The following is a 55564-nucleotide window of genomic DNA, read 5'->3' as shown; positions in this document are numbered from 1 at the left end:
CGGCAGCGGCGGGGGCGGCACGAGTTGTTCGCCCTGCAGCAGCGCGGCGATTTTCTCGTCGGGCACGCGCGCCGTGTCGTCGTACTGGAATAATTGCCGGCCGCGTAACGCAATGGCGACCAATGGCGGCGTCGCAAGAATACCTGCCGATACCATAATCATCAAGCGCCGCCGAGCCAGTAAATTTTGCACATCGCTTAATGCGCCGCGCGTCGCGCTTGCCGATTTAACAATCTGACTCCGCGTGCGTGCGGCGCGATCGTTCGCACGACGCGTAAGGCGGCCGTGAAACTGGGCGACGGATTCGAAAACGGTCGCGCGGATACCCGGTAAAAGCAACAGTGCCGCGACGGCGACGGCAAGGGCGAAATAGGCGACGAGTGCGACGGCAATCAACGAAATCCCCGGAAATTGGAATTGATTGTGTTTTGCAATGCTTGCTCTTAGAATCAGGCTGCTTCGAGAAGCCGGGCTATATTATCGCGGTGAATTAAACCAGGATTCAATGAGACGCTGAATGAGTGCGCCGGAAAATTCAAATTCGAAAACTCCGCCCAGCCTGCTGTCCGATACCAAACCGGCAGGCGAGGGAGGACCTCGGCAGTCGCGCATTCTCGCGGATCTGGAAGGGCGTGTCACGCCGCCCGCCGAGCCGCCGCGCCGTTCGCTGAAGGCGCCGATCGCCGCCGTGGTGGCGTTGGTCGTGGCCGTCGGCGGCTGGGGCGCGTGGCGCATGCAGCAGTCGTCGGGCGAGCGGCCCGCGGTCGTCGCGGCCGCGCCGGCACCCGCGGCGGCTGCACCGGACAAGGCCGCACCGGCCAGCGGCGCCGCCGCGCAGGTCGCGCAGAACGGCGCATCCGCCGCGTCGGCCGTGCAACCGGCCACGATCGTCAACGACGATTCGGCGTCCCAGGCCGTTGCATCTGCTTCGACTGCGTCCGCGGACAACGGCCGTCTGTCGCGCGCGCTTGCCAACGGCGCCGACGACGCATCGGGCGCGGCCACGGCCGGCGCGGCCGCAACGGCGGCCGCCGCGGCGGCGACGGCCAGGGCCGCGAAGGCCGACGCGTCGAAGGGCACGAAGGTCGCCGCGCACGGCAAGACCGACACGAAAGCCGAAGCGAAGGCCGAAGCCCGCAAGCATCGGAAGGAACAGCAGGCCGAGCTCGCGCAGGCGAAGAAGCGCCGCGACGCGACGCCGACCCGAACCGCGAAGGCGGCCGGGAAGGACGATCCGGATGCCGATCTGCTCGCGGCGCTCGTCGCGCGCACGAAGCCGGCCGACAAGAAACTCGCCGCGCAGAAGGCGCAGGCGGTGCCGACCAAGGCGGCAGCGGCGACCGGCGGCTCGCTGGCGTCGCGCGTGAAGGAGTGCTCGGAGCGCGGTTTCTTCGAGGATCAGCTGTGCCGCTGGCGCGTATGCGACGGCCACTGGGGCAAGGATCCGGCGTGCCCGAGCGCCGCGCAGTCGGAGACGCGGCAGTAACGCGTGCCGCGCACGCCGCGAGGTCTTTCCTGTCAGCGCCGCCCAATGGGCGGCGCGTTATTTTTTGGGGCACGGAGCGACCGCCGGTATGATGCCGCGTGACGGTGTCACGAACGCGTCACGCCCGTCGGGCATACGTTTTCTTTCTTTTCCCGGCGCGGGCCCGCGACCCGCGATGTGCGGCGCGGCGCGCGCCGCACGACCTTCGACACGATGGACCTGATCGTACAGACTTACGGCGCCGATACGTCCGGCATGGTGTGCGGATTCCGCTTCGTTCCGGGCGGCGCCGGCACGATGCTCGATGCCGACGCGGCCGCCGCGTGGTTGCGCACGTGCCGCGAGCACGGCGCGGCCGCATCGGGCGATTTCGTCTGGCTGCATTTCAATCTCGCGCATGGCGCGAGCGAGCGCTGGATGCGCACGCATCTCGGGTTGCCCGACAGCTTCTTCGAATTCCTGCACGAAGGCTCGCGCTCGACGCGCATCGAGCAGGAGGACGGCGCGTTGCGCGCGATCGTCAACGACGTGATGTTCAATCTCGAGCTCACGCCGTCGGAGATCGCGACGCTGTTCGTCCACGTCGAACGGCGCATCATGGTGACCGCGCGGCTCAAGCCGCTGCGCTCGGTCGACACGCTGCGCGCGAGCGTGCGCGACGGCGAGCGGTTCCGGTCGCCCGCGGAACTGCTCGTGCACCTGCTGCGCGACCAGGCCGACCTGCTGATCCAGATCATGCGGCGCACGAGCGTCGATGTCGACCGCATCGAGGATCGTTTCCTGTCGCAGCGGCTCACGTCGAACCGCATCGAGCTCGGTGCGATGCGCCGCACGCTGACGCGCCTGCAGCGCATGCTCGCGCCGGAGCCGGGGTCGATCTTCCGGCTGCTCGCGAAGCCGCCCGCGTGGCTGCACACGGAGGACGTGCAGGAGCTGCGCGAGTCGACCGAGGAATTCTCGCTGGTGCTCGCCGACCTGGCGGGACTCAACGAGCGCATCAAGCTGCTGCAGGAAGAGATCGGTTCGCGCCTCGACGAACAGAACAACCGGACGCTGTTCACGTTGACGCTCGTCACCGTGATCGCGCTGCCGATCAACATCGTCGCCGGCTTCTTCGGGATGAACGTCGGCGGCGTGCCGTTCGCGGAGAACAAGCACGGCTTCTGGCTGATGGTGCTGCTCGTCGCGGGCTTCACCGCGCTGGCCGCGTGGTGGGCGTTCCGGCGCCGCGACGATCGCTAGCGCGGCATCGCGCGCTGCATCGCCGCAGCCGCGCGTTTCGCCCCGTGGTTCCCGCAGCCTGCGTGGGAAACGCCGCGTGGGCGAGACGGCGGGCCGAGGCGCCGCCGCATGAAAAAAGGGCCTCGCATGCGAGGCCCGTCAACAGGTCGGAGAAACCGGTACGCCGGCCGGCACCGCGGGTGGCGCGGCGCCGGCCGGAGCCGCACCGTTACTGCGTCACTACCTTGCGCGGCTTGAAGATGCCCTGGTATTGCCGTGCCGGGCGCTCCTTCGTCACTGGTTCGATGCCGCCGAAGGTCGGCGTCTGGCGCAGCTTCATCGCGGCCGGCGAAGCGACCGAGCCGATCGACGTCGAGCGCGAGGCCGGCGCGAGGTTGTTCGCGACGAGCAGCGCCGCTTCGCTCTTCAGGTTCGCCAGCAGCACCGGATCGGTCGAGCTGTTGACCTGCGTGAGCAGCCCGCTCCAGGCCGCGTCGCTGTAGTTCACGACGTAGTAGTCGAGCCCGCTCGGGTCGGCGACCACGCCCGTGCAGCCGTCGATCCGCGTCTGTGCCTGCGTATCCTTCAGCGCGAGCGTCGTGCGTTTCGCGAGCCCCTGGCCGTACGCGAGCGTGATCGGCACCGTCCACTGCAGGCCCGGATACGCGTTCTTGTTCGGGAACGGCTGCTGTTTCAGCGTGATGACCGTCTGGTTCTTCGTCAGGTCGCACTGCGTGTCGAGCGAGATCAGCGGCACGCCGGTCTGACGCACGTAGCTGTCGCCGATCGGGCCGACCGCCTGGCCGCTTTCCTTCGACAGCGCATCCCACAGACGCTTCGGCGTCCCGTTGCCGAACGAGTAGTCGACCAGGTACTGCTGCAGCCCCTTGCGCAAGGTCTGCTCGCCGAGATAGTTCTCGAGCGTCTTCAGCACGTGGCCGCCCTTGTCGTACGTGAACGCGCTGGCGCTCAGCACGAAGTCGTTCGACGCCCAGTCGTTGAAGTTCGGCGCGACCGGGAACGCGTTCGGGCCGATGTCACGATTGATCACGCGATACTTGTTCTTCACCTGGTCGAGCCAGCTGAACTCGTTGGGGAAGAACTGGATCGTGGTCTTCGTCTCGAAGAACGTCGCAAACGATTCGTTGAGCCACACGTTGTCCCACCAGTCGGTCGTCACGAGATCGCCGAACCACTGGTGCGCCACTTCGTGCGTCAGCACTTCGTTGCCGTAGTGCGACATCGGCTGGCCCGGCTGCGGCAGGATGTCGTCGGCGAACTCGAGGATCGAACCCCAGTTCTCCATCCCGCCGAAGTTCAGGTCCTTCTGCTCCTTGAACGCGTCGTTCGCGGCCACCGTGTCGAACTTCGTGAGCGGCAGCGGGATGCCCGTGTAGCGGTAGTAGAAGTCGAGCGCCTGCTTGGTGCGGTCCATCGCCGGCTTCGCCCACTCGCTCATGCCCGGCGGCGTGAACACGCGCAGGTGCAGGCCGCCCTTGCCGCCCGGCAGCGGGCTCGTGAAATCGTCCTCGTAGGTGTCGAACATGCCGCCGCCGAAGAACAGCAGATACGACGGCATCGGCGGGGTCTTCTCGAACTGCACGAGCTTGTAGCCGCCACCGACGTTGGTCGACGGCTTCTCGGCCGCGTTCGACACGACGCGCCAGCTTTGCGGCACTTCGGCCGTCACTTCATAGGTCGGGCGGAACGCCGGCTCGTCCCAGCCGGGGAACCATTGGCGCGACAGGTTGGTTTCGCCCTGCGTGAGGATCGCGCCGCTCGTCTTGCCGTCGGTGCCCTTCAGGTCGACGCGGAACACGCCTTCCGCGGCCGAGCAGCCCGGATACGGATCGTCGCCGCAGCTGCCGCCCGTGTGGTTGACCGGATCGTCGTACGACTTGAAGTTGATGATGCCCGACCACTCCATGTGCAGCGAATAGTTGCCCGGCGAGATCGTGCCGGCGACGGGGCGCAACTGATAGAAGTCGCCCTTGTCCTGCGGCGTCGCGATCAGCTGGATGTTGCCCGGCTGCAGCGTGATGCGGCCGTTGGTGAACTTGATCCGGTGGCCGGCGACCACGATGTTGTTGACCGGTTTCAGCACCTTGATCTCGACGTCGGCGCGGCCGTCGAACGCGTTCAGCGCGTCGTTCGGGCGGAACCACAGCCGGTAGTTCACGGGCACGACGGTGTCCGGCAGTTCGACGGGAGAGACGCTCTTGTCGACATTGGATGCGCTCGGCGGCGCGGTGACGGCGGGCGACGAGCTCGTGTGCGGCGCGCCGGCGGAGCTGAGCGCGGAAGCGGAGCCTGCACCGCCGTCGTCGCCGCCGCACCCGGCGAGCGCGAGTGCGGCGACGAGCGGCAGATAACGCATCTTGCGAATATGGATCGACATGACTGAATCCTCGATTGTTGAAAGAATCGTTCAGTGCTGCGAAAACGCCGGCAAAAGCAATCCCCTCGCCGTTTAATCAACAGCGAAAAAATGCCAATGACGGATTATTCGAAAAAGACGGCGGCCGACTACGTGAAGGTAATCATGGTTTACTGCCCCCTCTGAATTTCCGGATATCGGTTAACTGGCCGGTTCAAAATGGCCGGGCGCGTGTTGTACTGAATTGATTTCGCGCGCACGACACGGGGCCGCACGCCCGGCGCGGGCGCGCAATCCCTTTGAACCGACGACCTACGGGGCTGGCCGGGCCAGTCCGCAGGACGGAGGGACAGCGTGTAGCCGTCCCGTAAATGCGCCGTCATGCGGCTTCAAGGTTTGTCGGCTTGCTCCAAGGATGCGTAAATATACTTGATGGTTTTGGGTAAAGGAAACGAAAAAATTAGAAAGCGCATCTATTGAATTCCTGGCGCTTCATTGAATGCTGAAAGGCATTAATGCGCTCTCCGTTCGACTGGAAATTTCGTAGTTTTAATCTATTAACGATCTTGCGGCGTCACGGAAACTACGAAATCCGGTGAAGGGCGGCACGATCGGTACAATGCAGCGACGACCCCGTTCATCGATTGCCGCGAGGAGGCTGTCCCATGCCGCGAGCCCTGTTCCGTATCGCGCCGTTGCGCGCCGTGCTGTTGCTGTTCGCCGCCGTGTTCCTGCTGGGTGGTTGCGCGGCGCTCACGCGTGAGCCTGTGCGCGTGTCGGTCGCCGGGCTCGACCCCTTGGTCGGGCAGGGCCTCGAGATGCGCTTCAGCCTGAAGTTGCGCGTGCAGAATCCGAACGATGCGCCTATCGACTACGACGGCATCTCGGTCGCGCTCGACCTGAACGGCACGCCGTTCGCAAGCGGCGTCAGCGACCGGGCGGGCACCGTGCCGCGGTTCGGCGAAGCCGTGCTCGACGTGCCGGTTTCGGTGTCGGCTTTCGCGGCCGCGCGGCAGGCGTGGAACCTGCCCGGCGCGGCCGCGAACGGCGAGCTACCGTATGCGCTGCGCGGCCGGCTCGCGGGCAGCGTGCTGGGCACCGTGCACTTCAGCGACGTGGGCACGCTGCGGCTGCCGGCCATGCCGGGGTGGGGCGGCTAGGTCGTCCGGTTGATGTGCAACGTCGGTCAAATGTGTCTGAAAATTCACCATTTAACAATATTTAACGCTTATCTCCGTGGGGTGTCGATTTTCGTCGGCGTGGGCTCTACACTTGACGATGTCCGAGGGTCGGACATTCTTTTAGGGGAAATCCATGGCGGCAAAATTCGAGCTCAAGAAAGCCACGAACGGTCAGTACTACTTCCATCTGAAGTCGGCGAACGGCGAGATCATCCTCGCGAGCGAGCGGTACGAGGAGAAAAGCGGCGCGAGGAACGGGATCGCGTCCGTACGGGAAAACGCGCCGCTCGACGCGCGCTACGAACGGAAGCTCGCCCACAACGGTGAGCCCATGTTCAATCTGAAGGCGGCCAATCACCAGGTCATCGGCACGAGCGAGACGTACAGCAGCGAGCAGGCACGCGAGAACGGCATCGCGGCCGTCAAGCGCGACGCGCCCGTTGCGGAAACCTTCGATCTCGCCTGATTGACGGTTGCGCCGCGACGAACGTTTTCGGGCGGCCGTCGCGGCGCCTGTTTTGCCGGGTCGGGCAAAGCGCGGTATGGTGTGGTCCGCGCGGTGAATTCTCGCCGCCGTTGAAGCCAACCGTACCGAGTTCGCGTGACCGATTCCCCCGTTTTCCACTGGACCGACGCCGACGGCGTCGATCATGCCGTGCGCTGGCGCTCCGAAGCCGGCGTGCAACCGCCGAAGCGCGCGGTGTCTGCCGACGACCGCCTCACCGCCGACGCGGCCTACCGCCTCGCCTGCGAGGGCACCGCGCTCGTCTGGCAGGGCGACTTCCAGAATGCGCGCCAGCTCGTGCAGGCGATGGCGCGCCGTGTCGAACGCAAGCCGAAGAAGGCGAAAGCCGCGGCCGGCGTCGATGCGTTCAATCTGCATCGTCTCGCGCAATCGCAGCGCGCCCGCACGCTCGGCATGCTGCTGATCCCGCTCGACGCCGATTACACGATCCCGCTGCGCCGCGCGCCCGACGTGCGGGCGGCCTGCGAGGAGGCGTACGGCCCCGGCGGCGCGCCGTCGGTCGTGTCGCTGCGCGAACTGCTCGGCCTCGTCGGCGCGCACGAATGGCGCAAGAAGGGCGTGCCGATCCCGGCGCTCGGCGGCGCGCCGATCCATCCGCACTACGGCGTGTTCTCGCCGGTGCGCGGCGAATACGTGGCGCTCGTCGCGCGCGCGCCGCTGCCGGCGACGTCGCTCGCATTCGATATCGGCACGGGCACCGGCGTGCTGGCGGCGGTGCTCGCTTCGCGCGGCGTCGAGCGCATCGTCGCGACCGACCAGGATCCGCGCGCGCTGGCTTGTGCGCGCGAGAACGTCGCGCGGCTCGGGCACGCGGCCCGGGTCGATATCGTCGAAGCCGACCTGTTTCCGCCCGGCCGCGCGCCGCTCGTGGTCTGCAACCCGCCGTGGGTGCCGGCCCGGCCGAGCGCGCCGATCGAATACGCGGTCTACGACCCGGACAGCCGCATGCTGCGCGGTTTCCTCGCAGGGCTGGCCGCGCATCTGGAGCCGGGCGGCGAGGGCTGGCTGATCCTGTCCGATTTCGCCGAGCATCTCGGCCTGCGGCCGCGCGACACCTTGCTGCAGTGGATCGACGAAGCCGGCCTCGTTGTGCTCGGCCGTGACGACATTCGCCCCGCGCATCCGAAGTCGATGGACGCCGACGATCCGCTGCATGCGGCGCGTCGGGCCGAGGTCACGTCGTTGTGGCGGCTCGGCGTCCGGGCCTGAGCGCGTATTTTCGGTAAACTACCGCCATTCCTCACGAATTCCCGCCGCCGGGCCGTGGTCGACAGACCGTGGCCCGGCGCCGCTTCACGATGTCGAACAAGACCCACGAAATCCGTCCGGAGCAGTCCGTCGAGCTGCTGAAGGAGTTGCACATCCTCACCCGCGACGGGAAGCTGAACCAGGACAGCCGCCGCAAGCTGAAGCAGGTCTACCACCTGTTTCAGTTCATCGAGCCGCTGCTCGCCGGCGTGCAGGCCGACAAAGGCAACGTGACGCTCGTCGATCACGGCGCCGGCAAGTCGTATCTCGGCTTCATCCTGTACGACCTGTTCTTCAAGCAGCAGCCGGGGCACGGCACGCCGGCGTTTGCGTCGCACGTGTACGGCATCGAGACGCGCGAGGAACTCGTCGCGCGCTCGACCGAACTCGCCGCGCGGCTCGGGTTCGGCGGCATGTCGTTCCTGAACCTGTCGGTCGCCGATTCGATCACGTCGCCGCGACTGCCCGAAACGGTCGATGTCGTCACCGCGCTGCACGCTTGCGACACGGCGACCGACGACGCGATCCGCTTCGCGCTCGCGAAGCGCGCGCAGCACATCGTGCTGGTGCCGTGCTGCCAAGCGGAAGTCGCGGGCGTGCTGCGCAAGAACAAGGGCAAGTCGCTCGCGAATGCGCTGACCGAGGTATGGCGGCATCCGCTGCATACGCGCGAATTCGGCAGCCAGATCACCAACGTGCTGCGCTGCCTGCAGCTCGAAGCGCACGGCTACCAAGTCAGCGTGACCGAGCTGGTCGGCTGGGAGCATTCGATGAAGAACGAGCTGATCATCGCGCAGTACAAGAACCTGCCGCGCCGCAAGCCCGGCGAGCGGCTGACCGAGATCCTCGCGATGTTCGGGCTCGCCGAACTCAACCAGCGCTTCTTCGTCGCGCAAGCCGCCGCGGCGGGCGGCGGCGCCGTCGAGCCGGCCGAAGGCTGACGTGCGGCCGCGCGGGCATCGCGCCCGCGCCACCCCACGTTGCACGCCGCGTCACACGTCGTCGCCCGGCCGGCGCATCCATTCGCGCCAGCCTTCGTGGCCGAGGCGGCGTAGCGTTTCCTGATTCTTTTCGTAGATCGCGGACGCGTCCGGGAACGCGTCGACCGCGCGCGCGATGCTGTCCTCGCGCAGCAGGTGCAGGATCGGATAGGGCGCGCGGTTCGTGTAGTTCTCGATGTCGTCGGGTTCGGCGCCTTCGAACTGGTATTGCGGATGGAAGCTCGCGATCTGCAGCACACCGTCGAGCCGCAATTGCCGCACGAGCCGCTCGGCGAAGAACAGCGCATCGTTGTAGTCGACGAAATCGGCGAACGCGTGCGGGTAGATCACGAGCGTCGTATCGACCTGCCGCGGGTCCGCCGCTTCCAGCGCGCGCAGCTCGGTTTCGAGTTCGGCGAGCGCGTCTTCCAGCGTCGTCGCTTCGCTGATCGCGTAGCGCACCTGTTCCTTCACGTAGACGCTTTTCGCGAACGGGCACAGGTTGAGCCCGATCACCGCGCGCGCGAGCCAGTGCCGCGTGGCGGCGAGGATGTCGTCGTGCGAATCGGGGCGGGTGTCGGTCATCGTGATGCCAGTCGGGCGAAAGGGCGAAGAGAGCGGCATTGTAGCGGGCGCGCCGGGGACGAGCGCGCGCCGGCCGTCACGCGCAGGCGGCTTCGATCAACTGCGTGACGAGCGCGGGCGCAATGCCGATCGGCGTTTCGCCGTGCCGGTAGGTCTGGCTCGCCGCGTAGATGCCTTCGACCACCAGCGCGAGCGCATCGGCCAGCGCCTTCGGCTGTCGCGCGCCGGCGCCTTCGCAAAGCGCGACGAGCCGTTGCATCAGTTGCGCCTTGTTCTGCGCGACGCGTTCGCGCGCCGGGTGCGACGCATCCGGGAATTCGGCGGCGACGTTGACGAACGGGCAGCCGCGATAGTCCTTTTGCGTCGCCCGCTCGGCGAGATCGACGAAGTACTGGATCAACTGCGCCTTCGGCTGCCCCGGATGCTTCGCGGCGCTCGTGTCGAGCCGCTCGAAGAAGCACGCGTCCATCCGCTCCAGATACGCGAGAATCAGCTCGTCCTTCGACGAAAACTGGCGGTACAGGCTCATCTTGTTGACGCCCGCGCGCTCCACCACCGCCTCGACGCCGACCGTTCGCACGCCTTCCTTGTAAAACAGCTCCTCGGCGGCTCGCAGCAGGTGCTCCTGCGCGGTCGCGCCGTCGATCGGCCGGCGCGTGCGCCGCGCCAGCGGCTTGGCGACCTCGATGTCCGACATGATGACCCTCGACTTCGTGATGAATTGCTTGACATGTTACCGACTGGTAACTACGATCGCAACACACTTGTGACCGACCGGTAACAATGCCGGCCGGATCGACGGGAAAAATGCCAAGCATCGGCCCGGGTCAGCCGATGCAGTGTGCGGCGGAGGTGGCCTGGTTGGGGCGGAGCCGGTGCGACGACACCGGAGCCGCCAACTGGAGAACATGAAGATGAACTGGGCAGTGACACGAATCGGCGGGCGCTTCCATTACGGATGGCTCGCGGCGGCGGTGGTATTCCTGATCCTGCTGGCGGCGGCCGGCACGCGCGCGACGCCGAGCGTGCTGATGGTGCCGCTCGAGCGCGAGCTCGGCTGGAGCCGCGCGGCGATTTCGCTGGCGATTTCGGTGAACATCGCGCTGTACGGCCTGACGGGCCCGTTCGCGGCCGCCGCGATGCAGCGCTTCGGGCTGCGCCCGACGATCCTCACCGCGCTCGTGACGATGAGTGCGGGCGTCGCGCTGTCGTCGATGATGACGCAGAGCTGGCAGATGGTGCTGATCTGGGGGCTGATGGTCGGCTGCTCGACGGGCGTCGTCGCGCTGACGCTGTCCGCGACCTTCGTCACGCGCTGGTTCCATGCGCGGCGCGGCCTCGTGATGGGGATCCTGACCGCAAGCACGGCCACCGGCCAGCTCGTGTTCCTGCCGATGCTCGCGGCGATCGCGCAGCGCCACGGCTGGCGGCCGGTCGTGCTGGTCGTCGCGGTGGCGGCCGCGATCGTGATTCCGCTCGTCGCGTTCCTGCTGCCCGAGCGGCCGGCCGACGTGCAGTTGCGCCCGTACGGCGAGCCGGCCGATGCGCCGCCCGCGCCCGACGCGACGAAGGAGAACCCGCTCGCGGTCGCGTTCCGCACGCTGCTGACGGCGAGCCGCTCGCGCGACTTCTGGCTGCTGTTCTTCAGCTTCTTCATCTGCGGCGCGAGCACCAACGGCTATGTCGGCACGCACCTGATCGCGATGTGCAGCGACTACGGGATGACCGAAGTGCAGGGCGCGTCGCTGCTCGCGGCGATGGGCGTGTTCGACCTGTTCGGCACGACGCTGTCGGGGTGGCTGTCCGACCGTTACGACAACCGCGTGCTGCTCTTCTGGTACTACGGGCTGCGCGGGCTGTCGCTGATCTACCTGCCGCATGCGTTCGGGATCGATTTCTTCGGGCTGCCGCTGTTCGCGATGTTCTACGGGCTCGACTGGATCGCGACCGTGCCGCCCACCGTGCGGCTCGCGACCGACGTGTTCGGTAAGGCCGCGGCGCCGGTCGTGTTCGGCTGGATCGTCGCCGGCCACCAGCTCGGCGCGGCGTTCGCGGCGCTCGGCGCGGGGCTGCTGCGCGCGAGCCTCGGCACTTATACGATCGCGTCGATGATCTCGGGCGGGTTGTGCATCGTCGGCGCGCTGATCGTGCTGCGGATCAACCGCGGCCCGTCGCGCGCGGCCGCGCAGGCAGCCTGATCGCGGCGGCCCGGCCGGCCGCACCCGCTGCGGCCGGCCATTGCACGTACGGAGATTTGCATAGCGCGGCAGCATCGGGCGCGCTGTCGCTCAAGCAGGTATGCTTGCGGTTCGCCGGGCGTTCGCGCCCCTTCATCGATGTCAGCGAGGAACCGCATGTCCGTCAAACCTGCTCCCACCACTGTTTCGATTCACGATCTGATCGCGGGCCGCTGGAGCCCGCGCGCGTATTCGGATGAACCCGTCAGCGCCGGCGATCTCCACGCGGTGCTCGAAGCGGCGCGCTGGGCGCCGTCCGCGTACAACGCGCAACCGTGGCGTTTCATCGTATTCGATCGCACCCAGGACGAAGACGCGTTCAAGCGCGCGTTTGCGACGCTGGTGCCGTTCAACCAGGGCTGGAATGCGCCGGCGCCGGTGCTGATCGCGGTCACCGCGCACACGTTGACGCCGAAGGGCGAGCCGGCGCCGACCGCGCTGTACGACGCCGGCGCCGCCGCGATGTCGCTGGTGCTGCAGGCGCACGCGCTCGGCCTCGCCGCGCACCAGATGAGCGGGTTCGACGCGAAGGCGTTCCGCGACGCGTTCGCGATTCCGGCGGACGTCGCGATCGCGTCGATCATCTCGCTCGGCCACTACGGCAACGTCGACAAGCTCGATCCCGTGCTGCGCGATCGCGAGAAGGCGCCGCGCACGCGCCATGCGATCGGCGAAGTCGTCTACGCGGGCGCGTGGAAGAAGAGCTTCGACACGGCAGCCTGACCCCGCAGGCGGGCGGGCTGCGTCGCGCATCCTGCCCGCGCATGTTCCCGGCGCGCCACGCCGCGCGCCGCGGCCGGCGCCCGTTGCGCGACACCGGTGGCCGACCCCGGTTGTGATCCTGCGGGCTTCATGTTAAAAAGCCCGTCCTTTCCGTTTTCGCGCCGGCCTGCTGCGGCAATTTCCCATGACTTACTGCGCGATCGATTTCGGCACGTCCAATTCCGCCGTGGCGCTGCCCGACGGCGATGGCATGCGCCTCGCGCCCGTCGAAGGCGACCACCTGACGCTGCCCACCGCGATCTTCTTCAACAACGACGAAGAGACGGTCGAGTACGGCCGGGCGGCGCTGGCCTCCTATATCGACGGTTTCGACGGCCGGCTGATGCGCTCGATGAAGAGCATCCTCGGCTCGCCGCTCGCGGAAACGACGACCGATCTCGGCGACGGCAGTGCGATCGCGTACACCGAAATCATCGCGCGCTTCCTGATGCACCTGAAGCGCAAGGCCGAAGCGCGCGCGGGCGCGCCGATCGGCCGCGCGGTGCTCGGCCGGCCGGTGTTCTTCGTCGACGACGATCCGCGCGCCGATCGCCTCGCCCAGGCTCAGCTCGAGGCGGCCGCGCAATCGGTCGGCTTCACGGACGTGCACTTCCAGTACGAACCGATCGCCGCCGCGTTCGACTACGAATCGCGCCAGCCGACGGAGCGTCTGGTGCTCGTCGCCGACATCGGCGGCGGCACGTCCGACTTCTCGCTGGTGCGCGTCGGCCCGCAGCGGATGGCGCGGCTCGAGCGCAAGGACGACGTGCTCGCGCACCACGGCGTGCACGTCGCCGGCACCGACTACGACCGGCGTGTCGAGCTGGCGGCGATCCTGCCTGCATTCGGCTACCGTTCGCTCGACCCGGAAGGGCGCGAACTGCCGAACAAGATCTACTTCGATCTCGCGACCTGGCACCTGATCAACACCGTCTACACGCCGAAGCGGATCGGCGAGCTGAAGCTGATGAAGCACCTGTATCAGGATGTGCGGCAGTACGACCGGCTCACGAGCGTGGTCGAGCAGCGGCTCGGGCATGCGCTGATGGCGCGCGCGGAAGAAGCGAAGATCGGCGTCGCGGCGGGCGGGGAGACGATGATCGACCTGAACGACGTGGAAGAAGATCTGCTGATCGCGTTCGACGCGGATCGCCTCGTCGACGCGAGCCGGGACGATACCGCGCGCATCGTCGACGCCGCGCGCGAGACGGTGCGGCTTGCGGGCGTTGCGCCGCGCGATGTCGGTGCGCTGTATTTCACCGGCGGTTCGACGGGGCTCGCGTTCCTGTCGGGCGCGCTCGCCGGCGCGTTCCCGGATGCGCAGCCGGTGTTCGGCGATCGCCTCGCGAGTGTCGCGACGGGTCTCGGTATTCACGCGCAGCGACTGTTCGGCTGAATGGCGGGCGGTTACCGGTCGCCATTCAGGATGACCGGCGCCCAAAAGCAAAAAGCCCCGCCGAAGCGGGGCTTTTTTACACGAATGATCGCGCCAGCTTAGACCGGACGGATGTTCGCAGCTTGCAGACCCTTCGGGCCCGTCTTCACTTCGAATTCAACCTTCTGGTTTTCTTGCAGCGTCTTGAAGCCTTCGACGCGGATTTCCGAGAAGTGCGCGAACAGATCGTCGCCGCCGCCTTCCGGGGTGATGAAGCCGAAGCCCTTTGCGTCATTGAACCACTTGACGGTACCGGTTGCCATGTTACTTGTTCCTAAAAAAATAAAACGGGGCCGAAGCCCATGGTGTGCGGAAAATCAAGGAAGGGGTAATAGGACCAACCGGAGTACCGTTGATGGGCGAACTACGAAAGAACCAATTCACTCGCCACTTGAAATCCTGCGAAGTCCTTTATACGGCTAATCGGTCTGACGGTCAACCGTATTCCCATGCTCTCAGGGTTATTGCGGAGATCAGGTTTACAAAGCTTGCAAGCGATGCGAATTTTTTGTAGGGGCCGATCGATTTTGGCGCCACGTTCGAGGTGCAACCGTTAAACTACGCGCCGCGTGGACGGGTTGCCCCGATCGGGTGACCCTCCCCCCAAGAATGCGTGCGCGGTGCGGTCCGAGCCGATCCCGGACCGCCGGCCGACCATGCTTTTTGAGACACAGGAGAGGATGTGAAGAGTTCTATTCAACGGAACATCGGCCCGTTTGCATTGATGCTGACGGGGCTGGGTTCGATTATCGGCTCGGGCTGGCTGTTCGGTGCCTGGAAGGCCGCGAAGATTGCCGGTCCGGCGGCGATCTGCGCATGGATCATCGGCGCTGTCGTGATTCTCGCGATTGCGCTGACGTATGCGGAACTGGGCGCGATGTTCCCCGAGTCGGGCGGCATGGTGCGCTACGCGCGATACTCGCACGGTTCGCTGGTGGGCTTCATCAGCGCATGGGCCAACTGGATCGCGATCGTATCCGTGATCCCGATCGAGGCCGAAGCGTCGATCCAGTACATGAGCACGTGGCCGTATCCGTGGGCGCATGCACTGTTCGTGAACGGTGAATTGCAGACGCTCGGCCTGCTGCTGTCGGCCGTGCTGGTCGTCGTCTACTTCATGCTGAACTACTGGGGCGTCAAGGCCTTCGCGCGGGCGAACACCGCGATCACGATCTTCAAGTTCCTGATCCCCGGCCTGACGATCCTCGGCCTGATGCTGACGAGCTTCCACTCGGAGAACCTCGGCACCGCGTCGAGTACGAGCTTCGCGCCGTACGGCTGGTCGGCCGTGCTGACCGCGGTCGCGACGAGCGGCATCGTGTTTGCGTTCAACGGCTTCCAGAGCCCGGTGAACCTGGCCGGCGAAGCGCGCAACCCGGCGCGCAGCGTGCCGTTCGCGGTGATCACGTCGATCCTGCTCGCGCTCGTGATCTACGTGCTGCTGCAAATGGCGTATATCGGTTCGGTGGACCCGGCCGACGTCGCGAAGGGTTGGGCGCACTTCAACTTCTCGTCGCCGTTCGCGGAACTCGCGATCGCGCTGAACCTGAACTGGCTCGCGGTCCTGCTGTATGTCGACGCGTTCATCAGCCCGAGCGGCACCGGTACGACCTACATGGCGACGACCACCCGCATGATCTACGCGATGGAGCGCAACAACACGATGCCGAAGATGTTCGGCAACGTGCACCCGATCTACGGCGTGCCGCGCCAGGCGATGTGGTTCAACCTGCTCGTGTCGTTCGTGTTCCTGTTCTTCTTCCGCGGCTGGAGTTCGCTCGCAGCGGTGATCTCGGTCGCGACGGTGATCTCGTACCTGACCGGTCCGATCAGCCTGATGGCGCTGCGCCGTTCGGCGACCGACATCGAGCGTCCGCTGTCGATTCCGCTGATGAAGCTGATCGCGCCGTTCGCGTTCGTGTGCGCATCGCTGATCCTGTACTGGGCAAAGTGGCCGCTGACGGGCGAAATCATCCTGCTGATGATCGTTGCGCTGCCGGTGTATTTCTACTTCCAGGCGAAGTCGGGCTGGACCGGCTGGGGCGCCGACCTGAAGGCCGCATGGTGGCTGGTCGCGTATCTGCCGACGATGGCCGTGCTGTCGCTGATCGGCAGCAAGGAATTCGGCGGTTACGGCATGCTGCCGTACGGCTGGGACATGCTGGTCGTCGCGGCAATCTCGCTGGTGTTCTACTTCTGGGGCGTGAATACCGGTTACCGGACCCAGTATCTCGACGAGCGCGAGTCGCACGACGAGATCCTCGAAGGGGTCGGTGTCTGACGGCTGACCTGTCGCCGGATTCGGCGGCGGCAGGATGCAGGGATAAAAGAAGCCCGCCCGAGCGATGCCCGGGCGGGCTTTTTGCTGGCCCGGCGGTTGCGCCGCGGCTCAGGCGCCGGCGCTCGCGAACACGTAGTTCGTCATCGCGAGCACGCGCTGGTAGGTGCCGAGCGACTGGATGCCGAGCCGGTAGTCGTCGTCCGCCGCGCCGAGCGCCGCGAAGACCGGCAGCAGGTGCTCGTCGGTCGGATGCATCAGCGCCGCGTGCGGCGCCTGCCGACGGTAGTCGAGCAGCGCGTCGACGTCGCGCGCGGCAAGTCTCGCCTCGAACCAGTCCGTGAATTCCGCGACGCGCGGGTCCGCATCCTCGGGCGCCGCGCCGAAATCGGCGGCGCGCAGGTTGTGCGTGATCTGGCCCGAGCCGATCACCATCACGCCGTCGTCGCGCAGCGGCCGCAGCGCGCGGCCGAGCGCGAAGTGATGCGCGGCGTCCGCGCGCGGCTGGATCGACAGTTGCGCGACCGGCACGTCGGCTTCCGGAAACATCAGCAGCATCGGCACCCACGCGCCGTGATCGAGGCCGTGTTCGGTCGTCGCGGTTGCGATGCCGGCCGCGTTCAGCAGCGCGGCCGCGCGCTCGGCGACGTCGGGCGCGCCCGGCGCCGGATAGCGGATGTCGTACAGCGCCTGCGGGAAACCGTAGAAGTCGTGAATCGTGTCCGGATGCGCGGCGACGCTCGCGACCGGCTGTTGCGTGCCCCAGTGGGCGGACAGCATCAGCACCGCGCGCGGGCGCGGCAGTTCGGCGCCGAGGTGCGTGAACGCGCCGGACGGCAGCGCCGGGTCGATCGGCAGCGTCGGGGCGCCGTGGGACAGGTACAGCGAAGGCAAGCGGTTCATGGTGGTGGCCTGCAAAAGGGTTTGCCTGTGACTATAGGCGCGCACCGTGCATTGATAAATCGGCGAACGGGAATTTGATTGACGCGTGCCCGTTGATAATCGTGGTGACGGCGGTCAGCCGAATGCCGATTCGCATCCGAAGGCGGGAAATCGGCGGAATTGCCGCTCAGATCGGGGAGATGCGCTCAAAAGCGGCGTGGTTACTGCGCGTGCCGAATGCCGGCCCACGGCGTCGTGAGCGGCGCGCTGAGCGCGAAGAGGTCGAGGACGCGCGTGACGGTCTGGTCGACGAGTTCCTCGATCGTCTTCGGCATCGCGTAAAACGCCGGCAGCGGCGGAAAGACGATGCCGCCCATTTCGGTGACGGCGGTCATGTTGCGCAGATGCGCGAGGTTGAACGGCGTTTCGCGCACCATCAGCACGAGACGGCGGCGTTCCTTCAGGGTAACGTCGGCCGCGCGCGTGATCAGGTTGTCGGACAGCCCGTGCGCGACGCTCGCGAGCGTCTTCATCGAGCAGGGTGCGATCACCATGCCGTCGGTCGCGAACGAACCCGACGCGATCGTCGCGCCGACGTCGCGCACCGAATGCACGACGTCCGCACGGCTTTCGACATCGGCTTTCGGCAGCTTCAGTTCATGCTGGATGTTGAGCCAGCCGGCGTTCGAAATCAGCAGGTGCGTTTCGACGCCGCCGGCGGCGCGCAGCAGGTCGAGCAGCCGCACACCGTAAATCGCGCCGGTGGCGCCGGTGATCGCGACGATCAGCCGGCGTGGCGGCACGCTGGGAGATGCCATCGAAAGGGGGCGGGTGCCGCGTTTAAGCGGCGGCGAACAGTTGCTGCAGTTCGCCCGACTGGTACATCTCCATCATGATGTCCGAGCCGCCGATGAATTCGCCCTTCACGTAGAGCTGCGGGATGGTCGGCCAGTTCGAGAATGCCTTGATGCCCTGGCGGATTTCGTCGTCCTCGAGCACGTTGACCGTCTTGAACTGGTCGACGCCGCAGGCCTTCAGCACCTGCACGGCGCGGCCCGAGAAGCCGCACATCGGGAATTGCGCGTTGCCCTTCATGAAGAGCACGACCTGATTTTCGTCGACGATTTGCTTGATACGTTGTTGGGTGTCCATGACTGACCTTGCGTTTGCGGGGCGTTAGATCGAAATGATAGCGGATTTCAACCGGGCGGGACGGGCGTCAGCCCGGCAGGCGGCCACCGGTCGTGCGTTCGATGGCGGCGAGATCGGCGCGCGATTCGACCGCGACGAAGCCGTGCGACGCCAGTATCGCGCGGACGGCTTCGGCCTGGTCGTAGCCGTGCTCGATCCAGAGCGTGCCGCCCGGTTTCAGATAGGCGCCGGCGCCCGCGACGATCGTGCGGATCGCGCTGAGGCCGTCGGCATCGTCGGTGAGCGCGCCGCGCGGCTCGAAACGCAGGTCGCCTTGTCCGAGGTGCGGATCGTGCTGCGCGATGTACGGCGGGTTGCTGACGATCGTATCGAACGCGAGCGCGGGATCGAGCGCCGCGTACCAGTCGCTCTGCAGCCAGTGCAGCGGGCCGCCGGGGCGCGGCGTGCCGAGCAGCTTGTCGGCATTGCGTTGCGCGACGGCGAGCGCGTCGGGCGAACGGTCGAGCGCCCACACGCGCGCATCGGGACGCTCGGCCGCGATCGACACGGCGATCGCGCCGCTGCCGGTGCCGAGATCGAGCACGGCTGCGTGCGGCAGCCCGTCGATCGCATCGAGCGCGGCTTCGACGAGCAGCTCGGTTTCGGGGCGCGGGATCAGCACGTCGGGCGTCACCTCGAACGGGCGGCCGAAGAACTCGCGCATCCCCACCAATTGCGCGACGGGCTCGCCGGCGATGCGCCGCGCTTCGAGCGCGCGGTAGCGTTCGACCGCGGCGGCGTCGAGCGGCGCGTCGCCGCGCGTGATCAGTTGCGTGCGGGTCCAGCCAAGCGCGTGCGCGAGCAGCACGCGTGCATCGACCGGGTCGAGCGGCGAGGCGCGCAGCAGCGCGTCGGCGGTGGTGTCGGACATCGCGGCCTCAGTCGGCTTCGCCGAGCGACGCGAGCAGCTCGGCCTGGTGCTCGGTGACGAGCGCGCCGATCAGTTCGTCGAGATCGCCGTCCATGATCGCCTCGAGCCGGTACAGCGTCAGGTTGATCCGGTGGTCGGTCATCCGGCCCTGCGGGAAGTTGTACGTGCGGATCCGCTCCGAACGGTCGCCGGAGCCGATCAGGCTCTTGCGCGTCGCCGCTTCCTTCGCATGCTGCTCGTGATACTGCTTGTCCTTGATGCGCGCGGCGAGCACCTTCAGCGCGCGATCCTTGTTCTTGTGCTGCGAGCGGTCGTCCTGGCATTCGACGACGATACCTGTCGGCAGGTGCGTGACGCGCACCGCCGAATCGGTCTTGTTGATGTGCTGGCCGCCCGCGCCGGACGCGCGGAACGTGTCGATGCGCAGGTCGGCCGGATTGATCTCGACCTCGCCGATCTCGTCGGCTTCCGGCATCACGGCGACCGTGCACGCGGACGTATGGATGCGCCCCTGCGTCTCGGTGGCCGGCACGCGTTGCACGCGATGGCCGCCCGATTCGAACTTCAGGCGCGAATACGCGCCCTGGCCCGCGATCCGCACGATCACTTCCTTGTAGCCGCCGAGGTCCGACGCGCTTTCCGACATCATTTCGACCTGCCAGCGCTGGCGTTCCGCGAAGCGCAGGTACATGCGCAGCAGGTCGCCCGCGAACAGCGCCGATTCGTCGCCGCCCGTGCCGGCACGGATTTCGAGGAAGATGTTGCGGTCGTCGTTCGGGTCCTTCGGCAGCAGCATCTTCTGCAGCTCGGTCTCGAGGCGCGCCATGTCCTCGCGCGCGCTGCGGATTTCGTCTTCCGCGAAATCGCGCATCGACGGATCGGCGAGCAGTTCCTGCGCGGCCGTCTCGTCGCTGCGCGACTGGCGCCATAACGCGTATTGCTCGACGACCGGGCCGAGTTCGGCATGTTCGCGTGTCAGCTTGCGGTACTGGTCGAGGTCGGCCGTGACGTTTTCGCGGCTCAGCAGGTCGTTCAGTTCGGCCAGCCGTGTGGAAAGCTGGTCGAGCTTGCGTTGCATGCTCGTCTTCATGGTGTGGAGCGGCGCTCCCGGGCAAGGGGTATTCGGAAAGGATAGACCGGCGGCAGAACGACGACCGGCCGGCGGCAGGGCGAGCGGCGCTAGTGGCCGGACGGGTCGTTCGAGCGTGGCGCGTGCTGGTAGAAGCCGCGCATCAGGTCGATCAGCGAATCGCGATCGGCGCCGTTGACGCGGTTGAGCGCGCTCGTCGGGCCGTGGATCAGCTTGTTGGTCAGCGCCTGCGAAAGCGCTTCGAGCACGGCCGCCGGATCGTCGCCGCGCGCGAGCAGCTTCTGCGCCTTCTCGACTTCGGCCCGGCGCAGCGCGTCGGCCTGCGTATGCATGTGACGGATCACCGGCACGACGCTGCGCGTGTCGAGCCATTGCATGAAATTCTGCACGCGCGTCTCGATGATCGCTTCGGCCTGGGCGACCGCGGCCTGGCGCGATGCATTGCCTTCGCGCACGATCGCGCCGAGATCGTCGACGGTGTAGAGGAACACGTCCTTCAGCTTGCCGACTTCGGGCTCGATGTCGCGCGGCACCGCGAGGTCGACCATGAAGATCGGACGGTGACGGCGCGCCTTCACCGCGCGCTCGACCGCGCCGAGGCCGATGATCGGCAGCGTCGATGCGGTGCACGACACGATGATGTCGAATTCGTGCATGCGGGTGGGCAGATCGGCCAGCGGCATCGCGCGGCCGTTGAAGCGTTCGGCGAGCCGCTGGCCGCGTTCGGCCGTACGGTTCGCGACGACGAGTTCGCGCGGGCCTTGCGCGGCGAAGTGCGTCGCGCACAGCTCGATCATTTCGCCGGCGCCGATGAACAACACACGCTGATCCGACACCTTTTCGAAGATCCGCTGCGCGAGGCGAACCGCGGCGGCGGCCATCGACACCGACTGCGTGCCGATTTCGGTCGTGCCGCGCACTTCCTTCGCGACCGCGAACGTGCGCTGGAACAACTGGTTCAGATAGGTGCCGAGCGCGCCGGCTTCCGTCGCGGTGCGAACGGCATCCTTCATCTGGCCCAGAATCTGGGTTTCACCGAGCACCATCGAATCGAGGCCGGAGGCGACGCGGAACGCGTGCCGGACCGCTTCCGACTGCGGCAGCGCATAGACGTGCGGCGCGAGCTCGTCGACCGGGATCCGGTGATACTCCGACAACCAGCGGATCGCGCCTTCGCGGGCCGCGCGATCGTCGGTCGCGCAATACAGTTCGGTGCGGTTGCAGGTGGAGAGGATCGCCGCTTCGGGCGTATTGGGCGCCTGCGGGCCGAGAAACACGTTCTTGAACGTAACGAGAGCCGGTTTGATTTGCTCGAGCGGAAACGCCACGCGTTCGCGCAGGGCGACAGGCGCAGTGTGGTGATTGATTCCGATCGTGAGGAGTTGCATATCGAGGGCTATCGTTTAGCCCCATATTATAGCGTTTCGGCGATTTCCTCACTCGCCGCATACCGGGCATCGGCGTGGCGCGGCCGCGAATTTGGGGGCTCGATCGGTACGCGGTCGAGCTGATAGCCGAAGCCGTAGAGCGGCAACAGCTGGTAGCCGCGCTCCGGAAGCAGCTGCAATTTGCTGCGCAGCCGGGACGCGTGCGTGTCGAGCGTGCGCGACTTCATGTCGCGGCGGCGTGCCCATACCGTTTCCAGGATGTGCGCGCGCGACACGGGTCGCGACAGGTTCGTGAACAGCAATTGTGCGAAACGGAACTCTTTCGGCGTGAGTGAAACGATTGCGTCGCCGAAACGCACGAGCCAATGCGTGGCGTCGAACGCGTATTCGCCATACATTTCGCGCGAGCGGGTGGGCGCCCGCCGTACGCCGGCGCGCCGGCTCAGCGCGTTGACGCGCGCGAGCAGCTCGGGCCCGCTCACCGGGCGCACGAGGCAATCGTCGGCGCCGGCGTGCAGGCACGACACGATTTCGCTTTCGCGCGCCGACTGCATCACCGCGATGGCCGGCAATCCGGGCAGGACCGCCTGCGCGCGCGGGATGACTTCCTGCGCCGGCTGGTCGCCGGCCCAGTGGCCGGTGACCAGCATGTCGCAGGTGTTGTCGGCAGCGAGCCACTCGAAGAATGCGGTGCTGGACGAAAACGCATGGCACACGTGGCCGCCCGCGAAGAGCAGGCGGTTCAGGAGTGCGGTATGACGCGATTCCGGATCGATCAGAGCGATTCGCATGAGGATTTCTTCAATACGGCAGCCGGTGTGCGCTTGCCATAACGTCGAGTCGGCCCCTACACTCGAATGTTCGCGGCGCCCGGCTGGTCTCGGGTTCGATGGATGAATCGATGCTAGCCGCTGGCAGCGTTCACGCCTATGGGACGAATCTGAATTTATAGAAGGCGTTGAATGAACTGGTTTGGAATCCTTGTCCTGGGAGCGGCCGTCGGGCTGTTCGGCCGCTGGCTGCATCCGCTGCGGCGCACGGGCCGGCCGGCGTGGTGGATCGCGGTGCTCGTCGGCATCGTGGGCGCGGCCGCCGCCCGCATGGTCGGCAATCTCTCGGGACTGTTTTACGATGGCGAGACGCTCGAATGGCCGGTCTGCACCGGCGTCGCGTTCCTCGCCGTAGCCGTGACGGTCGCGCTGTCGGCCCGTCGCTGAATGCTCTCAGGTGAAATCATGAATGCCCGTCTCCCCGAAGTCTCGCCGGTGCCGGCCCGTCTCGCGCTGCTGCGCGACGCCATGGCGCGCGAGAATCTGGCCGCCTATCTCGTGCCGTCCGCCGATCCCCACTTGTCCGAATACCTGCCCGAGCGCTGGCAGGCGCGCCGCTGGTTGTCCGGCTTCACGGGCTCGGTCGGCACGCTGGTCGTGACCGCGGATTTCGCGGGGCTGTGGGTCGACAGCCGCTACTGGGTGCAGGCCGATGCCGAACTGGCGGGCACGGGCGTGCAGTTGATGAAGATGACGGGCGGGCAGCAGAGCGCACCGCACGTCGACTGGCTCGCGCGGAACGTGGCGGCCGGCGCGACGGTCGGGGTCGACGGCGCCGTGCTCGGCGTTGCGGCCGCGCGCGGGTTGACGGCCGCGCTGAGCGCGCGCGGCATCGCGCTGCGTACCGACGTCGACCTGCTCGATGCGATCTGGCCGGAGCGGCCGGGGCTGCCCGGGGACGCGGTATTCGAGCACGTCGCGCCGCAGGCCGACACGACGCGCGCGAGCAAGCTCGCCGACGTGCGCCGCGCGATGCACGCGCAGGGCGCGCAATGGCACTTCGTGTCGACGCTCGACGATCTCGCGTGGCTGTTCAACCTGCGCGGCGCCGACGTCAACTTCAATCCGGTGTTCGTTGCGCACGCAATGATCGGCACCGATCGCGCGACGCTGTTCGTCGCCGACGGCAAGGTGCCGCCGGCGCTGGCCGCGTCGCTCGCGCAGGATGGCGTCGACGTCCGCGCCTATGACGCCGCGCGTGCGTCGCTCGCGGCGCTGCCCGACGGCGCGACGCTGCTGATCGACCCGCGCCGCGTGACGTTCGGCACGCTCGAGGCCGTGCCGGCCGGCGTGAAGCTCATCGAGGCCGTGAATCCGTCGACGTTCGCGAAGTCGCGCAAGACGTCCGCCGAGATCGAGCACGTGCGCGTGACGATGGAGCACGACGGCGCCGCGCTCGCGGAATTCTTCGCGTGGTTCGAACAGGCCGTCAATCGCGAGACGATCACCGAGCTGACGATCGAGGAAAAGCTCACGGCCGCGCGCGCGCGCCGCCCCGGCTACGTGTCGGCGAGCTTCGCGACGATCGCCGGCTTCAACGCGAACGGCGCGATGCCGCACTACCATGCGACGCGCGAGTCGCACGCGACGATCGCCGGCGACGGGCTGCTGCTGATCGATTCGGGCGGCCAGTACATGACGGGCACGACCGACATCACGCGCGTCGTGCCGGTCGGCACCGTCAGCGACCTGCAGCGGCGCGATTTCACGATCGTGCTGAAATCGATGATGGCGCTGTCGCGCGCCCGCTTCCCGCGCGGCATCCGCTCGCCGATGCTCGACGCGATCGCGCGTGCGCCGATGTGGGCGGCCGGGCTCGACTACGGCCACGGCACCGGGCATGGCGTCGGGTACTTCCTGAACGTGCACGAAGGGCCGCAGGTCATCTCGCACTACGCGCCGGCCGAGCCGTACACGGCGATGGAAGAGGGGATGATCACGTCGATCGAGCCGGGCGTGTACCGTCCGGGCCAGTGGGGCGTCCGGATCGAGAACCTGGTCGTGAACCGTGCGGCCGGGCAGACGGAATTCGGCGATTTCCTCGCGTTCGAGACGTTGACGCTGTGCCCGATCGACACGCGCTGCGTGCTCATCGAGATGCTGCACGACGAAGAGCGCGCGTGGCTGAACACGTATCACGCGACAGTGCGCGAGCGCGTCGGCCGGCACCTGAGCGGCGACGCGAAGGCGTGGCTCGATGCGCGCACGCAGCCGATCTGACGCAACGCGCGGTAATGGCTGGAGGGCGGCCGGATAGCGACCGCACGACGGCGGAACAATCACAGCGAGGGCAAGTCATGGCGGACACTGCGGTGATCGTGGTCGACATGCAGCGCGGGCTGGTGGAGCGGTCGCAGCCCGCGTACCGGCTCGACGACGTGGTGTCGGGCATCAACCGGCTGACGGCGGCGGCGCGCGCGGCGAACGCGCCGGTGTGCTTCGTGCAGCACGACGGCGACGCGGACGACGACATCGTGCCCGGCACGCCGGGCTGGGAGCTGCATGCGGGGCTCATCGTCGGTCGCGACGACTGGCGTGTGCGCAAGCAGGCGAGCGACGCGTTCCACGACACGCTGCTCGCGGTGCAGCTCGATCGCCATGGCATCCGTTCGGTGCTGATCTGCGGCTATGCGACCGAGTTCTGCGTCGATTCGGCCGCGCGCCGTGCCGCGCTGCTCGGCTACCGGACGACGGTCGTGTCCGATCTGCACACGACGAACGAGCGCGCTCACCTGTCGGCGGCGCAGATCGTCGCGCATCATCACTTCATCTGGAACAATAATTCGCTGTCGGGTAACGCGGTTACGCCGCGTCCGCTCGCAGACGTGCTCGCCACGGAGTTCGCATGACGATCAAGGCAGTGGTGTTCGATTTCGGCGGCGTGCTGATCGACTGGAGTCCCGAGTACCTTTACCGTGAACTGATTCCCGACGATGCCGAGCGCCGCTGGTTCCTCACGCACGTGTGCGCGATGGACTGGGTGGTCCGCCAGGACGGCGGGCAGACGATCGAGGAAGGCACGGCCGAACTCGTCGCGAAGTTTCCGGAGCACGAAGCGCTGATCCGCGCGTTCTACGCGCGCTGGCACGAGATGATCGGCGGCGTGCTCGAAGAGGGCGCGGCCCTCGTCGACCGGTTGGACGCGCAAGGGATGCCGCTGTTCGGGCTGACGAACTGGTCCGCGCAGACGTTTCCGTATGCATGGGACAACTTCCCGGTGCTGCGCCGGTTCAAGGACATCGTCGTGTCGGGCCGCGTGAAGCTCGTGAAACCCGATCCGGCGATCTACCGCGAGATGCATGCGCGGATCGATCCGCACCTGCCAGGCATCGCGCCGCACGAGCTCGTGTTCATCGACGACAACGCGAAGAACGCCGCGGCTGCGACGGCGCTCGGCTGGCACGGCATTCATCATACGAGCGCGGCGACGACCGAGGCGCGGCTGCGCGAGCTGGGCGCGCTCGCGTAAGCGGCGGGGCGAACGTCGGGCGAAAAAAAAGCGAGCCAAGGGCTCGCTTTTTCGTTGTGCCGTTCCGGATGCGGCCGCTTTCGGCATCCGGCGCCGCGCGATCGCGGCGCCGGGCGCCCGGGCCGCGCCGATCAGCGGCTGATCGGCTTGTAGCGCAGGCGCTTCGGCTTCGCGGCTTCCTCGCCGAGGCGCGCACGCTTGTCGGCTTCGTACTCCTGGTAGTTGCCGTCGAAGAACGTGACCTGCGAATCGCCTTCGAACGCGAGGATGTGCGTCGCGATCCGGTCGAGGAACCAGCGATCGTGCGAGATCACCATCACCGAGCCCGCGAATTCGAGCAGCGCGTCTTCCAGCGCACGCAGCGTTTCGACGTCGAGGTCGTTCGACGGTTCGTCCAGCAGCAGCACGTTGCCGCCCGAGATCAGCGTCTTCGCGAGGTGCAGGCGGCCGCGTTCGCCGCCGGACAGGTTGCCGACGATCTTCTGCTGGTCGCCGCCCTTGAAGTTGAAGCGGCCGATGTATGCGCGCGACGGCGTTTCGTACTTGCCGACCGTTAGCACGTCGGCGCCGCCCGAGATTTCCTCGAACACCGTCTTCGAACCGTCGAGCGCGTCGCGGCTCTGGTCGACGTACGCGAGCTTCACCGTCGGGCCCATCACGACTTCGCCCGAATCCGGCTGTTCCTTGCCGGTCAGCATCTTGAACAGCGTCGACTTGCCGGCGCCGTTCGGGCCGATGATGCCGACGATCGCGCCGGCCGGGATCTTGAAGCTCAGATTGTCGATCAGCAGGCGATCGCCGAACGATTTGCTGACGTTCTTGAACTCGATCACTTCGTTGCCGAGGCGCTCGCCGGCCGGAATGAAGATTTCCTGCGTTTCGTTGCGCTTCTGGTATTCCTGGCTGCTCAGCTCCTCGAAGCGCGCGATACGCGCCTTCGACTTCGCCTGACGGCCCTTCGGGTTCTGGCGCACCCACTCCAGTTCCTTCTTGATCGCCTTCTGGCGCGCGGATTCCGACGCCTCTTCCTGCTTCAGGCGCTCTTCCTTTTGGTCGAGCCAGCTGCTGTAGTTGCCCTTCCACGGAATGCCGTGACCGCGGTCGAGTTCGAGAATCCACTCGGCCGCGTTGTCGAGGAAGTAGCGATCGTGCGTGACGGCGACGACGGTGCCCGGGAAGCGCACCAGGAACTGCTCGAGCCAGTCGACCGATTCGGCGTCGAGGTGGTTGGTCGGTTCGTCGAGCAGCAGCATGTCGGGTTTTTCGAGCAGCAGCTTGCAGAGTGCGACGCGGCGCTTTTCGCCGCCCGACAGGTGCTCGATCTTCGCATCCCACGCCGGCAGGCGCAGCGCGTCGGCGGCCACTTCGAGCTGCTGCTCGGGGCTGCCGCCGTCGCTCGACGCGAGGATCGCCTCGTATTTCGCCTGCTCGGCTGCGAGCGCGTCGAAGTCGGCGTCCGGCTCGGCATACGCAGCGTAGATTTCTTCCAGTTTCTTGTTCGCCTGGAACAGGTCGCCGAGGCCTTCCTCGACGGCTTCGCGCACGGTCTTCGTCGGATCGAGCTGCGGTTCCTGCGGCAGGTAGCCGATGTTCAGGTTCGGCATCGGCGTCGCTTCGCCTTCGATGTCCTTGTCGATGCCCGCCATGATGCGGATCAGCGTCGACTTGCCCGAGCCGTTCAGGCCGAGCACGCCGATCTTCGCGCCGGGAAAGAACGACAGCGAGATGTCCTTCAGGATCTGGCGCTTGGGCGGCACGATCTTGCCGACCCGGTTCATCGTGAAAACGTATTGGGCCATTTCGGTGTGAAAGTCAGAAGTGGTTGAGACGGCCGCGCAGCGCGCGGGCGTGGCGGCGTCGGGTGATTCGGTACGGAGCGTGCCGCGCGGGGCGCGGCGGTGCGAGCGCGTATTGTACTTCGCCGCCGGCCGCAGCTGGCGCGGTGCAGGCCATTCGGCCGACCCGCGCTTACAGCCATGCGGCGACGCCCCCGTGCCCCGAGCACGTGCCGCGCCGGTGGCGGCTGAAGCTGTACGTGCCGTCGCGGCAACGCGCGCTCGCGCCGTTCGGCACACGGCCCGATTTCGAATGCGCGGGCGCATGCACGGTTTCGCCGTCGCGGTTGCGATACGTGTCGTGACGGTCGAGATCGGCTTCGTTGCCGTAGCCGGGCGGCGCGCGATACGCGTGCGCGGAAGCGGGCAACGCGGCGCCCGCGACGAAGAGCGCGGCGGACAGGGCCGCGGACAGGGCCGCGACATGGGTCGCGCGATGGAGCAGGGCACGCATGGTCTCTCTCGTTCTGTTCGTTGTCGTCGATGCCGGGCCGGTGGCCCGCGCCGCATGTTAGCGGATCGACGCCGTGGCGCCGCGCGACGCTACGCCGCGCCGGACATCGACGCCGCGCCGTCGGCCTGCGCGGCGTCGAGAATCCACCGGCGGAACGCGGCAACCTTCGGCCGTTCCGCGTGATGCGGCGGATAGACGAGGTAGTACGCGAAATCGTCGAGCCATGCGGCGTCGGCAAGCTGCACGAGCCGGCCGCTCGCCAGCTCGCCGCGCACCATCGCGGCCGGCAGCAGCCCGGCGCCCTGGCCGGCGACGATCGCCTGCAGCAGCAGGCCCGAGTCGTCGAACGCGGGGCCGCGCGGCGGGCCGAAATCGTCGATCCGCTGCGCGCCGAACCAGATGTGCCAGCCCTTGCGTTCGGCGTCGTGCAGTTGCGGCCAGCCGACGAGCGCGGCCGGCGTCGCCGGCATGCCGAGCCGCGCGACGAGGTCGGGCGACGCGAGCGCGACGATTTCGACCGTCAGCAGCCGTTCGCTGCACAGCCCGACGTAGCGCCCGAGGCCGTGGCGGATCGCGACGTCGACGCCGTCGCGCGCGAAATCCGCGAGCGCATGGCTCGTGACGACCTGCAGGTCGACGTCGGGGATAGCCTGCCGGAACTGCGCGAGGCGCGGGACGAGCCACGCGGACGCGAAGAACGGCGTGACGCTCACCGTCAGCACGCCGCTGTCGGCGGCGCTCGACACGCGCTGCGACGCATCGGCGATCTGCCGGAACGCGTTGCGCACGGGCGGCAGGTAGTCGCGGCCGGCGGCCGTCAGCAGGATGCCGCGGTTCACGCGCTCGAACAGCTGCACGCCGAGATGGGTCTCCAGCGTGCGGATCATCTGGCTCACTGCGCCGGGCGTGACCGACAGCTCCTCGGCCGCCGACTTCACCGACAGGTGGCGGGCGGCGGCTTCGAAGGCGCGCAAGGCGTTGAGCGGCGGCAGGCGGGAACGATTCATTCAGTTTTTCTAAAGCGAAAGGCCGACGAAATATGGTTTGAGGCGACGCGTACGCGCGAGTACCGTCGACACATCGGATCGCACGTTTCGCGGCTGCCTGCGGGCGGCCGATGCGATCAACATAGTTCAACTATATCCACGGGACAACCCGGACGCCGCCCGGCAGCCGGTGGAACCCGAAAGGAGCATCGTCATGAAGCGCCCGGGCACATCGCGCCTTTTCTACGGCTGGTACGTGGTGGCGGCCGCGTTCGCCGTCACGTTCGTCGGGTTCGGCAGCGCGTATACGTTCAGCGCGTTCGTCGAGTCGCTGCAGCGGGATTTCGCCGCGTCGCGCGGCCAGATCTCGCTCGTGTTCTCGCTCGCCGGCTTCCTGTACTTCGGCTTCGGCATCGTCAGCGGGCCGCTGGCCGATCGTTTCGGCTCGCGGCGGCTCGCCGTCGCCGGGATGCTGCTGACCGGCGCGGGGCTCGCGGCCGCCGGCGCCGCGCATACGCTGCTGCAGGTCTATGTCGCGTACGGGCTCGGTGTCGGGCTCGGCGTCGGTTGCGCGTACGTGCCGGCCGTCGGCGCGGTGCAGCGCTGGTTCGTGCGCCGGCGCGGGTTCGCATCGGGGCTCGCGGTCGCGGGGATCGGCGTCGGCACGCTGGCGATGCCGCCGCTCGCGTCCGCGCTGATCGCGCAGGTCGGCTGGCGCGGTGCGTATTTCACGCTGGCGGCGATCGCGATCGTGCTGGGAGCCGGCATGTCGCTGCTGATCGAGAACGACCCGCACAGGCGCGGATGGCTGCCGGACGGCGATGTCGCTGGCGATGGCAGCCGGAATGCCGCTGCTGCATCGACCGGCGCGAACGTGCGTGCCGGCGCGACGGTGCGCGAAGCCGTCACGTCGCGGCCGTTCGCGAGTCTCTATGCGGCCTGCCTCGTCTGCTCGTTCGGTGTGTTCGTCCCGTTCGTTCACCTCGTGCCGTATGCGCTCGATCACGGTGTCGCGCCGTCGACGGCCGTGCTGCTGCTCGGCGCGATCGGCGTGGGCAGCACGGCCGGCCGCTTCTTCCTCGGCGGTCTTGCCGACCGCTTCGGCCGCCGCGCGTCGCTGCTCGCGATGTTCGCCGGCATGGCCGTCGCGCTGGTCGCGTGGGCGGGCGCCGGCACCGTCGCGACGCTGGCTGCGTTCGCGCTCGTGTTCGGCGTGTTCTACGGCGGCTGGGTCGCCGTGCTGCCGGCGGTCGTGATGGACTATTTCGGCGGCCGCAACGTGAGCGCGATCATCGGCATCCTGTACACGAGCGTCGCGTTCGGCACGCTGATCGGGCCGGCCGCCGCCGGCTTCATCTACGATGCCGGCGGCGGCTATCTCGTGCCGATCCTCGCGAGCGCCGCCGCGAATGCGATCGCGTTCGCGATCGTCGCGACCACCGGGCGTGCGCCGGACGCCGCGCGCGCGGCCGACGGATAACGCCACCTGCTGGGCGCGTCGCGCGATTTCCGGTAAGGTGGCCGGACCGTCAACCATCGACGCAGGGCCGGGGAGGCATCGTGACATTCGACGAAGTCCGGCAGATCGCATTGGCGTGGCGCGGCGTCGAGGAAGGCACGTCGTACGGCACGCCCGCGCTCAAGGTGAAGGGCAAAGTGCTCGCGCGGCTGCGCGAGGACGGCGACACGCTCGTCGTGAAGGGCGTCGGCCCCGACGAGCGCGCATGGCTGATCGAATCGGCGCCCGACGTGTATTACGTGACCGATCACTATGTCGGCTGGCCGATCGTGCTGGTACGCCTGTCGGCCGCGCATCCCGACGCCGTGAAAAACCTGCTTCTGCGAGAATGGCACGCACGCGTGCCGGCGAAGTGGCGGGACGAAGCCGCCCGCGACGCGAACTGAGCGGCGCGCCCGGCGCACGAGCCGCCGCCGAACCGGATCAAGCGTTGCATCGGTTCGTATCGATGCAACGAGTGGTTCCATCGAAATTCTTCAATTGGTTCTTAGTGACGAACCGTTTGATGCTTACACTCCTTCGCTTCGAAGGCGGCTGACGACAGCCGACGGAACGGGCGTACGCGATGCGCCGGCGCCCGGCGCGCCGCATCGCACCCGCAGCTTCGCAGACTGCGCGGACGACCCGACCGGAACGGCCCGGTCCGGCCTCGTGCCCGTGTGCGATTGCATGCGCGGCCGCAGCCGGATTCGACAACGACAACTCCCCGCGCCGCCTTCACGCGACACCGGTCGTACCGGAACCGTTTTTTGGAGAGAGACAGATGAGTGGAAGCAACACGGGCCTCGGCACTGGCCTGAAGCAGCGTCACGTGACGATGATGTCGATTGCCGGCGTCATCGGCGCGGGCTTGTTCGTCGGCTCCGGCCATGCGATCGCGGAAGCCGGGCCGGCATCGATACTCGCGTATGCGATCGCGGGCGTGCTGGTCGTGCTGGTGATGCGCATGCTCGGCGAAATGGCCGTCGCGCATCCGGACAGCGGGTCGTTCTCGACCTATGCCGATCGCGCGATCGGCCACTGGGCCGGCTTCACGATCGGCTGGCTGTACTGGTGGTTCTGGGTGCTCGTGATCCCGATCGAGGCGACCGCCGCCGCGACTATCCTCAATGCGTGGTTCCCGGGCATCGCGACGTGGATCTTCGCGCTCGGCATCACGCTGCTGCTTACCGTCACCAACCTCTTCTCCGTCAAGAATTACGGCGAATTCGAATTCTGGTTTGCGCTGATCAAGGTCGTCGCGATCGTCGTGTTCCTGTGCATCGGCGGCGCGGCGATCGTCGGCATCGTTCCCGCGCCGGCCGTGTCGGGCGTGTCGAACCTGTTCGTGCACGACGGCTTCATGCCGCACGGCGCGAGCGCGGTGCTCGCGGCGATGCTGACGACGATGTTCTCGTTCCTCGGCACCGAGATCGTGACGATCGCAGCCGCCGAATCGGACAACCCGCAACGCCAGATCGTGCGCGCGACGAACTCCGTCATCTGGCGTATCACGCTGTTCTATCTCGGCTCGATCCTCGTCGTCGCGGCCATCGTGCCGTGGAACGACCCGTTGCTGCCGAAGCACGGCTCGTATCAGCGCGCGATGGAGCTGATCGGCGTGCCGAATGCGAAGGCGATCATCGACGTGATCGTGCTCGTGTCGGTCGCAAGCTGCCTGAATTCGGCGTTGTACACCGCGTCGCGGATGCTGTTCTCGCTGTCCCGGCGCAAGGACGCGCCGGCCTTCCTGTATCGCACCGACTCGACCGGCACGCCGCGCGCGGCCGTGCTGGCGTCGACCGCGTTCGGTTTCCTGACCGTGATCGCGAACTACCTGATGCCGGAACAGGTGTTCGGCTTCCTGCTGGCGACCTCGGGCGCGATCGCGCTGCTCGTGTATCTCGTGATCGCGATCTCGCAGTTGCGGATGCGCAAGACGCTCGAAGCGGGCGGCACCGACCTGACGCTGCGGATGTGGCTGTTCCCATGGCTCACGTGGGCCGTGATCCTGTTCATCTGCGGCACGCTGACCGTGATGCTCGTCAGCGAGGAGCACCGGATGGAAGTCGGCGCGACCGCCGTGCTGGCGTTGATCGTGCTGCTCGCGTCGTGGCTGAACAAGCGTGGGCGCGATGCGCAGGCGCAAGCGGGGCGGCGCGTGTCGGCGACGTGATCGGATCGAATGACGTGACGGCGGGGCGCAAGCCCCGGTCATGAAAATGGCCCGAGCGGCGTTTGCCGGTCGGGCCATTCGTCTTTCGTGCCGGGGCACGCGTTGCGCGATGCCATGCGTATCGCACGGCATCGTGCCGATGCAGGTGTCAGACGTTGAACAGGAAGTTCATCACGTCGCCATCGTGCACGACATATTCCTTCCCTTCCGCACGCATCTTGCCGGCTTCCTTCGCGCCTTGCTCGCCCTTGTACGCGACGAAGTCGTCGAACGCGATCGTCTGCGCACGGATGAAGCCGCGCTCGAAGTCGGTGTGGATCACGCCGGCCGCTTGCGGCGCGGTATCGCCGATGTGGATCGTCCACGCGCGCACTTCCTTCACGCCTGCGGTGAAGTAGGTCTGCAGGCCGAGCAGCTTGAAGCCCGCGCGGATCACGCGGTCGAGGCCCGGCTCTTCCATGCCCATGTCGGCGAGGAACGCTTCCTTGTCCGCGTCGTCGAGATCGGCGATTTCCGCCTCGATCGCCGCGCACACGGCGACCACCGGCGCGTTTTCGCTTTCCGCGTACTTGCGCACCGCCTCGAGGTGCGGGTTGTTCTCGAACCCGTCGTCCTTCACGTTGGCGACGTACATCGCCGGCTTCGCGGTGATCAGGCAGAACGGCTTGAGCAGCGCCTCTTCGTCGTCCGACAGCGCGAGGCCGCGCACGGCCTTGCCCTGGTCGAGTTGCGCGCGCACCTTTTCAAGCACCGCGACGAGCTTCGCCGCTTCCTTGTCGTTGCCCGACTTCGCCGCCTTCGAGTAGCGCGTGAGCGCCTTCTCGACGGTGCCGAGGTCGGCGAGCGCCAGTTCGGTGTTGATCACTTCGATGTCGTCGATCGGGCTGACCTTGCCGGCGACGTGAATGACGTTGTCGTCCTCGAAGCAGCGCACGACGTGCGTGATCGCGTCGGTTTCGCGGATGTTCGCGAGGAACTGGTTGCCGAGGCCTTCACCCTTGCTCGCGCCCGCGACGAGGCCCGCGATGTCGACGAATTCGACGACGGCCGGCACGACACGCTCCGGCTTGACGATCTCGGAGAGCGCCTTCAGGCGCGTATCCGGCACTTCGACGATGCCGACGTTCGGCTCGATCGTGCAGAACGGGTAGTTCTCGGCGGCGATGCCGGCCTTGGTCAGCGCATTGAACAGGGTGGACTTGCCGACGTTGGGCAAGCCGACGATGCCGCATTTGAGACTCATGGAATCCTTCGGACGGGTGAGGCGGCGCGGCCGGACAGGGCACGGCGGCGCGGGAAAAAAGGGCGGCCGGCGCATGGAGCGCGGCGGGCCGACGGTCAAAAACGCTATTGTACCGTGCCGGCGCCCCGGATTCCGGGCTGGGCGCCGAACGGCCGATGCGGCGGGCCGCCGCGTCGGCGCCCCGGCCCGCGGTTCTGCTGATTTCCCGCAAAGTCCGGCCGCGTAAGGGTTTGGCCCCGCGGCTATAATGCCCGCCATGACTGCCCACCACACCTTCGACGTCGCCGTGGTCGGCGGCGGGCTCGTCGGCAAGACGGCCGCGCTCGCGCTGACCCAGTCCGGCTACAAGACAGCCTTGCTCGCCCAGCCGGCCACGCCGCGCCCCGCGGATCTCGCGTTCGACACGCGTGTCTACGCGCTGTCGTCCAGTTCGCAGGCGTTGCTCGAGCGGCTGCGGGTCTGGCAGGCGCTCGACCATGGCCGGCTCGCGCCGGTGTACGACATGCGCGTGTATGGCGATGCGCATGCCGAACTGCATTTCTCCGCCTACCAGGCGTCCGTGCCGCAGCTTGCGTGGATCGCCGAATCGTCGCTGGTCGAGGCGTCGCTCGACGCCGCGCTGCGATTCCAGCCGAACCTCACGTGGTTCGACGCACGTGCGCAGGGTTTCGACGTGCGCGACGACGCGGCCGTGCTCACGCTGTCGTCGGGGCAGGTGCTCGAAGCGGATCTCGTCGTCGGCGCCGACGGCGCGCATTCGTGGGTGCGCTCCCAAATAGGGGCCAGGGTAGAGCGGCGCGACTACCGGCAGACGGGCGTCGTCGCGAACTTCAAGGCGTCGCTGCCGCACCGCGAGACGGCCTACCAATGGTTTCACGAAGGCGAGATCGTTGCGCTGCTGCCGCTGCCGGACGGCCACGTGTCGCTCGTGTGGTCCGCGCACACCGCGCATGCTGACGAACTGCTCGCACTCGATCCGGCGCAGCTCGCGGCCGAGGTCGAGCGTGTGTCGCACGGCCAGGTCGGCGCGCTCGAATGCGTGACGCCGGCCGCCGGCTTCCCGCTGGCGCTGCAGACGATCGACAAGCTGATCGCGCCGCGCGTCGCGCTGGTCGGCGATGCCGCGCACCTGATCCACCCGCTCGCGGGGCAGGGGATGAACCTCGGGCTGCGCGACGTCGCGGCGCTCGCCGACGCGATCGCGGGCAAGGAAAGCTTCCGCAATCTCGGCGATACGGTGCTGCTGCGCCGCTACGAGCGTTCGCGCCGCGAGGACATCCGCGCGCTGATGGTCGCGACCGACGGCCTGCAGCGGCTGTTCGCGGTGCCGGGCTCGCTCGCGAAGGCGGTGCGCAATGCGGGCATGGCGTTCGTCGGCGCGCAGCCGCTCGTGAAGCGCTGGCTCGTGTCGGCCGCGCTCGGCTGAACGAACCTTCTGCCGCCGCGCCGGTCGGAGACGGTTCCGTTACGGCGTACACTGTGCCGTGCACTCCGATTGAGCTGAAGGGAAGATTTCGATGAAAAAAACGATCCGCATCGCATCGCTGGCGCTGGCCGTCACGATGGCGACGCTTGGCTGCACCGCGCAGGCCGACCAGACCACCGACAAGCTGAAGGCCACGCTGCAAGCCCGTCTCGGTAACGACGCGCCGATCAAGAGCGTGTCGAAATCGCCGGTGGCCGGCCTTTACGAAGTGAACCTCGGCTCGCAGATCATCTATAGCGACGCGGCCGGCGACTACGTGCTGCTCGGCGATCTCGTCGACGCCAGGACGCACAAGAACCTGACCGACGCCCGCCTGTCCGAAATCAACAAGATCGACTTCGCGAGCCTGCCGTTCGCGAATGCGATCAAGGTCGTCAAGGGCAACGGCGCCCGCAAGATCGCGGTGTTCTCCGATCCGAACTGCCCGTACTGCAAGAAGCTCGAGACGACGCTGCAGTCGGTCGACAACGTGACCGTCTACACGTTCCTGTACCCGGTGCTGTCGCCGGATTCGACCGCGAAGTCGAAGGCGATCTGGTGTGCGACCGACCGCGCGAAAACGTGGGAAAGCTGGATGCTCGACCACCGCGCGCCGTCCGGCGCCGGTACCTGCGACACCACCGCGCTCGACAAGAACCTCGCGCTCGGCCGCGGGATGAACGTCACCGGCACGCCGACGATCTTCCTGCCGGACGGCCGCCGCTTGCCGGGCGCGGTATCGGCCGACCAGCTCAACCAGGCGCTCGCCTCGAGCAAGTAACCGACCGCACGCCGGGCGCACGGCCCGGCCAGCGAGGGGCGCCCGCATGATCTGCCGGCGCCTCTCTTCGTTTTCGCCCGCCCCGACCGATTGCCACGATGACCCAGCCGATCCGCTATTCGATTGTCCCGAAAGATCTTGCCGCGCACTTGTTCGAAGTGACGGTGACGGTTGCCGATCCCGATCCCGAAGGCCAGCGTTTCTCGCTGCCGGTGTGGATTCCGGGCAGCTACCTCGTGCGCGAGTTCGCGCGCAACATCGTGACGCTGCGCGCGTTCAACGACGCGGGCCGCAAGGTACGCATCGCGAAGACCGACAAGCATACGTGGCAGGCCGCGCCCGTGACCGGCGCACTGACGCTGCGCTACGACGTTTATGCGTGGGACCTGTCGGTGCGCTCCGCGTATCTCGACGAGTCGGGCGGTTTCTTCAACGCGACGGCCGTGTTCCTGAGCGTCGCCGGTCGACAGGACGCGCCGTGCGAAGTCGACATCGCTAAACCGGCCGGCGCCGCGTTCCGCACGTGGCGGGTCGGCACCGCGCTGCCCGAGGCGAGCGGGACGAAGCGCTACGGTTTCGGCGCGTATCGCGCGGCGAACTACGACGAGCTGTCCGACCATCCGGTGACGATCGGCGAATTCGCGCTCGCGACGTTCGACGCGCACGGCGTGCCGCACGACATCGTGATCGCCGGGCGCGTGACGCAGCTCGACCTGGAGCGGCTGCGTACCGACCTGAAACGCGTGTGCGAAGCGCAGATCGCGCTGTTCGAGCCGAAGTCGAAGAAGGCGCCGATGGACCGTTACGTGTTCATGACGCTCGCGGTCAGCGACGGCTACGGCGGCCTCGAGCATCGCGCGTCGACCGCGCTGATCTGCAACCGTACCGACCTGCCGGTGAAGGGGCGGCCGGAAACGACGGAAGGCTATCGCACGTATCTCGGCCTCTGCAGCCACGAGTATTTCCACACGTGGAACGTGAAGCGCATCAAGCCGGCGGCGTTCGTGCCGTACGACCTCACGCGCGAGAACTACACGTCGCTGCTGTGGCTGTTCGAGGGCTTCACGTCGTATTACGACGACCTGATGCTGGTCCGCAGCGGGCTGATGTCGCAGGACGAATATTTCGCGGCGCTCGGCCGCACGATCGGCGGCGTGCTGCGCGGCACGGGCCGGCTCAAGCAGAGCGTCGCGGAAAGCTCGTTCGACGCGTGGATCAAGTACTACCGTCAGGACGAGAACGCGACCAATGCGATCGTCAGCTATTACACGAAGGGCTCGCTCGTGGCGCTCGCGTTCGACCTTGCGATTCGTGCGCAGACGCGTAACCGGAAGTCGCTCGACGACGTGATGCGCCTGCTGTGGCAACGCTACGGCCGCGACTTCTATCGCGGCAAGCAGGCGGGCGTGGACGAAAACGAAGTCGAGACGCTGATCGAAGAGGCGACGGGCATCGCGCTCGGCCGCCTGTTCGCGGACGCCGTGCACGGCACGCGCGACCTGCCGCTCGGCGACCTGCTCGCGCCGTTCGGCGTGACGCTGGCCCCCGACGTCGCGCTCGGCGCGGCCGAGAAGCCGACGATCGGCGCGCGCTTGCGCGGTGGCGCGGACTGCACGTTGGCGGCGGTCTACGAAGGCGGCGCCGCGCATCGCGCGGGGTTGTCGGCCGGCGACACGCTGATCGCGGTGGACGGGTTGCGCGTGACGGGCACGAATCTCGATGCGCTGCTGGCCCGCTACCGGCCGGGCGACAAGGTCGAGGTCCACGCGTTTCGCCGCGACGAGCTTCGCACCGCGAAACTGAAGCTCGACGGTCCGGAAGTCACGCGCTACCGGCTGACGGCGGCCGCGAAGCCGGCTGCGGCCACGAAGGCCCGCGAAGCCTGGCTGAAGGGGTAAACGTACGCGAGCGGGTATCGGGGCACGATCGGGTATTGTCCCGCTGCTGCAACAATCCGTCGCCCTGAACCCGCTTTTTCGCGGTCATGCGGCCACGCACAATGGCGTCACTCGCGCTACCGAAGCGCAACCCTACCGGAGCCTGACATGACGACCATTCTGCAAATCAATTCCGCCGCGCGTTCGCAAGGTGCGCAATCCACGCTGCTGGCCAACGAACTGACGGCAAAGCTGCAACAATCGAACCCCGGCGCGAACGTCGTGGTTCGCGACCTGCTGGCCGATGCGCTGCCGCACCTCGACGAATCGGTGCTCGGCGCGTTCTTCACGCCGGCCGACAAGCGCACCGCGGAACAGAATGCGATCGTCGCGAAGAGCGATGCGCTGATCGCCGAGCTGCAGGCTGCCGACATCATCGTGATCGGCGCACCGATGTACAACTTCGGCATCTCGTCGCAACTGAAGACGTACTTCGACTGGATCGCCCGCGCAGGCGTCACGTTCCGCTACACCGAGAACGGTCCGGAGGGCCTGATCAAGGGCAAGAAGGTTTACGTGGTGACGGCGCGCGGCGGCAAGTACCTGGGTACGCCGAACGACAGCCAGACGCCGTACCTGCGCACGTTCCTCGGCTTCGTCGGCATGACCGACGTGAGCTTCATCCACGCCGAAGGCCTGAACCTCGGCCCGGATGCGCAGAGCGCCGCGCTGGCCGGCGCACGCGAAGCGATCGCCGCCGCGTAACGTGTCAGGTCGATGCGGGTGCGATGCACCCGCTGCATCGCCCGATAAAAAATGCCGCGCCCCGAAAGGGACGCGGCATTTTCGTATTCGCCCGGCGAACCCTGGGGCCAGCGCAAGCCCGTTATTAGTGTGGACGGGCGCTAGGCCGTTACGCGAGCGTTTCGGCTACGTCCGGCAGGCGCCAGTCGATCGGTTCGCGGCCTGCATCGATCAGATAGTCGTTCGCGAGCGCGAAATGGCGGCAGCCGAGGAACCCGCGGTGCGCGGACAGCGGCGACGGATGCGGCGCCTCGAGCACGCAATGCGCGTTCGCGTCGAACAGTGCGCGCTTCGCCTGCGCATGCGCGCCCCACAGCATGAACACGAGCCCGCGATGGCGGCCGGCGAGCTCGCGTATCAGCGTGTCCGTGCATTGCTCCCAGCCACGCTTCGCATGGCTCGCGGCCGCGCCGCGCTCGACCGTCAGCACGGTGTTGAGCAGCAGCACGCCCTGGCGCGCCCATGTATCGAGACAGCCGTGACGCGGTGTGTCGTGACCGAAGTTCGCGGAGATTTCCTTGAAGATGTTGCGCAGCGACGGCGGCGGGCGCACGGCCGGCGGCACCGAGAACGCGAGGCCGTGCGCCTGCGGCGTGCCGCGGTCGTCGCCGTGATACGGGTCCTGGCCGAGGATCACGACCTTCACGTCGTCCGGGCTCGTCAGGCGCAGTGCGCGGAACACGTCGGTCGGGTAGACCGTCTTGCCGGCCGCGCGCTCGTCATCGACGAAGCGGCACAGCGGCGCGTACGCGTCGCTGTCGGTGAACGGTTTCAGCACGTCGCGCCAGACGGCCGGCAGCGCGTCGAATTGCGCGGCGAGATGCGGCACGTCGGCGGCAACGGGTTGCGATGCCGAGGCGGTCGGCGCCGGCGCGGGCGCCGGTGCGGCCGCCTGCTTCGCGGATTTTCGTCGAGCCGCGGGCGGCTCGGAAGCCGCGGACGGATTATCGTCCGGTGCCGGTTCCGGCACGGGATCGTCGAACAGCGACGCCTGTTGCGGCGCGCGGGAAGTCTTGCGGGTTGCCATGCGTGATGCGTGTTTATTGCGCGCGCAGCCGGTAGCCGCGCTGCGCCTTGCTGATGTTTTCGGGAACGAGGCCCGGCAGCGCTTGCTGCAGTTCGGCGGCGAGCGTCGCGAGCGCCGTTTCCGGGCCGTCGATCAGTTCGAGTTCGATTTCGCTGATCGGTTCGCGGCGCGTTTCGTGTTCCGCCTGGACGACGATCTCGCCGAGGTCTACCGCAGCCTCGACGGTCGCGCCGCCGATTGCGATGCGCCACAGCGTACGCGAAAAATCCGTGCGGAACAGCGCGTACAGTGCACCGGCCGCGTCATTCAGCGCGGCGGCGGCTTCCGGCACGTCGCAGGCCGCGACGAGCGCGTCGATTTCGAGCGCGTCGCCCGCGACCGGCAGTTCCCATTCGTGGCGGCGGTGCAGGCCGCCTTCGGCGCTGCCGACCGTCTTGAACGTCTGCAGCCAGCCGTCCGGCGTGCGGCGCACGCGCACCGCGCTCTTCGAGCGCGCCAGCGCGAGATCGGGCGTGTCGTAATAGACGTTCGCGAGCGTGATCGTGTGGCCGGGTTCGCCTGTCAGCGTTTCGAAGAAGCGGCGCGCGGCGTCGGCCTGGCCGGCCGGCAGCGCGAGCTTGATTTCCTTTTCGATCGCCATCAGAAGAACATCCGTGCGAGTTCCTCGCCCGGCTGGTCGGCGCGCATGAACGCCTCGCCGACGAGGAACGTGTTCACGTTCGCCGCGCGCATGGTGTCGACGTCGGTGCGCGACAGGATGCCCGATTCGGTCACGACGATGCGGTCCGCCGGAATCATGTCGAGCATGTCGAGCGTGGTCCGGATCGACGTCTCGAACGTGCGCAGGTTGCGGTTGTTGATGCCGAGCAGCGGCGTCTTGAGCGTCAGCGCCTGTTCCATCTCGTTACGGTCGTGCACTTCGACCAGCACCGCGAGGCCGAGCGAGTGCGCATAGGCTTCCAGATCCTGCATCAGCGGCGTGTCGAGTGCCGCGGCGATCAGCAGGATCGCGTCGGCGCCCATCGCGCGGGCTTCGACGATCTGGTACGCGTCGACGATGAAGTCCTTGCGCAGCACCGGCAGCGTGCAGGCCGCGCGCGCTTCCTCGAGGTAGCGGACGCCGCCCTGGAAGAACTGCTCGTCGGTCAGCACCGACAGGCACGCGGCGCCGTGCGCCGCATACGAGCGCGCGATGTCGGCCGGCACGAAATGCTCGCGCAGCACGCCTTTCGACGGGCTTGCCTTCTTGATTTCGGCGATCACGGCGGCGTTGCCGGCCACGTGTTTCGCCCGCAGCGCGCCGACGAAGTCGCGCAGGTCGCGCGCGGAGGCTTCCAGCTTCAGCGCCTCGAGTGGCGTGCTACGCATGGCCGCCGCCACTTCTTCGCGCTTGACGGCGATGATTCGGTCGAGAATGTCGCTCATAGGGATTCCTGCTTGATTCGTAAGAGGGTCAGCGCTTGAACTGCTGCGTGAAGCGCACGAGTTCGTCGACCTTCGCGCGGGCCTTGCCGCTCGCGATCGCTTCGCGGGCCAGCTGGATGCCGTCCGCGATCGACTCGGCGATATTGGCCGCATAGAGCGCGGTGCCCGCGTTCAGCGTGACGATCTCGCGCGCGACGCCCGGCTGGTTGTCCAGCGCGCCGAGCAGCATCGTGCGCGATTCGTCGGCATTTTCCACCTTCAGCGTGCGGTTCGACACCATCTGCAGGCCGAAGTCCTCCGGATGGATCTCGTATTCGTGCACCTCGCCGTCGCGCAATTCGCCGACGAGCGTCGCGGCGCCGAGCGACACCTCGTCCATCCCGTCCTTGCCGTACACAACGAGCACGTGCTGTGCGCCGAGGCGCTGCATCACGCGCACCTGGATGCCGACGAGGTCGGGGTGGAATACGCCCATCAGCTGGTTCGGCGCGCCGGCCGGATTGGTCAGCGGGCCGAGGATGTTGAAGATCGTGCGCACGCCGAGTTCGCGGCGCACGGCCGCGATGTTCTTCATCGCCGGGTGATGGTTCGGCGCGAACATGAAGCCCATGCCGGTTTCGGCGATCGATGCGGCGACCTGGTCCGACTGCAGGTCGATGTTCACGCCGAGCGCCTCGAGCACGTCGGCGCTGCCGGACTTGCTCGACACGCCGCGGTTGCCGTGTTTCGCGACCTTCGCGCCCGCGGCCGCCGTGACGAACATCGACGCGGTCGAGATGTTGAACGTGTGCGAGCCGTCGCCGCCGGTGCCGACGATGTCGACGAAATTCGAGTTGTCCCGCACCTCGACGTGGTTCGCGAATTCGCGCATCACGGTCGCGGCGGCGGCGATCTCGCCGATCGTCTCCTTCTTCACGCGCAGCCCGGTGATGATCGCGGCCGCCATCACGGGCGACATGTCGCCGCGCATGATCAGCCGCATCAGGTGCAGCATTTCGTCGTGGAAGATCTCGCGGTGCTCGATCGTGCGCTGCAGCGCTTCCTGCGGGGTAATCGTCATCGTGCGTCTCCCGTCAGGCGGCCGGTGCGGCCGCAGCGCGGCTCTGTTTCAGGAAATTCTCGAGCAGCGCATGGCCGTGCTCGGACAGGATCGATTCCGGGTGGAACTGCACGCCTTCGACCGGCAGCGTCTTGTGGCGCACGCCCATGATCTCGCCGTCGTCGGTCCATGCGGACACCTCGAGGCAATCGGGCAGCGATTCGCGTTCGATCGCGAGCGAGTGATAGCGCGTGACGTCGAAATGCTTCGGCAGGTCGGCGAACACGCCGCGGCAGTCGGTTTCGATCCGGCTCACCTTGCCGTGCATGATGGTCTTCGCGCGCACCACGCGGCCGCCGAACGCTTCGCCGATCGCCTGGTGGCCGAGGCAGACGCCGAGGATCGGCTTCCTGCCCGCGAATTCGCGCAGCACGTCGAGCGTGATGCCCGCGTGTTGCGGATTGCTCGGCCCCGGCGACAGGCAGATGGTGTCGGGATTCAGGCGCGCGATGTCGTCGAGCGTGATTTCGTCGTTGCGGTAGGTGCGCACGTCCTCGCCGAGTTCGCCGAAGTACTGGACCAGGTTGTAGGTAAACGAGTCGTAGTTGTCGATCATGAGCAGCATGGTCAGTCTCCGGTCAGAAGTCGCTATCGAGGCCGTCCTGGACCTGTTCGGCCGCACGCAGCACCGCGCGCGCCTTGTTCTCGGTCTCTTGCCATTCGGATTCGGGCACCGAATCCGCGACGACGCCGGCCGCCGCTTGCACGTACAGGTTGCCGTTGTGGATCAGGCCCGTGCGGATCGCGATCGCGAGATCCATCTCGCCCGAGAACGACAGGTAGCCGACCGCACCGCCGTACAGCCCGCGCTTGACCGGCTCGAGCTCGTCGATCAGTTCCATCGCGCGCACCTTCGGCGCGCCGGACAGCGTGCCGGCCGGGAACGTCGCGCGCAGCACGTCGTAGTTCGTCATGCCGGGCTTCAGCTTGCCTTCGACCGAGCTGACGATGTGCTGCACGTGCGAGTACTTCTCGATCACCATCTTGTCGGTCACCTGCACCGAGCCGATCTCCGCGATGCGGCCGACGTCGTTGCGCGCGAGGTCGATCAGCATCACGTGCTCGGCGATCTCCTTCGGATCGTTCAGCAGTTCGGTCGCAAGCTCCGCATCACGCTCCGGCGTGTTGCCGCGCGAGCGCGTGCCGGCGAGCGGACGGATCGTGACGATCTGGTCGTCGCCGCGCTTTTCCTGGCGCACCAGGATTTCCGGCGACGCGCCGACCACGTGGAAATCGCCGAAGTTGTAGTAATACATGTACGGCGACGGATTCAGCGAACGCAGCGCGCGGTACAGCGACAGCGGATTGTCGCGGTACGGCTTCGTCAGCCGCTGGCCGACCTGGATCTGCATCAGCTCGCCGGCCGCGATGTATTCCTTCGCCTGACGCACGGCGGCCAGATAGTCGTCCTTCTTGAATTCGCGGAACGTCTCGGTGCGCACGCTCGCCGACGTGACGGGCGGCTGCACGGTCGTGCGCAGGCGCTGCTTCAGTTCGCGCAGCCGCTGTTTTGCCTTCGCGTACGCTTCGGGCTGGCCCGGGTCCGCGTAGATGATCAGGTACAGCTTGCCGGCGAGGTTGTCGATCACCGCGACTTCCTCGGTCAGCAGCAACTGGATGTCGGGCAGCCCGAGATCGTCGCGCGGCGCGGTGTTCGCGAGCTTCTTCTCGATGTAGCGCACCGCGTCGTAGCCGAAGTAACCGGCGAGGCCGCCGCAGAAGCGCGGCAGGCCCGGGCGCTGCGCGACCTTGAAGCGCGCCTGGAACGATTCGATGAACTGGAACGGGTCGCCGTCGTGCGTCTCGACGACCTGGCCGTCGCGCACGACTTCCGACACGCCGTTGCGGGTGCGCACGAGCGTGCGGGCAGGCAGGCCGATGAACGAGTAGCGGCCGAAACGTTCGCCGCCGACCACCGATTCGAGCAGGAACGAGTTGGCGCCCGCGCGTTCGGGCTGGGCCAGCTTCAGGTAGAGGGACAGCGGCGTTTCGAGATCGGCGAGCGCTTCCGCGATCAGCGGGATGCGGTTGTAGCCTTCGTTCGCGAGCGATTGGAATTCGAGTTCGGTCATGTTCCGGTCCTGTTCGGGACGAGCGGCGCGTGCGCCAGGGATCACTTGACGCTGCGCGGGTGGCCGTCGGCGAAAGGGCGGTCGATCGAGAAGTGCCTGTTGCCGGCCGGCACTCCGGGCGTGAACGTCGCGAGCCTGCGGCCGGTCCTGAACGCAAGCGTTCGGGCGCGGTGGAACTCGAGGTGGTGCGACGATCGGCGCGCGGATGCGCAGCGAGATAAAAAACGGCGCTGAAGACGTGCTTCAGCGTACCTCATCGAAGAGGTCAGCGCGACCAGCGACGCCAGGGCCAGGCTCCCCGGTCGATGCTGCTCAGACTCCGTTTTTTATTCAGAAACATGCGGATGGAAGAAATAATCAGACGGTTGGCCGGCCGGCGTTGTGCGCGGAAATTGCGCGAGCCGCGACCAGCAACGAATCGACTATACCATCCGAATTTATCGTTTGTATAGCCTTGCCGTGGTTGTAGCCGTACGGCACCGTCAGCGTCGCCATCCCGGCCGCGCGGCCGGCCAGCGCATCGTTTTCCGAGTCGCCGATCGCGACCGCGGTGTCCGGCGCGACGCCGAGCGCGTCGCAGGCCGTCAGCATCGGCAGCGGATCGGGCTTCTTGCGCGCGACGCTGTCGCCGCCGAGCACGATGCCGAAGCAGCCGGCCAGCCCGTATTGCTCGAGCAGCTCGACCGCGAAGCGGTGCGGCTTGTTCGTCACGCACGCGAGCCGGATGCCGGCCGCGCGCAGCGCGTCGAGCCCGGCCGCCACGTCCGGATAGAGACGCGTGTGGCGGCCGTTGATCTTCGCGTATTCGGTCTGGTAGATCGCGAGCGCGTCGTCGAAGCGCGCGTGCGCTTCATCGGCCGGGAAGCGCGGCTTCAGCACGCTCTGGATCAGGTGTTCGGAGCCCTTGCCGACGTAGCCGATCACTTCGTCGCGCGACGTGGCCGGCGCGCCGAGCCGCGCGAGCATCCCGTTCAGGCCGGCCGTGAAATCGTCGGCCGTGTCGACCATCGTGCCGTCGAGGTCGATCAGCGCGGCATCGATGCGCGGCGCGGCAAAGCGGATCGCGGCCGCGTCCGAGGCGGCCCCGGCCGGCGCGTGGCCGGCGAACGACGAGTCGGCCACGGCGTCAGCTCCGCTCGACGGTGGCGAGCGCCGCGCGCATCTCGTCGATCACCTTGCGATAGTCGGGCTTGCCGAAGATCGCCGAACCCGCGACGAACGTGTCGGCGCCGGCTGCCGCGATTTCCGCGATGTTGTCGGCCTTTACGCCGCCGTCGACTTCGAGCAGGATCTCGCGGCCCGTGCGTTCGGTGTACGCGTCGATGCGGGCGCGCGCCTCGCGCAGCTTGTTCAGCGTTTCCGGAATGAACGACTGGCCGCCGAAGCCCGGGTTCACCGACATCAGCAGCACGAAGTCGAGGCGGTCCATCACGTGGTCGAGGTAGTTCAGCGGCGTGGCCGGGTTGAACACGAGGCCGGCCTTGCAGCCGTGGTCGCGGATCAGCGACAGCGTGCGGTCGATGTGGTCCGAGCCTTCCGGGTGGAAGCTGATCAGGTTCGCGCCGGCCTTCGCGAAATCGGGCACGATCCGGTCGACCGGGCGCACCATCAGGTGCACGTCGATCGGTACCTGCACGTGCGGGCGGATCGCCTCGCAGACGAGCGGGCCGATCGTGAGGTTCGGCACATAATGGTTGTCCATTACGTCGAAGTGAATCCAGTCGGCGCCGGCGGCGACCACGTTGCGGACTTCTTCGCCGAGCCGTGCGAAGTCGGCCGACAGGATGCTGGGAGCGATGCGGAATTGAGTCATGACAGGGGAGCGGGGACGTTGCGGCGCAAAACCGTCATTCTACCGTCCGGCGACCCGGTGCGCGGCGGCAGGCCGTGCGGTTGCGGCCCGATTGCGCATAGAATGCCGAACCAATGCAGCGCGCCCGCGGCCCGGCCGCCCGAGTCGGCGCGCGCGGTTACCTACAGCGGACACACCATGAGTCAGTATCAGTTCACCGTTTCGGTGAAAACCAGCTACTTGCCGGAACAATCCGACCCCGATCACCGTCAATACGCATTCGCGTACACGCTGACCATCCGCAACACGGGGCAGGTCGCGGCCCAACTGATCGCGCGCCACTGGATCATCACGGACAGCGAGAGCCACGTGCAGGAAGTCAAGGGGCTCGGCGTCGTCGGCCACCAGCCGCTGCTGCAGCCGGGCGAGCATTTCGAATACACGAGCTGGGCCGTGATCGCGACGCCGGTCGGCACGATGCGCGGCGCGTACTTCTGCGTGGCGGAGGACGGCGAGCGCTTCGAGGCGCCGGTCGACGAGTTCGCCCTGCACATGCCGCGCACGCTGCATTGAGCGTGCGGCGCGCGTCAGCGCGGCTGGCGGTCGTTGTGGCGGGCCTGCTTCTTTCTGCCCGACGACGTCCACACGATGATGAAGATCAGCAGGGCAAGCGCTACGAAGGCTTCGAGCGCGAAGATGAGCATCGGATATTGGTCGAGAAAATCTGACATGGCGGTTTCCATCAAGAACGGACATTGTATGTGGTTTGGGCCCCGGCTGGCCGGGTGGATGGCCGCAGCCGCGGCGGCGGCGCTGCTCGCCGCGTGCGGCGGCGCGCCGACGCGAACCTCCGCGCTGAAGCCGCCGACCGGCGCGGCGATCGTGCCGGGGCAGGTCGCCGCGAAGCGGCTCACGCCGGTCGCGTGGCAGCAGGTGCCGGGCTGGCAGGACGATTCGCTGATCGGCGCGACGGCCGCGCTGCGGCAGAATTGTGCGCGGCTCGCGCGCCAGCCGGCTTGGACGCGCGCTTGCGCGGCCGCCGATCGGCTCGACGAACTCGACGTCAGCAGCGCACGCACCTTCTTCGAAACGTATTTCACGCCGTTCCAGCTCGCGAATACCGACGGGACGCTCGACGGGCTCGTGACCGGCTATTACGAGCCGCTGCTGCACGGGTCGCGCGTGCGCCGCGGCCCGTATCAATACGCGCTCTATCGCTGGCCGGCCGGCTATCGCGCGGGCGCCGCGCTGCCGGCACGCGCGCAGCTCGAGCGCGCCGGCATCCTGAACGGCAACGAGCTCGTGTGGGTCGACGATCCGATCGAGGCATTCTTCCTGCAGGTGCAGGGCTCGGGTCGCGTGCTGCTCGACGACGGTTCGGTGATGCGGGTCGGCTTCGGCGGCACCAACAATCAGCCGTACCGTTCGATCGGCAAGTGGCTGCTCGATCGCGGCGAGCTGACGCCCGCGCAGGCGACGATGCAGGGCATCAAGGCCTGGGCGAAGGCGAACCCGACGCGCGTCGACGCGCTGCTCGACACGAATCCGCGCTTCGTGTTCTTCCGCGACATGCCGACCAAGGAAGATGCGCCGCACGGCGGCGCGGACGGCCCGATCGGCGCGCTCGGCGTGCCGCTGACCCCGGAGCGCTCGATCGCGGTCGATCCGTCGTCGATCCCGCTCGGCACGCCGGTGTTCCTGCAGACCACGCGTCCGCTGACGAATACGCCGATGAACCGGCTCGTGTTCGCGCAGGATACGGGCTCGGCGATCAAGGGCGGCGTGCGGGCAGACTATTTCTGGGGGCTCGGCGACGATGCCGGCGACCTGGCCGGCCGGATGAAGCAGGTCGGCAGGATGTGGCTGCTGTTCCCGAATTCGTGATGTCGGGCGGCGCCGGCTGCAGGACGGTCGCGCGCGAACGAAGCGGCGGCATTGATGGCGCGCCTCGTGCGCGTGGGTGTGCCGGTCTGATCGCCGGTGTGCCCATGTGATTTCAGTTCGCGTAATGCTGTGCGCGTCGCGTCGAACGACGCTTTGGAGTCGAGCAGCCCGATCGGCATTGGCCGACCGGGCTGTTTCGTTTGCAGGCGCGGATCGGCCGCTGCGCGCCGCATGCGCGGCGAGCGACCTCAGCCCATGCGTTTGTCGACGACGCGGCGCGCCTTGCCGACCGAGCGCTCAATGCCGTTCACGGGCAGCACGTTGATCACGGCCGTCACGCCGATCAGCGACTTGATGTCGTACGCGAGCGCCTGTTTTGCCGCCTGGATCGCCGCGGTATCGGGCGCGGTTTCCGGGCACGGCTCGACGTTGAGCGTCAGCACGTCGAGCGGACCTTCCTTGGTCAGCACGATCTGATAGTGCGGCGCGAGCGCGCGCTGCTTGAGCAACTGTTCCTCGATTTGTGTCGGGAACACGTTGACGCCACGCACGATCATCATGTCGTCCGACCGGCCGGTGATCTTCTCCATCCGGCGCATCGTCCGGGCGGTGCCCGGCAACAGGCGCGTGAGGTCGCGCGTGCGATAGCGGACGATCGGCAGCGCTTCCTTCGTCAGCGACGTGAACACGAGTTCGCCGAGTTGGCCGTCCGGCAGCACTTCGCCGGTGTCGGGATCGATGATTTCCGGATAGAAGTGGTCTTCCCAGATGGTCGGGCCGTCCTTGGTCTCGACGCATTCGGACGCGACGCCCGGGCCCATCACTTCGGATAACCCGTAGATGTCGACCGCGTCGATGCCCATCCGCTGTTCGATCGCGACGCGCATGTCGTTGGTCCACGGCTCCGCGCCGAAGATGCCGATGCGCAGCGAACTCTGCACGGGATCGAGACCCTGGCGCTCGATCTCGTCGGCGATCGACAGCATGTAGCTCGGCGTGACCATGATGATGTCGGGCCGGAAATCCTGGATCAGCTGTACCTGTTTTTCGGTCTGGCCGCCGCCGAACGGGATCACGGTCAGCCCTGCGCGTTCGGCGCCGTAGTGCGCGCCGAGCCCGCCCGTGAACAGCCCGTAGCCGTAGCTGACGTGGACCTTGTCGCCGCGGCGCGCACCGGCGGCGCGGATCGAGCGTGCGACGAGATTCGCCCACGTATCGATGTCGGCGGCCGTATAGCCGACGACCGTCGGCTTGCCGGTCGTGCCCGACGACGCGTGGATGCGCGAGATCTGGTCCTGCGGCACCGCGAACATCCCGAACGGATAGCTGTCGCGCAGATCGCCCTTGGTCGTGAACGGAAAGCGCGACAGGTCGGCGAGCGTTTTCAGGTCGTCCGGATGCACACCGACTTCGTCGAACTTGCGGCGATAGACGGGCGAGTGGTCATACGCGTGCCGGAGCGACCACTTGAGGCGTTCGAGCTGCAGCGCGGTCAGCTCGTCGCGTGAGGCGGTCTCGATCGGCTCGAGCGGTAGCGGGGTAGTCATGCATGTCTCCAGTGTTTGTTATGAGCGAGCCGTCGACGTCAGCGGTCTTCCGGGATGACCGTGCCCTTGATCTGGGCGGATTTGCCGCGAAACATCGCGACCGTGTCGCCTGTCTGGTTCGTGACGCGGATGTCGTAGATGCCATGGCGGCCGGCACGCGCCTGTTCGACCGCCTCGGCCGTCAGCACGTCGTCGCCGTGCACGGGGCGCAGGAATTCGATCGAGCAGCCGGCCGCGACCGCATTCAGGTTGTACGAGTTGCACGCGAACGCGAAAGTCGAATCGGCGAGCGTGAAGATGATGCCGCCGTGACAGGTCTGGTGCCCGTTCAGGAATTCGGGCCGCACGCGCATCTGCAGGCGGGCGTAGCCGGCGCGTATTTCGACGATTTCCATGCCGAACGCGCGGCTGCAGGCGTCGGCGTCGTACATGGCCTGCGCGGTGGCGCGGGCGAGCGAATCGGGGTCGAGCGTGGCGGTGGCGTTCATCATGTCAACGCCCTTCGAAGCGCGGCGCGCGCTTCTCGATGAAGGCCTTCACACCTTCCGCATAGTCGTCCGACTGGCCGAGCTTGCGCTGCAGGTCGCGCTCGAGGTCGAGCTGCTGATCGAGCGTGTTAGTGACGCTGTTTCGCATCGACTGCTTGATCGATGCGATGGCGAGCGTCGGCTGCTGCGCGAGCTGGGTGGCAAGCTGGCGGACCGTGGCGACGAGCGCGTCGTCGTCGACCGCGCGCCAGATCAGGCCCCACTGTTCGGCTTGTTCGGCGCCGAGCTTGTCGCCGGTCAGCGCGAGCCCCAGCGCGCGTGCCATGCCGACGCGCTGCGGCAGGAACCACGTGCCGCCCGAATCGGGCACGAGTCCGATCTTGACGAAGGCCTGGATGAAACTGCTCGAGCGGGCAGCGAACACCAGGTCGCACGCAAGTGCGAGATTTGCGCCGGCGCCGGCCGCCGTTCCGTTGACGGCGGCGATCACGGGAATCGGCAGACGCTGCAGGCGGCGGATCAGCGGATTGAAATGCTCGTCGATCAGCGTGCCGAGGTCGGTGGACGCGCCTGGCGTGAAGTCGAGATCGGCGAGGTCCTGGCCCGCGCAAAAGCCGCGTCCCGCACCCGTCAGAATCAGTGCGCGTGCGCCGGCCGCTTCGACTTCATCGAGCGCCGATTGCAGTTCGCGATGCATCGCCCGTGTGAAGCTGTTCAGCTTGTCGGGGCGGTTGAGCGTGATCGTGGCCACGCGCGCGGCCTGATCGATATCCAGCTGGATCGCCTGATAGGACATGCAGTGTCTCCTTCATGACTTCGTTATAGGCGCGCGGCGCGTCGGTTACACGCGTTCGATCGCGAGCGCGATGCCCTGGCCGACGCCGATGCACATCGTACAGAGCGCGAAGCGGCCGCCGGTACGCTCGAGTTGATGGAGCGCCGTGGTGACGAGCCGCGCGCCCGATGCGCCGAGCGGGTGGCCGAGCGCGATCGCACCACCGTTCGGGTTCACGCGGGGATCGTCGTCGGCGACGCCGAGCATGCGCAGCACCGCGAGACCTTGCGACGCGAACGCCTCGTTCAGTTCGATCACGTCGAACTGGTCGATGCGCATGCCGAGCTGGTGCAGCAGCTTCTGCGTGGCCGGCGCGGGACCGATGCCCATTACGCGTGGCTCGACGCCGGCCGTCGCCATCCCGACGACGCGCGCGCGGCGGCGCAGGCCATATTGGTCGGCCGCCTGCGCATTGGCGAGCAGCAGCGCGCAGGCGCCGTCGTTGACGCCCGACGCGTTGCCGGCCGTGACCGAGCCGTCCGGGCGCACGACGCCCTTCAGCTTCGCGAGCGCTTCGAGCGACGTTTCGCGCGGATGCTCGTCACGCGACACGACCACGGGATCGCCCTTCTTCTGCGCAATCGTGACCGGTACGATTTCCTCGGCGAGCGTACCGTCCTGCTGTGCCCGCGCGGCCTTCTGCTGGCTGCGCAGCGCGAACAGGTCCTGATCCGCGCGGTTGATGTGGTAATCGACCGCAACGTTCTCGGCCGTCTCCGGCATCGAATCGACCCCATACAACTGCTTCATCAGCGGATTGACGAAACGCCAGCCGATCGTCGTATCGAAGATGTCGGCCTGGCGCGCGAACGCGCTCGCGGCCTTGCCCATCACGAACGGTGCGCGCGTCATGCTCTCGACGCCACCTGCGATCATCAGGCGCGCTTCGCCTGCCTTGATCGCGCGCGCTGCCGTGCCGACCGCATCCATTCCGGAGCCGCACAGTCGGTTCAGCGTCGTGCCCGGCACGGCGGTGGGCAGGCCTGCCAGCAGCGCGGACATGCGCGCGACGTTGCGGTTGTCTTCGCCGGCCTGGTTCGCGCAGCCGTAGATCACGTCGTCGATCGCTGCCCAGTCGACGTCGCGGTTTCGCTCGATCAGCGCCTTGAGCGGCACCGCGCCGAGGTCGTCGGCGCGGACATCTTTCAGGGCGCCGCCGTAGCGGCCGATGGGAGTGCGAATCGCGTCGCAGATGTAGGCGTCTGTCATGAGCGTATCGGTGAGTGACGAACTCGCCGGGTGGCGGATTCGTTCATGGTAGAGAACGTGGCGGCGTTTGCACGTCGGCCATTCGGGTTATGCCGTCTGGCCAGCTTCCGCAGGTACTGCCTTCGGGGCAACATGGACGCGGCTTTGAACCACGCGGAACCGGTTGGCGACGAATGCCGGGTCGGCCAGCGCGGCGTTGGCGGCTGGATTCGCGCCCGTGCCGTGGAAGTCGGAGAAGGCGGCCGACTGATTGACGAATACGCCGCCCGTCAGGTTGATCGACAGCGCGACGCCGCCACGCACCGCTGCGTCGTGTGCGGCGTTGACGATTGCGTCGTCGGTGCTGTAGACGGAGAGGGTCAGTGCGCCATGCTCGGCGGCGATTGCACCGGCCAGATCGAGCGATTGCGCGGTCGAGTCGGTTGCGATCACGAACGAGATAGGGCCGAACCACTCCTGCGTGAATTTCTCGCGGTCGGCCACGTCGAGTTGCAGCACGAGGGGCGTACGCACGCGCGCATCGGGGAAAGCGGGGTGCTGGAGGGGCACGCTGTCCGCGAGCACACGGCCGAGTTTGCGCGCGTCGTCGATACGCGCGGTCACGCCGTCGTTCTGGATCGCGCCGATCAGTTCGACCGAGCGTGCCGGGTCGCCGGTGAGTTTTTGCACGGCAATCGCGATCGCTTGTGCGACGTCGTCGAAGCTCGCATGGCCGTCGGCCGTCCGGATGCCGTCGCGCGGCACGTAGATGTTCTGCGGTGCCGTGCACATCTGGCCGGAGTACAGCGCCAGCGAGAACGCGATGTTCTTGGCGGCGGCCTTCAGGTCGTCGGTCGAGTCGATCACGATCTGGTTGACGCCGGCTTTCTCGGTGTAGACCTGCGCCTGATGGGCATGGCGTTCGAGCCACGTGCCGTTCTGCGTGCTGCCGGTGAAGTCGATCAGCTTGATCTCCGGGCGCAGCGCGAGATCCTGGACGAGGGCGCCGTCATTGGGTTCGGTCGCGAGGAGCGTGACGACGTTCGGATCGAACCCGGCTTCGCGCAGCACGTCGCGGGCGATCCGCACCGTGATGGCGAGCGGCAGAATCGCGCCCGGATGCGGTTTGACGATCACGGCATTACCCGTTGCCAGATCGGCGAACAGGCCCGGGTAGCCGTTCCAGGTCGGGAACGTGCAGCAGCCGAGCACGAGGCCCGTGCCGCGCGGCACGATCGTATAGCGCTTGTGCATCGCGAGCGGTGGGTTCTTGCCTTGCGGCTTTTCCCAGTGCGCATCGGCCGGGATGCGGCGCAGTTCGTCCCACGCATAGGCAACTGCCTCGAGGGCGCGGTCCTGCGCGTGCGGGCCGCCGGCCTGGAACGCCATCATGAAGGCTTGCCCCGTGGTGTGCATCACGCTGTAGGCAATTTCGAAGCTTGCGCGGTTCAGGCGCGCGAGGATTTCGAGGCTGACGCCGACCCACGCGCTCGGGCCGGCTTCGCGCCACGTGCGTCGCGCGGCCGCTGCGGCAGCGATCAGGGCGTCGGGCGTCGATTTCGGATACCGGACGCCCAGCGCGATGCCGTACGGCGAGCGCTCGGCGCCGACCGTTTCACCGGACGCCGGCTGGTCGAGCACGAAGGTCTTGTCGAGGTGCGACTTGAACGCGGCCTCACCGTCCGCGCTTGCACTTTCCCCGTACACTTTGGGACTCGGCATTTCGGCGAACGGGCTCCAGTACCCGCGGCTCTCGATGGCGGCGAGTGCGTGTTTCAGCGTGTCTTCGTGCTTCGTGAACAGGGCATGGGTCATGGCGGCGGCCTGATGAACGTTGAGAGGGATCGGATCGATTAATTAACCGACCGGTTGGTCGGAGAATGGTAGCATCAAACTATTCGCATGTGCGAGGCGTTTCTCATTTCATTGATCGAGGAGAAATAGATGGCTTACGAGAACATCCTGGTGGAGACCCGCGGGCGTGTCGGTCTGGTGACGCTGAACCGTCCGAAGGCGCTGAATGCGCTGAACGATGCGCTGATGGACGAGCTGGGTGCTGCGCTGAAGGCGTTCGATGCGGACGACGATATCGGCGCGATCGTCGTGACCGGGAGCGAGAAGGCATTCGCTGCCGGCGCGGACATCGGCATGATGGCGGCCTACTCCTATATGGATGTCTATCGGGGCGACTACATCACGCGCAACTGGGAGACGGTCCGCGAGATCCGCAAACCGATCATTGCTGCGGTTTCGGGCTTTGCGCTGGGCGGTGGCTGCGAGCTCGCGATGATGTGCGACATCATCTTCGCGGCGGACACGGCCAAATTCGGTCAGCCGGAAATCAAGCTGGGCGTCATGCCGGGTGCGGGCGGCACGCAGCGTTTGCCGCGCGCGGTATCGAAGGCGAAGGCGATGGACATGTGCCTGACCGCGCGCTTCATGGACGCCGCCGAAGCCGAGCGTGCCGGGCTCGTGTCGCGCGTGCTGCCGGCCGACAAGCTGCTCGACGAGGCGATTGCCGCCGCGACGACGATCGCCGAGTTCTCGCTGCCGGCGGTCATGATGGTCAAGGAGTCGGTGAACCGCGCGTACGAGACGACGCTGGCCGAAGGCGTCCACTTCGAGCGCCGGTTGTTCCATTCGTTGTTCGCAACCGAAGACCAGAAGGAAGGGATGGCGGCATTCGTCGAGAAGCGCAAGCCGGTGTTCAAGCACCGTTGATCGGCGGGCGCCGCGCACCGCGGTAGGTATCCGGTGACTGCTCTGTATCGATTCTCGGCGTGATTGCTTCGCTCGGTTCTTCAAAAGCCTCCGTGCGCGGCAGCGCACGGAGGCTTTTTCAAACTTTCTTCACAAAGAGCTTGCACGGACGGGGGCGGATGCATAGAATCACGCCTCTTTCGCGCTAACGGAAACGCAGCGCGGGAGGAAGGGAAGCGGTGCTGTTGAGGTTCGGAAGTAGCGAGCCTTGGCAGCGCAGGAAGATGGCCCCGCAGTCGTAACGATGTCGTGCAGAAAGTTGTTGACGCGCTGCGAAACACGGTTCATAAT

The 55564-nt window shown here is 67.1% G+C and carries 54 protein-coding genes (1 of these 54 cut by a window edge); 24 read left to right on the top strand and 30 right to left on the bottom strand.

What is annotated here, in order from left to right; genetic code table 11:
• On the bottom strand, positions 1 to 396 hold the beginning of the coding sequence (locus WT24_RS04120; protein WP_060031435.1) for a M15 family metallopeptidase. 450 nt of this gene lie to the left of the window's left edge; the window shows 396 of its 846 coding nt (coding positions 1-396); the start codon lies at positions 394 to 396; its stop codon lies off the left edge, out of view.
• Positions 397 to 517: 121 nt separating this feature from the next.
• Between WT24_RS04120 and WT24_RS04115 the strand changes: the two genes are divergently transcribed.
• Both WT24_RS04115 and WT24_RS04110 read left to right on the top strand, forming a co-directional pair.
• A complete protein-coding gene (locus WT24_RS04115; RefSeq protein ID WP_060031432.1) occupies positions 518 to 1486 on the top strand; it encodes a hypothetical protein in 969 nt (322 codons plus the stop codon).
• Between the two features lie 213 nt (positions 1487 to 1699).
• The gene (locus tag WT24_RS04110) at positions 1700 to 2728 is read left to right on the top strand and encodes a transporter (protein ID WP_059499779.1); all 1029 of its coding nucleotides are present in this window, start codon (positions 1700 to 1702) and stop codon (positions 2726 to 2728) included.
• A gap of 208 nt (positions 2729 to 2936) precedes the next feature.
• Here the strand turns inward: WT24_RS04110 and WT24_RS04105 are convergent, their stop codons facing one another.
• Positions 2937 to 5105, bottom strand: coding sequence for a M1 family metallopeptidase (locus WT24_RS04105; protein WP_060031429.1), 2169 nt, complete (start codon positions 5103 to 5105; stop codon positions 2937 to 2939).
• A 644-nt stretch (positions 5106 to 5749) separates the two neighbouring features.
• Between WT24_RS04105 and WT24_RS04100 the strand changes: the two genes are divergently transcribed.
• The 4 genes from WT24_RS04100 to WT24_RS04085 all read left to right on the top strand — a co-directional run bounded on the left by WT24_RS04100 (position 5750) and on the right by WT24_RS04085 (position 8980).
• Positions 5750 to 6244: an LEA type 2 family protein gene (locus WT24_RS04100; RefSeq protein WP_059499700.1), complete on the top strand. Its 495-nt coding sequence runs from the start codon at positions 5750 to 5752 to the stop codon at positions 6242 to 6244.
• A gap of 154 nt (positions 6245 to 6398) precedes the next feature.
• The gene (locus WT24_RS04095) at positions 6399 to 6731 is read left to right on the top strand and encodes a YegP family protein (protein ID WP_034209811.1); all 333 of its coding nucleotides are present in this window, start codon (positions 6399 to 6401) and stop codon (positions 6729 to 6731) included.
• Positions 6732 to 6866: 135 nt separating this feature from the next.
• The gene (locus WT24_RS04090; protein WP_059499698.1) at positions 6867 to 8000 is read left to right on the top strand and encodes a class I SAM-dependent methyltransferase; all 1134 of its coding nucleotides are present in this window, start codon (positions 6867 to 6869) and stop codon (positions 7998 to 8000) included.
• A gap of 89 nt (positions 8001 to 8089) precedes the next feature.
• Entirely contained in the window at positions 8090 to 8980 is an 891-nt protein-coding gene (locus WT24_RS04085; protein WP_059499697.1) for an SAM-dependent methyltransferase, read from the top strand.
• A 51-nt stretch (positions 8981 to 9031) separates the two neighbouring features.
• Here the strand turns inward: WT24_RS04085 and WT24_RS04080 are convergent, their stop codons facing one another.
• Positions 9032 to 9604 carry a DUF1415 domain-containing protein gene (locus WT24_RS04080; protein ID WP_034209813.1) on the bottom strand — a complete coding sequence of 191 codons (573 nt, stop codon included), beginning with the start codon at positions 9602 to 9604 and terminating at the stop codon, positions 9032 to 9034.
• Positions 9605 to 9680: 76 nt separating this feature from the next.
• Positions 9681 to 10301 (bottom strand): TetR/AcrR family transcriptional regulator, encoded by a 621-nt coding sequence (locus WT24_RS04075; RefSeq protein ID WP_059499696.1) that lies wholly within the window; start codon positions 10299 to 10301, stop codon positions 9681 to 9683.
• Between the two features lie 217 nt (positions 10302 to 10518).
• Between WT24_RS04075 and WT24_RS04070 the strand changes: the two genes are divergently transcribed.
• The 3 genes from WT24_RS04070 (at position 10519) to WT24_RS04060 (ending at position 13999) form a co-directional block, all read left to right on the top strand.
• Positions 10519 to 11802 (top strand): MFS transporter, encoded by a 1284-nt coding sequence (locus WT24_RS04070; RefSeq protein WP_059499778.1) that lies wholly within the window; start codon positions 10519 to 10521, stop codon positions 11800 to 11802.
• Positions 11803 to 11958: 156 nt separating this feature from the next.
• Positions 11959 to 12564 carry a nitroreductase family protein gene (locus WT24_RS04065; RefSeq protein ID WP_060031426.1) on the top strand — a complete coding sequence of 202 codons (606 nt, stop codon included), beginning with the start codon at positions 11959 to 11961 and terminating at the stop codon, positions 12562 to 12564.
• 184 nt (positions 12565 to 12748) lie between these two features.
• A complete protein-coding gene (locus WT24_RS04060) occupies positions 12749 to 13999 on the top strand; it encodes an Hsp70 family protein (protein WP_059795212.1) in 1251 nt (416 codons plus the stop codon).
• Positions 14000 to 14097: 98 nt separating this feature from the next.
• Here the strand turns inward: WT24_RS04060 and WT24_RS04055 are convergent, their stop codons facing one another.
• Positions 14098 to 14301: a cold-shock protein gene (locus WT24_RS04055; RefSeq protein ID WP_006477070.1), complete on the bottom strand. Its 204-nt coding sequence runs from the start codon at positions 14299 to 14301 to the stop codon at positions 14098 to 14100.
• A gap of 419 nt (positions 14302 to 14720) precedes the next feature.
• On the opposite strand from WT24_RS04055, the gene WT24_RS04050 reads away from it, so the two are divergent.
• A complete protein-coding gene (locus tag WT24_RS04050) occupies positions 14721 to 16319 on the top strand; it encodes an APC family permease (RefSeq protein WP_059499694.1) in 1599 nt (532 codons plus the stop codon).
• Between the two features lie 108 nt (positions 16320 to 16427).
• On the opposite strand, the gene WT24_RS04045 is transcribed toward WT24_RS04050, so the two are convergent.
• The 7 genes from WT24_RS04045 to WT24_RS04015 all read right to left on the bottom strand — a co-directional run bounded on the left by WT24_RS04045 (position 16428) and on the right by WT24_RS04015 (position 22529).
• Positions 16428 to 17219 carry a class III extradiol ring-cleavage dioxygenase gene (locus WT24_RS04045; protein ID WP_060031424.1) on the bottom strand — a complete coding sequence of 264 codons (792 nt, stop codon included), beginning with the start codon at positions 17217 to 17219 and terminating at the stop codon, positions 16428 to 16430.
• Between the two features lie 200 nt (positions 17220 to 17419).
• A complete protein-coding gene (locus WT24_RS04040; RefSeq protein WP_059499692.1) occupies positions 17420 to 18016 on the bottom strand; it encodes a UbiX family flavin prenyltransferase in 597 nt (198 codons plus the stop codon).
• A 22-nt stretch (positions 18017 to 18038) separates the two neighbouring features.
• Positions 18039 to 18350 (bottom strand): Grx4 family monothiol glutaredoxin, encoded by a 312-nt coding sequence (grxD, locus tag WT24_RS04035; protein ID WP_006477066.1) that lies wholly within the window; start codon positions 18348 to 18350, stop codon positions 18039 to 18041.
• A gap of 67 nt (positions 18351 to 18417) precedes the next feature.
• Positions 18418 to 19260, bottom strand: coding sequence for a peptide chain release factor N(5)-glutamine methyltransferase (gene prmC, locus WT24_RS04030; protein WP_034209819.1), 843 nt, complete (start codon positions 19258 to 19260; stop codon positions 18418 to 18420).
• A gap of 7 nt (positions 19261 to 19267) precedes the next feature.
• Complete coding sequence (prfA, locus tag WT24_RS04025) at positions 19268 to 20350, bottom strand: peptide chain release factor 1 (RefSeq protein WP_059499691.1); 1083 nt, start codon at positions 20348 to 20350, stop codon at positions 19268 to 19270.
• Between the two features lie 89 nt (positions 20351 to 20439).
• Entirely contained in the window at positions 20440 to 21738 is a 1299-nt protein-coding gene (gene hemA / locus WT24_RS04020; RefSeq protein WP_034209821.1) for a glutamyl-tRNA reductase, read from the bottom strand.
• A 26-nt stretch (positions 21739 to 21764) separates the two neighbouring features.
• Positions 21765 to 22529, bottom strand: coding sequence for a response regulator transcription factor (locus WT24_RS04015; protein ID WP_060031421.1), 765 nt, complete (start codon positions 22527 to 22529; stop codon positions 21765 to 21767).
• Between the two features lie 171 nt (positions 22530 to 22700).
• On the opposite strand from WT24_RS04015, the gene WT24_RS04010 reads away from it, so the two are divergent.
• The 4 genes from WT24_RS04010 to WT24_RS03995 all read left to right on the top strand — a co-directional run bounded on the left by WT24_RS04010 (position 22701) and on the right by WT24_RS03995 (position 26037).
• Positions 22701 to 22955, top strand: a complete 255-nt coding sequence (locus tag WT24_RS04010; RefSeq protein WP_034209823.1) for a hypothetical protein — start codon at positions 22701 to 22703, stop codon at positions 22953 to 22955.
• A gap of 18 nt (positions 22956 to 22973) precedes the next feature.
• Positions 22974 to 24788, top strand: coding sequence for an aminopeptidase P family protein (locus WT24_RS04005; RefSeq protein ID WP_059499689.1), 1815 nt, complete (start codon positions 22974 to 22976; stop codon positions 24786 to 24788).
• A gap of 77 nt (positions 24789 to 24865) precedes the next feature.
• Positions 24866 to 25417 (top strand): cysteine hydrolase family protein, encoded by a 552-nt coding sequence (locus WT24_RS04000; protein WP_060031418.1) that lies wholly within the window; start codon positions 24866 to 24868, stop codon positions 25415 to 25417.
• Positions 25414 to 26037 carry an HAD family hydrolase gene (locus WT24_RS03995; RefSeq protein WP_059499687.1) on the top strand — a complete coding sequence of 208 codons (624 nt, stop codon included), beginning with the start codon at positions 25414 to 25416 and terminating at the stop codon, positions 26035 to 26037. The genes WT24_RS04000 and WT24_RS03995 overlap by 4 nt, the downstream gene beginning before the upstream one ends.
• Positions 26038 to 26168: 131 nt before the next feature.
• On the opposite strand, the gene ettA is transcribed toward WT24_RS03995, so the two are convergent.
• From ettA to gcvA, 3 genes are all read right to left on the bottom strand, one after another.
• The gene (gene ettA, locus WT24_RS03990; protein ID WP_059499686.1) at positions 26169 to 27836 is read right to left on the bottom strand and encodes an energy-dependent translational throttle protein EttA; all 1668 of its coding nucleotides are present in this window, start codon (positions 27834 to 27836) and stop codon (positions 26169 to 26171) included.
• 169 nt (positions 27837 to 28005) lie between these two features.
• Positions 28006 to 28326: a DUF3761 domain-containing protein gene (locus tag WT24_RS03985; protein ID WP_060031415.1), complete on the bottom strand. Its 321-nt coding sequence runs from the start codon at positions 28324 to 28326 to the stop codon at positions 28006 to 28008.
• Positions 28327 to 28415: 89 nt separating this feature from the next.
• Entirely contained in the window at positions 28416 to 29333 is a 918-nt protein-coding gene (gene gcvA / locus WT24_RS03980; protein ID WP_059795231.1) for a transcriptional regulator GcvA, read from the bottom strand.
• A gap of 193 nt (positions 29334 to 29526) precedes the next feature.
• Between gcvA and WT24_RS03975 the strand changes: the two genes are divergently transcribed.
• The 3 genes from WT24_RS03975 to gabP all read left to right on the top strand — a co-directional run bounded on the left by WT24_RS03975 (position 29527) and on the right by gabP (position 32986).
• Positions 29527 to 30792 (top strand): MFS transporter, encoded by a 1266-nt coding sequence (locus WT24_RS03975; protein ID WP_060031414.1) that lies wholly within the window; start codon positions 29527 to 29529, stop codon positions 30790 to 30792.
• An 80-nt stretch (positions 30793 to 30872) separates the two neighbouring features.
• Positions 30873 to 31217, top strand: a complete 345-nt coding sequence (locus tag WT24_RS03970; protein WP_060031411.1) for an MmcQ/YjbR family DNA-binding protein — start codon at positions 30873 to 30875, stop codon at positions 31215 to 31217.
• A 377-nt stretch (positions 31218 to 31594) separates the two neighbouring features.
• Entirely contained in the window at positions 31595 to 32986 is a 1392-nt protein-coding gene (gabP, locus tag WT24_RS03965) for a GABA permease (RefSeq protein WP_060031409.1), read from the top strand.
• 148 nt (positions 32987 to 33134) lie between these two features.
• Here the strand turns inward: gabP and ychF are convergent, their stop codons facing one another.
• Complete coding sequence (gene ychF, locus WT24_RS03960) at positions 33135 to 34229, bottom strand: redox-regulated ATPase YchF (protein WP_060031407.1); 1095 nt, start codon at positions 34227 to 34229, stop codon at positions 33135 to 33137.
• Positions 34230 to 34476: 247 nt separating this feature from the next.
• Here ychF and WT24_RS03955 point away from each other — a divergent pair, with 247 nt between their 5' ends.
• The 4 genes from WT24_RS03955 (at position 34477) to WT24_RS03940 (ending at position 39117) form a co-directional block, all read left to right on the top strand.
• Complete coding sequence (locus WT24_RS03955) at positions 34477 to 35655, top strand: UbiH/UbiF family hydroxylase (RefSeq protein ID WP_060031404.1); 1179 nt, start codon at positions 34477 to 34479, stop codon at positions 35653 to 35655.
• A gap of 91 nt (positions 35656 to 35746) precedes the next feature.
• The gene (locus WT24_RS03950) at positions 35747 to 36475 is read left to right on the top strand and encodes a DsbC family protein (RefSeq protein WP_059499667.1); all 729 of its coding nucleotides are present in this window, start codon (positions 35747 to 35749) and stop codon (positions 36473 to 36475) included.
• Positions 36476 to 36573: 98 nt separating this feature from the next.
• Positions 36574 to 38373 (top strand): M61 family metallopeptidase, encoded by a 1800-nt coding sequence (locus WT24_RS03945; RefSeq protein WP_060031400.1) that lies wholly within the window; start codon positions 36574 to 36576, stop codon positions 38371 to 38373.
• A 147-nt stretch (positions 38374 to 38520) separates the two neighbouring features.
• Positions 38521 to 39117 (top strand): FMN-dependent NADH-azoreductase, encoded by a 597-nt coding sequence (locus WT24_RS03940; RefSeq protein ID WP_059499665.1) that lies wholly within the window; start codon positions 38521 to 38523, stop codon positions 39115 to 39117.
• A gap of 148 nt (positions 39118 to 39265) precedes the next feature.
• Here the strand turns inward: WT24_RS03940 and WT24_RS03935 are convergent, their stop codons facing one another.
• The 8 genes from WT24_RS03935 to rpe form a co-directional block, all read right to left on the bottom strand.
• Positions 39266 to 40183: a uracil-DNA glycosylase gene (locus WT24_RS03935; RefSeq protein ID WP_060031397.1), complete on the bottom strand. Its 918-nt coding sequence runs from the start codon at positions 40181 to 40183 to the stop codon at positions 39266 to 39268.
• A 13-nt stretch (positions 40184 to 40196) separates the two neighbouring features.
• Positions 40197 to 40823, bottom strand: coding sequence for a CYTH domain-containing protein (locus WT24_RS03930; RefSeq protein WP_059499663.1), 627 nt, complete (start codon positions 40821 to 40823; stop codon positions 40197 to 40199).
• The gene (trpC, locus tag WT24_RS03925) at positions 40823 to 41608 is read right to left on the bottom strand and encodes an indole-3-glycerol phosphate synthase TrpC (protein WP_060031395.1); all 786 of its coding nucleotides are present in this window, start codon (positions 41606 to 41608) and stop codon (positions 40823 to 40825) included. Before trpC ends, WT24_RS03930 begins: the two co-directional genes overlap by 1 nt.
• Positions 41609 to 41636: 28 nt before the next feature.
• Positions 41637 to 42668: an anthranilate phosphoribosyltransferase gene (trpD, locus tag WT24_RS03920; RefSeq protein ID WP_034209840.1), complete on the bottom strand. Its 1032-nt coding sequence runs from the start codon at positions 42666 to 42668 to the stop codon at positions 41637 to 41639.
• A gap of 13 nt (positions 42669 to 42681) precedes the next feature.
• Complete coding sequence (locus WT24_RS03915; protein ID WP_034209841.1) at positions 42682 to 43272, bottom strand: aminodeoxychorismate/anthranilate synthase component II; 591 nt, start codon at positions 43270 to 43272, stop codon at positions 42682 to 42684.
• A 13-nt stretch (positions 43273 to 43285) separates the two neighbouring features.
• Positions 43286 to 44779 (bottom strand): anthranilate synthase component I, encoded by a 1494-nt coding sequence (gene trpE / locus WT24_RS03910; protein ID WP_060031392.1) that lies wholly within the window; start codon positions 44777 to 44779, stop codon positions 43286 to 43288.
• A 357-nt stretch (positions 44780 to 45136) separates the two neighbouring features.
• Positions 45137 to 45901 (bottom strand): phosphoglycolate phosphatase, encoded by a 765-nt coding sequence (locus WT24_RS03905; protein WP_059499659.1) that lies wholly within the window; start codon positions 45899 to 45901, stop codon positions 45137 to 45139.
• Between the two features lie 4 nt (positions 45902 to 45905).
• Entirely contained in the window at positions 45906 to 46592 is a 687-nt protein-coding gene (gene rpe / locus WT24_RS03900; RefSeq protein WP_006482066.1) for a ribulose-phosphate 3-epimerase, read from the bottom strand.
• 177 nt (positions 46593 to 46769) lie between these two features.
• On the opposite strand from rpe, the gene apaG reads away from it, so the two are divergent.
• Positions 46770 to 47144: a Co2+/Mg2+ efflux protein ApaG gene (gene apaG / locus WT24_RS03895; protein ID WP_006477037.1), complete on the top strand. Its 375-nt coding sequence runs from the start codon at positions 46770 to 46772 to the stop codon at positions 47142 to 47144.
• Between the two features lie 14 nt (positions 47145 to 47158).
• Here the strand turns inward: apaG and WT24_RS35210 are convergent, their stop codons facing one another.
• Positions 47159 to 47302, bottom strand: coding sequence for a hypothetical protein (locus WT24_RS35210; protein WP_257127426.1), 144 nt, complete (start codon positions 47300 to 47302; stop codon positions 47159 to 47161).
• A gap of 28 nt (positions 47303 to 47330) precedes the next feature.
• On the opposite strand from WT24_RS35210, the gene WT24_RS03890 reads away from it, so the two are divergent.
• Positions 47331 to 48455, top strand: coding sequence for a murein transglycosylase A (locus WT24_RS03890; RefSeq protein ID WP_257127425.1), 1125 nt, complete (start codon positions 47331 to 47333; stop codon positions 48453 to 48455).
• A 248-nt stretch (positions 48456 to 48703) separates the two neighbouring features.
• Here WT24_RS03890 and paaK read toward each other — a convergent pair whose 3' ends face one another.
• From paaK to paaN, 5 genes are all read right to left on the bottom strand, one after another.
• Positions 48704 to 50002, bottom strand: coding sequence for a phenylacetate--CoA ligase PaaK (gene paaK, locus WT24_RS03885; protein ID WP_060031390.1), 1299 nt, complete (start codon positions 50000 to 50002; stop codon positions 48704 to 48706).
• A 38-nt stretch (positions 50003 to 50040) separates the two neighbouring features.
• A complete protein-coding gene (gene paaI, locus WT24_RS03880; protein ID WP_060031387.1) occupies positions 50041 to 50493 on the bottom strand; it encodes a hydroxyphenylacetyl-CoA thioesterase PaaI in 453 nt (150 codons plus the stop codon).
• A 1-nt stretch (position 50494) separates the two neighbouring features.
• A complete protein-coding gene (paaG, locus tag WT24_RS03875; protein WP_060031384.1) occupies positions 50495 to 51286 on the bottom strand; it encodes a 2-(1,2-epoxy-1,2-dihydrophenyl)acetyl-CoA isomerase PaaG in 792 nt (263 codons plus the stop codon).
• Positions 51287 to 51331: 45 nt separating this feature from the next.
• On the bottom strand, positions 51332 to 52534 hold the full coding sequence (gene pcaF, locus WT24_RS03870) for a 3-oxoadipyl-CoA thiolase (protein WP_059499655.1): 1203 nt from the start codon (positions 52532 to 52534) through the stop codon (positions 51332 to 51334).
• Between the two features lie 87 nt (positions 52535 to 52621).
• A complete protein-coding gene (paaN, locus tag WT24_RS03865; RefSeq protein ID WP_059499654.1) occupies positions 52622 to 54328 on the bottom strand; it encodes a phenylacetic acid degradation protein PaaN in 1707 nt (568 codons plus the stop codon).
• A 129-nt stretch (positions 54329 to 54457) separates the two neighbouring features.
• Here paaN and WT24_RS03860 point away from each other — a divergent pair, with 129 nt between their 5' ends.
• A complete protein-coding gene (locus WT24_RS03860; protein WP_059499653.1) occupies positions 54458 to 55234 on the top strand; it encodes an enoyl-CoA hydratase in 777 nt (258 codons plus the stop codon).
• The last annotated feature ends 330 nt before the right edge of the window (positions 55235 to 55564 follow it).

Origin of the sequence: Burkholderia sp. MSMB1078WGS (assembly GCF_001528895.1) — a bacterium.
Classification (GTDB): domain Bacteria; phylum Pseudomonadota; class Gammaproteobacteria; order Burkholderiales; family Burkholderiaceae; genus Burkholderia.
Note: the sequence above shows the minus strand (reverse complement) of the source record. Positions and strands in the feature narration are given on the sequence as shown.

What these genes read in the sequence shown, in the direction of transcription:
- rpe (WP_006482066.1), bottom strand. Translation starts at nt 46,592, where the DNA reads ATGACTCAATTCCGCATCGCTCCCAGCATCCTGTCGGCCGACTTCGCA.
- WT24_RS03890 (WP_257127425.1), top strand. Translation starts at nt 47,331, where the DNA reads ATGTGGTTTGGGCCCCGGCTGGCCGGGTGGATGGCCGCAGCCGCGGCG.
- WT24_RS04000 (WP_060031418.1), top strand. Translation starts at nt 24,866, where the DNA reads ATGGCGGACACTGCGGTGATCGTGGTCGACATGCAGCGCGGGCTGGTG.
- WT24_RS04070 (WP_059499778.1), top strand. Translation starts at nt 10,519, where the DNA reads ATGAACTGGGCAGTGACACGAATCGGCGGGCGCTTCCATTACGGATGG.
- WT24_RS04015 (WP_060031421.1), bottom strand. Translation starts at nt 22,529, where the DNA reads ATGCGAATCGCTCTGATCGATCCGGAATCGCGTCATACCGCACTCCTG.
- WT24_RS03950 (WP_059499667.1), top strand. Translation starts at nt 35,747, where the DNA reads ATGAAAAAAACGATCCGCATCGCATCGCTGGCGCTGGCCGTCACGATG.
- trpE (WP_060031392.1), bottom strand. Translation starts at nt 44,779, where the DNA reads ATGACCGAACTCGAATTCCAATCGCTCGCGAACGAAGGCTACAACCGC.
- WT24_RS04005 (WP_059499689.1), top strand. Translation starts at nt 22,974, where the DNA reads ATGAATGCCCGTCTCCCCGAAGTCTCGCCGGTGCCGGCCCGTCTCGCG.
- WT24_RS35210 (WP_257127426.1), bottom strand. Translation starts at nt 47,302, where the DNA reads ATGTCAGATTTTCTCGACCAATATCCGATGCTCATCTTCGCGCTCGAA.
- WT24_RS03935 (WP_060031397.1), bottom strand. Translation starts at nt 40,183, where the DNA reads ATGGCAACCCGCAAGACTTCCCGCGCGCCGCAACAGGCGTCGCTGTTC.
- apaG (WP_006477037.1), top strand. Translation starts at nt 46,770, where the DNA reads ATGAGTCAGTATCAGTTCACCGTTTCGGTGAAAACCAGCTACTTGCCG.
- WT24_RS04045 (WP_060031424.1), bottom strand. Translation starts at nt 17,219, where the DNA reads ATGAACCGCTTGCCTTCGCTGTACCTGTCCCACGGCGCCCCGACGCTG.
- WT24_RS04080 (WP_034209813.1), bottom strand. Translation starts at nt 9,604, where the DNA reads ATGACCGACACCCGCCCCGATTCGCACGACGACATCCTCGCCGCCACG.
- WT24_RS03930 (WP_059499663.1), bottom strand. Translation starts at nt 40,823, where the DNA reads ATGGCGATCGAAAAGGAAATCAAGCTCGCGCTGCCGGCCGGCCAGGCC.
- prfA (WP_059499691.1), bottom strand. Translation starts at nt 20,350, where the DNA reads ATGAAGACGAGCATGCAACGCAAGCTCGACCAGCTTTCCACACGGCTG.
- WT24_RS03995 (WP_059499687.1), top strand. Translation starts at nt 25,414, where the DNA reads ATGACGATCAAGGCAGTGGTGTTCGATTTCGGCGGCGTGCTGATCGAC.
- ettA (WP_059499686.1), bottom strand. Translation starts at nt 27,836, where the DNA reads ATGGCCCAATACGTTTTCACGATGAACCGGGTCGGCAAGATCGTGCCG.
- WT24_RS04100 (WP_059499700.1), top strand. Translation starts at nt 5,750, where the DNA reads ATGCCGCGAGCCCTGTTCCGTATCGCGCCGTTGCGCGCCGTGCTGTTG.
- WT24_RS04040 (WP_059499692.1), bottom strand. Translation starts at nt 18,016, where the DNA reads ATGGCATCTCCCAGCGTGCCGCCACGCCGGCTGATCGTCGCGATCACC.
- WT24_RS03985 (WP_060031415.1), bottom strand. Translation starts at nt 28,326, where the DNA reads ATGCGTGCCCTGCTCCATCGCGCGACCCATGTCGCGGCCCTGTCCGCG.
- paaI (WP_060031387.1), bottom strand. Translation starts at nt 50,493, where the DNA reads ATGATGAACGCCACCGCCACGCTCGACCCCGATTCGCTCGCCCGCGCC.
- WT24_RS04085 (WP_059499697.1), top strand. Translation starts at nt 8,090, where the DNA reads ATGTCGAACAAGACCCACGAAATCCGTCCGGAGCAGTCCGTCGAGCTG.
- trpD (WP_034209840.1), bottom strand. Translation starts at nt 42,668, where the DNA reads ATGACGATTACCCCGCAGGAAGCGCTGCAGCGCACGATCGAGCACCGC.
- WT24_RS03955 (WP_060031404.1), top strand. Translation starts at nt 34,477, where the DNA reads ATGCCCGCCATGACTGCCCACCACACCTTCGACGTCGCCGTGGTCGGC.
- gcvA (WP_059795231.1), bottom strand. Translation starts at nt 29,333, where the DNA reads ATGAATCGTTCCCGCCTGCCGCCGCTCAACGCCTTGCGCGCCTTCGAA.
- WT24_RS03945 (WP_060031400.1), top strand. Translation starts at nt 36,574, where the DNA reads ATGACCCAGCCGATCCGCTATTCGATTGTCCCGAAAGATCTTGCCGCG.
- paaN (WP_059499654.1), bottom strand. Translation starts at nt 54,328, where the DNA reads ATGACCCATGCCCTGTTCACGAAGCACGAAGACACGCTGAAACACGCA.
- paaK (WP_060031390.1), bottom strand. Translation starts at nt 50,002, where the DNA reads ATGACTACCCCGCTACCGCTCGAGCCGATCGAGACCGCCTCACGCGAC.
- WT24_RS03940 (WP_059499665.1), top strand. Translation starts at nt 38,521, where the DNA reads ATGACGACCATTCTGCAAATCAATTCCGCCGCGCGTTCGCAAGGTGCG.
- ychF (WP_060031407.1), bottom strand. Translation starts at nt 34,229, where the DNA reads ATGAGTCTCAAATGCGGCATCGTCGGCTTGCCCAACGTCGGCAAGTCC.
- WT24_RS03860 (WP_059499653.1), top strand. Translation starts at nt 54,458, where the DNA reads ATGGCTTACGAGAACATCCTGGTGGAGACCCGCGGGCGTGTCGGTCTG.
- hemA (WP_034209821.1), bottom strand. Translation starts at nt 21,738, where the DNA reads ATGCAACTCCTCACGATCGGAATCAATCACCACACTGCGCCTGTCGCC.
- prmC (WP_034209819.1), bottom strand. Translation starts at nt 19,260, where the DNA reads ATGTCCGACACCACCGCCGACGCGCTGCTGCGCGCCTCGCCGCTCGAC.
- WT24_RS04065 (WP_060031426.1), top strand. Translation starts at nt 11,959, where the DNA reads ATGTCCGTCAAACCTGCTCCCACCACTGTTTCGATTCACGATCTGATC.
- gabP (WP_060031409.1), top strand. Translation starts at nt 31,595, where the DNA reads ATGAGTGGAAGCAACACGGGCCTCGGCACTGGCCTGAAGCAGCGTCAC.
- paaG (WP_060031384.1), bottom strand. Translation starts at nt 51,286, where the DNA reads ATGTCCTATCAGGCGATCCAGCTGGATATCGATCAGGCCGCGCGCGTG.
- WT24_RS04095 (WP_034209811.1), top strand. Translation starts at nt 6,399, where the DNA reads ATGGCGGCAAAATTCGAGCTCAAGAAAGCCACGAACGGTCAGTACTAC.
- pcaF (WP_059499655.1), bottom strand. Translation starts at nt 52,534, where the DNA reads ATGACAGACGCCTACATCTGCGACGCGATTCGCACTCCCATCGGCCGC.
- WT24_RS03975 (WP_060031414.1), top strand. Translation starts at nt 29,527, where the DNA reads ATGAAGCGCCCGGGCACATCGCGCCTTTTCTACGGCTGGTACGTGGTG.
- WT24_RS04075 (WP_059499696.1), bottom strand. Translation starts at nt 10,301, where the DNA reads ATGTCGGACATCGAGGTCGCCAAGCCGCTGGCGCGGCGCACGCGCCGG.
- grxD (WP_006477066.1), bottom strand. Translation starts at nt 18,350, where the DNA reads ATGGACACCCAACAACGTATCAAGCAAATCGTCGACGAAAATCAGGTC.
- WT24_RS04010 (WP_034209823.1), top strand. Translation starts at nt 22,701, where the DNA reads ATGAACTGGTTTGGAATCCTTGTCCTGGGAGCGGCCGTCGGGCTGTTC.
- WT24_RS04110 (WP_059499779.1), top strand. Translation starts at nt 1,700, where the DNA reads ATGGACCTGATCGTACAGACTTACGGCGCCGATACGTCCGGCATGGTG.
- WT24_RS04060 (WP_059795212.1), top strand. Translation starts at nt 12,749, where the DNA reads ATGACTTACTGCGCGATCGATTTCGGCACGTCCAATTCCGCCGTGGCG.
- trpC (WP_060031395.1), bottom strand. Translation starts at nt 41,608, where the DNA reads ATGAGCGACATTCTCGACCGAATCATCGCCGTCAAGCGCGAAGAAGTG.
- WT24_RS04055 (WP_006477070.1), bottom strand. Translation starts at nt 14,301, where the DNA reads ATGGCAACCGGTACCGTCAAGTGGTTCAATGACGCAAAGGGCTTCGGC.
- WT24_RS04105 (WP_060031429.1), bottom strand. Translation starts at nt 5,105, where the DNA reads ATGTCGATCCATATTCGCAAGATGCGTTATCTGCCGCTCGTCGCCGCA.
- WT24_RS03915 (WP_034209841.1), bottom strand. Translation starts at nt 43,272, where the DNA reads ATGCTGCTCATGATCGACAACTACGACTCGTTTACCTACAACCTGGTC.
- WT24_RS04115 (WP_060031432.1), top strand. Translation starts at nt 518, where the DNA reads ATGAGTGCGCCGGAAAATTCAAATTCGAAAACTCCGCCCAGCCTGCTG.